The sequence below is a fragment of the Cognataquiflexum rubidum genome (assembly GCF_022538115.1).
Classification (GTDB): domain Bacteria; phylum Bacteroidota; class Bacteroidia; order Cytophagales; family Cyclobacteriaceae; genus Cognataquiflexum; species Cognataquiflexum rubidum.
Map to the genome: position 1 here is coordinate 1 of NZ_JAKZAL010000021.1, position 57,671 is coordinate 57,671.

The 57,671-nt window shown below is 40.9% G+C and carries 56 protein-coding genes and 1 pseudogene; 35 read left to right on the forward strand and 22 right to left on the reverse strand.

Features of this window, described 5'->3' with window-relative positions; all coding sequences use genetic code 11:
* Positions 1-77 precede the first annotated feature (77 nt).
* Positions 78-281: pseudogene (locus tag MMU05_RS18505) on the forward strand (nucleotidyltransferase); the annotation flags it as partial.
* 68 nt (positions 282-349) lie between these two features.
* Here the strand turns inward: MMU05_RS18505 and MMU05_RS18510 are convergent.
* Positions 350-1,489 (reverse strand): TlpA family protein disulfide reductase, encoded by a 1,140-nt coding sequence (locus MMU05_RS18510; RefSeq protein ID WP_241143158.1) that lies wholly within the window; start codon positions 1,487-1,489, stop codon positions 350-352.
* 117 nt (positions 1,490-1,606) lie between these two features.
* On the opposite strand from MMU05_RS18510, the gene MMU05_RS18515 reads away from it, so the two are divergent.
* The gene (locus MMU05_RS18515; RefSeq protein WP_241143159.1) at positions 1,607-2,011 is read left to right on the forward strand and encodes a DoxX family protein; all 405 of its coding nucleotides are present in this window, start codon (positions 1,607-1,609) and stop codon (positions 2,009-2,011) included.
* 1 nt (position 2,012) lies between these two features.
* Here the strand turns inward: MMU05_RS18515 and recF are convergent, their stop codons facing one another.
* The gene (recF, locus tag MMU05_RS18520; protein WP_241143160.1) at positions 2,013-3,122 is read right to left on the reverse strand and encodes a DNA replication/repair protein RecF; all 1,110 of its coding nucleotides are present in this window, start codon (positions 3,120-3,122) and stop codon (positions 2,013-2,015) included.
* A 104-nt stretch (positions 3,123-3,226) separates the two neighbouring features.
* On the opposite strand from recF, the gene pdhA reads away from it, so the two are divergent.
* From pdhA to MMU05_RS18550, 6 genes are all read left to right on the forward strand, one after another.
* Positions 3,227-4,246, forward strand: a complete 1,020-nt coding sequence (gene pdhA / locus MMU05_RS18525; protein ID WP_113923307.1) for a pyruvate dehydrogenase (acetyl-transferring) E1 component subunit alpha — start codon at positions 3,227-3,229, stop codon at positions 4,244-4,246.
* A 119-nt stretch (positions 4,247-4,365) separates the two neighbouring features.
* Complete coding sequence (locus MMU05_RS18530; protein ID WP_241143161.1) at positions 4,366-5,079, forward strand: tetratricopeptide repeat protein; 714 nt, start codon at positions 4,366-4,368, stop codon at positions 5,077-5,079.
* An 83-nt stretch (positions 5,080-5,162) separates the two neighbouring features.
* On the forward strand, positions 5,163-5,639 hold the full coding sequence (ribH, locus tag MMU05_RS18535) for a 6,7-dimethyl-8-ribityllumazine synthase (RefSeq protein ID WP_241143162.1): 477 nt from the start codon (positions 5,163-5,165) through the stop codon (positions 5,637-5,639).
* A gap of 40 nt (positions 5,640-5,679) precedes the next feature.
* Complete coding sequence (locus MMU05_RS18540) at positions 5,680-6,999, forward strand: aspartate kinase (RefSeq protein ID WP_241143163.1); 1,320 nt, start codon at positions 5,680-5,682, stop codon at positions 6,997-6,999.
* Positions 7,000-7,335: 336 nt separating this feature from the next.
* Positions 7,336-9,069, forward strand: a complete 1,734-nt coding sequence (locus tag MMU05_RS18545; protein ID WP_241143164.1) for a M14 family metallopeptidase — start codon at positions 7,336-7,338, stop codon at positions 9,067-9,069.
* 76 nt (positions 9,070-9,145) lie between these two features.
* On the forward strand, positions 9,146-9,463 hold the full coding sequence (locus tag MMU05_RS18550; RefSeq protein WP_241143165.1) for a DUF6787 family protein: 318 nt from the start codon (positions 9,146-9,148) through the stop codon (positions 9,461-9,463).
* Between the two features lie 207 nt (positions 9,464-9,670).
* On the opposite strand, the gene MMU05_RS18555 is transcribed toward MMU05_RS18550, so the two are convergent.
* From MMU05_RS18555 to MMU05_RS18565, 3 genes are all read right to left on the reverse strand, one after another.
* On the reverse strand, positions 9,671-10,528 hold the full coding sequence (locus MMU05_RS18555) for a sugar phosphate isomerase/epimerase family protein (protein WP_241143166.1): 858 nt from the start codon (positions 10,526-10,528) through the stop codon (positions 9,671-9,673).
* A gap of 159 nt (positions 10,529-10,687) precedes the next feature.
* The gene (locus tag MMU05_RS18560; RefSeq protein WP_241143167.1) at positions 10,688-11,500 is read right to left on the reverse strand and encodes a sugar phosphate isomerase/epimerase family protein; all 813 of its coding nucleotides are present in this window, start codon (positions 11,498-11,500) and stop codon (positions 10,688-10,690) included.
* A gap of 16 nt (positions 11,501-11,516) precedes the next feature.
* A complete protein-coding gene (locus MMU05_RS18565) occupies positions 11,517-12,374 on the reverse strand; it encodes a phytanoyl-CoA dioxygenase family protein (RefSeq protein ID WP_241143168.1) in 858 nt (285 codons plus the stop codon).
* 176 nt (positions 12,375-12,550) lie between these two features.
* Here MMU05_RS18565 and MMU05_RS18570 point away from each other — a divergent pair, with 176 nt between their 5' ends.
* Both MMU05_RS18570 and MMU05_RS18575 read left to right on the forward strand, forming a co-directional pair.
* A complete protein-coding gene (locus tag MMU05_RS18570; protein ID WP_241143169.1) occupies positions 12,551-14,341 on the forward strand; it encodes an ABC transporter ATP-binding protein in 1,791 nt (596 codons plus the stop codon).
* A gap of 360 nt (positions 14,342-14,701) precedes the next feature.
* Positions 14,702-15,583, forward strand: a complete 882-nt coding sequence (locus tag MMU05_RS18575; protein WP_241143170.1) for a bestrophin family protein — start codon at positions 14,702-14,704, stop codon at positions 15,581-15,583.
* A gap of 48 nt (positions 15,584-15,631) precedes the next feature.
* On the opposite strand, the gene MMU05_RS18580 is transcribed toward MMU05_RS18575, so the two are convergent.
* Positions 15,632-16,033, reverse strand: coding sequence for a PIN domain-containing protein (locus MMU05_RS18580; protein WP_241143171.1), 402 nt, complete (start codon positions 16,031-16,033; stop codon positions 15,632-15,634).
* Entirely contained in the window at positions 16,026-16,220 is a 195-nt protein-coding gene (locus MMU05_RS18585; RefSeq protein WP_241143172.1) for a hypothetical protein, read from the reverse strand. The genes MMU05_RS18580 and MMU05_RS18585 overlap by 8 nt, the downstream gene beginning before the upstream one ends.
* Positions 16,221-16,695: 475 nt before the next feature.
* Between MMU05_RS18585 and MMU05_RS18590 the strand changes: the two genes are divergently transcribed.
* Complete coding sequence (locus MMU05_RS18590) at positions 16,696-17,436, forward strand: hypothetical protein (RefSeq protein WP_241143173.1); 741 nt, start codon at positions 16,696-16,698, stop codon at positions 17,434-17,436.
* Between the two features lie 278 nt (positions 17,437-17,714).
* Entirely contained in the window at positions 17,715-18,617 is a 903-nt protein-coding gene (locus tag MMU05_RS18595) for an NAD-dependent epimerase/dehydratase family protein (RefSeq protein ID WP_241143174.1), read from the forward strand.
* A 289-nt stretch (positions 18,618-18,906) separates the two neighbouring features.
* On the opposite strand, the gene MMU05_RS18600 is transcribed toward MMU05_RS18595, so the two are convergent.
* The 5 genes from MMU05_RS18600 to ubiE all read right to left on the reverse strand — a co-directional run bounded on the left by MMU05_RS18600 (position 18,907) and on the right by ubiE (position 22,937).
* The gene (locus MMU05_RS18600) at positions 18,907-19,662 is read right to left on the reverse strand and encodes a ThuA domain-containing protein (RefSeq protein ID WP_241143175.1); all 756 of its coding nucleotides are present in this window, start codon (positions 19,660-19,662) and stop codon (positions 18,907-18,909) included.
* 135 nt (positions 19,663-19,797) lie between these two features.
* A complete protein-coding gene (locus MMU05_RS18605) occupies positions 19,798-20,550 on the reverse strand; it encodes a M15 family metallopeptidase (protein WP_241143176.1) in 753 nt (250 codons plus the stop codon).
* Positions 20,551-20,561: 11 nt separating this feature from the next.
* A complete protein-coding gene (locus MMU05_RS18610; protein ID WP_113923449.1) occupies positions 20,562-21,320 on the reverse strand; it encodes an SDR family NAD(P)-dependent oxidoreductase in 759 nt (252 codons plus the stop codon).
* Between the two features lie 160 nt (positions 21,321-21,480).
* Positions 21,481-22,266, reverse strand: coding sequence for a type IX secretion/gliding motility protein PorT/SprT (gene porT / locus MMU05_RS18615; RefSeq protein ID WP_241143177.1), 786 nt, complete (start codon positions 22,264-22,266; stop codon positions 21,481-21,483).
* Positions 22,215-22,937, reverse strand: a complete 723-nt coding sequence (gene ubiE / locus MMU05_RS18620; protein ID WP_113923447.1) for a bifunctional demethylmenaquinone methyltransferase/2-methoxy-6-polyprenyl-1,4-benzoquinol methylase UbiE — start codon at positions 22,935-22,937, stop codon at positions 22,215-22,217. Before ubiE ends, porT begins: the two co-directional genes overlap by 52 nt.
* 511 nt (positions 22,938-23,448) lie before the next feature.
* Here ubiE and yihA point away from each other — a divergent pair.
* The 4 genes from yihA to MMU05_RS18640 all read left to right on the forward strand — a co-directional run bounded on the left by yihA (position 23,449) and on the right by MMU05_RS18640 (position 26,224).
* Positions 23,449-24,057 (forward strand): ribosome biogenesis GTP-binding protein YihA/YsxC, encoded by a 609-nt coding sequence (gene yihA, locus MMU05_RS18625; protein ID WP_241143178.1) that lies wholly within the window; start codon positions 23,449-23,451, stop codon positions 24,055-24,057.
* Positions 24,058-24,377: 320 nt separating this feature from the next.
* On the forward strand, positions 24,378-24,821 hold the full coding sequence (locus MMU05_RS18630) for a DUF5606 family protein (protein WP_241143179.1): 444 nt from the start codon (positions 24,378-24,380) through the stop codon (positions 24,819-24,821).
* Between the two features lie 89 nt (positions 24,822-24,910).
* Positions 24,911-25,216, forward strand: a complete 306-nt coding sequence (locus MMU05_RS18635; RefSeq protein WP_241143180.1) for a hypothetical protein — start codon at positions 24,911-24,913, stop codon at positions 25,214-25,216.
* A 249-nt stretch (positions 25,217-25,465) separates the two neighbouring features.
* Entirely contained in the window at positions 25,466-26,224 is a 759-nt protein-coding gene (locus MMU05_RS18640) for a hypothetical protein (protein WP_241143181.1), read from the forward strand.
* 27 nt (positions 26,225-26,251) lie between these two features.
* Here MMU05_RS18640 and fbp read toward each other — a convergent pair whose 3' ends face one another.
* Positions 26,252-27,289, reverse strand: a complete 1,038-nt coding sequence (gene fbp, locus MMU05_RS18645; protein WP_241143182.1) for a class 1 fructose-bisphosphatase — start codon at positions 27,287-27,289, stop codon at positions 26,252-26,254.
* 57 nt (positions 27,290-27,346) lie between these two features.
* On the opposite strand from fbp, the gene MMU05_RS18650 reads away from it, so the two are divergent.
* Positions 27,347-28,621, forward strand: coding sequence for an aspartate kinase (locus MMU05_RS18650; protein ID WP_241143183.1), 1,275 nt, complete (start codon positions 27,347-27,349; stop codon positions 28,619-28,621).
* Here MMU05_RS18650 and MMU05_RS18655 read toward each other — a convergent pair.
* Together MMU05_RS18655 and MMU05_RS18660 are read right to left on the reverse strand one after the other, a co-directional pair.
* Positions 28,610-29,485 (reverse strand): fructosamine kinase family protein, encoded by an 876-nt coding sequence (locus MMU05_RS18655; protein ID WP_241143184.1) that lies wholly within the window; start codon positions 29,483-29,485, stop codon positions 28,610-28,612. The two genes, MMU05_RS18650 and MMU05_RS18655, sit on opposite strands and share 12 nt — an antisense overlap.
* Positions 29,478-29,963 carry a low molecular weight protein-tyrosine-phosphatase gene (locus MMU05_RS18660; protein WP_241143185.1) on the reverse strand — a complete coding sequence of 162 codons (486 nt, stop codon included), beginning with the start codon at positions 29,961-29,963 and terminating at the stop codon, positions 29,478-29,480. The genes MMU05_RS18655 and MMU05_RS18660 overlap by 8 nt, the downstream gene beginning before the upstream one ends.
* A 520-nt stretch (positions 29,964-30,483) precedes the next feature.
* On the opposite strand from MMU05_RS18660, the gene MMU05_RS18665 reads away from it, so the two are divergent.
* The 8 genes from MMU05_RS18665 (at position 30,484) to MMU05_RS18700 (ending at position 38,635) form a co-directional block, all read left to right on the forward strand.
* Positions 30,484-31,101, forward strand: coding sequence for a hypothetical protein (locus MMU05_RS18665; RefSeq protein WP_241143186.1), 618 nt, complete (start codon positions 30,484-30,486; stop codon positions 31,099-31,101).
* Complete coding sequence (locus MMU05_RS18670) at positions 31,098-31,388, forward strand: winged helix-turn-helix domain-containing protein (protein WP_241125593.1); 291 nt, start codon at positions 31,098-31,100, stop codon at positions 31,386-31,388. Before MMU05_RS18665 ends, MMU05_RS18670 begins: the two co-directional genes overlap by 4 nt.
* A gap of 49 nt (positions 31,389-31,437) precedes the next feature.
* Positions 31,438-32,778: a cell envelope integrity protein CreD gene (gene creD / locus MMU05_RS18675; protein ID WP_241143187.1), complete on the forward strand. Its 1,341-nt coding sequence runs from the start codon at positions 31,438-31,440 to the stop codon at positions 32,776-32,778.
* 241 nt (positions 32,779-33,019) lie between these two features.
* On the forward strand, positions 33,020-34,267 hold the full coding sequence (locus MMU05_RS18680; protein ID WP_241143188.1) for a 3-deoxy-D-manno-octulosonic acid transferase: 1,248 nt from the start codon (positions 33,020-33,022) through the stop codon (positions 34,265-34,267).
* Positions 34,264-35,187 carry a ribosome small subunit-dependent GTPase A gene (rsgA, locus tag MMU05_RS18685; RefSeq protein ID WP_241143189.1) on the forward strand — a complete coding sequence of 308 codons (924 nt, stop codon included), beginning with the start codon at positions 34,264-34,266 and terminating at the stop codon, positions 35,185-35,187. Before MMU05_RS18680 ends, rsgA begins: the two co-directional genes overlap by 4 nt.
* Positions 35,188-35,266: 79 nt before the next feature.
* Positions 35,267-35,770, forward strand: coding sequence for a phosphoribosyltransferase family protein (locus tag MMU05_RS18690; RefSeq protein ID WP_241143190.1), 504 nt, complete (start codon positions 35,267-35,269; stop codon positions 35,768-35,770).
* Positions 35,771-35,776: 6 nt separating this feature from the next.
* Positions 35,777-36,598, forward strand: coding sequence for a 3-methyl-2-oxobutanoate hydroxymethyltransferase (gene panB / locus MMU05_RS18695; protein WP_113923433.1), 822 nt, complete (start codon positions 35,777-35,779; stop codon positions 36,596-36,598).
* A gap of 135 nt (positions 36,599-36,733) precedes the next feature.
* Positions 36,734-38,635, forward strand: coding sequence for a tetratricopeptide repeat-containing sensor histidine kinase (locus MMU05_RS18700; protein ID WP_241143191.1), 1,902 nt, complete (start codon positions 36,734-36,736; stop codon positions 38,633-38,635).
* Between the two features lie 2 nt (positions 38,636-38,637).
* Here MMU05_RS18700 and MMU05_RS18705 read toward each other — a convergent pair whose 3' ends face one another.
* Positions 38,638-40,749 carry a T9SS type A sorting domain-containing protein gene (locus MMU05_RS18705; RefSeq protein ID WP_241143192.1) on the reverse strand — a complete coding sequence of 704 codons (2,112 nt, stop codon included), beginning with the start codon at positions 40,747-40,749 and terminating at the stop codon, positions 38,638-38,640.
* A 483-nt stretch (positions 40,750-41,232) separates the two neighbouring features.
* Here MMU05_RS18705 and MMU05_RS18710 point away from each other — a divergent pair, with 483 nt between their 5' ends.
* From MMU05_RS18710 to MMU05_RS18745, 8 genes are all read left to right on the forward strand, one after another.
* Positions 41,233-42,531, forward strand: a complete 1,299-nt coding sequence (locus tag MMU05_RS18710) for a UDP-N-acetylmuramoyl-tripeptide--D-alanyl-D-alanine ligase (RefSeq protein WP_241143193.1) — start codon at positions 41,233-41,235, stop codon at positions 42,529-42,531.
* Between the two features lie 136 nt (positions 42,532-42,667).
* Positions 42,668-43,708: a hypothetical protein gene (locus tag MMU05_RS18715; protein WP_241143194.1), complete on the forward strand. Its 1,041-nt coding sequence runs from the start codon at positions 42,668-42,670 to the stop codon at positions 43,706-43,708.
* A gap of 132 nt (positions 43,709-43,840) precedes the next feature.
* On the forward strand, positions 43,841-44,332 hold the full coding sequence (locus MMU05_RS18720; protein ID WP_241143195.1) for a GNAT family N-acetyltransferase: 492 nt from the start codon (positions 43,841-43,843) through the stop codon (positions 44,330-44,332).
* A gap of 369 nt (positions 44,333-44,701) precedes the next feature.
* On the forward strand, positions 44,702-44,944 hold the full coding sequence (locus MMU05_RS18725) for a type II toxin-antitoxin system RelE/ParE family toxin (RefSeq protein WP_336246990.1): 243 nt from the start codon (positions 44,702-44,704) through the stop codon (positions 44,942-44,944).
* Positions 44,944-45,249, forward strand: coding sequence for a helix-turn-helix domain-containing protein (locus MMU05_RS18730; protein ID WP_241143196.1), 306 nt, complete (start codon positions 44,944-44,946; stop codon positions 45,247-45,249). The genes MMU05_RS18725 and MMU05_RS18730 overlap by 1 nt, the downstream gene beginning before the upstream one ends.
* 292 nt (positions 45,250-45,541) lie before the next feature.
* Complete coding sequence (gene bla, locus MMU05_RS18735) at positions 45,542-46,333, forward strand: subclass B1 metallo-beta-lactamase (protein ID WP_241143197.1); 792 nt, start codon at positions 45,542-45,544, stop codon at positions 46,331-46,333.
* Positions 46,334-46,467: 134 nt separating this feature from the next.
* Complete coding sequence (locus MMU05_RS18740; RefSeq protein WP_241143198.1) at positions 46,468-46,701, forward strand: hypothetical protein; 234 nt, start codon at positions 46,468-46,470, stop codon at positions 46,699-46,701.
* On the forward strand, positions 46,701-47,018 hold the full coding sequence (locus tag MMU05_RS18745; protein ID WP_241143199.1) for a type II toxin-antitoxin system RelE/ParE family toxin: 318 nt from the start codon (positions 46,701-46,703) through the stop codon (positions 47,016-47,018). The genes MMU05_RS18740 and MMU05_RS18745 overlap by 1 nt, the downstream gene beginning before the upstream one ends.
* A 280-nt stretch (positions 47,019-47,298) precedes the next feature.
* On the opposite strand, the gene MMU05_RS18750 is transcribed toward MMU05_RS18745, so the two are convergent.
* From MMU05_RS18750 to MMU05_RS18770, 5 genes are all read right to left on the reverse strand, one after another.
* Positions 47,299-47,688, reverse strand: a complete 390-nt coding sequence (locus MMU05_RS18750) for a nuclear transport factor 2 family protein (protein ID WP_241143200.1) — start codon at positions 47,686-47,688, stop codon at positions 47,299-47,301.
* Between the two features lie 120 nt (positions 47,689-47,808).
* Positions 47,809-48,555 (reverse strand): phosphate ABC transporter ATP-binding protein PstB, encoded by a 747-nt coding sequence (pstB, locus tag MMU05_RS18755; protein WP_241143232.1) that lies wholly within the window; start codon positions 48,553-48,555, stop codon positions 47,809-47,811.
* A gap of 11 nt (positions 48,556-48,566) precedes the next feature.
* A complete protein-coding gene (gene pstA / locus MMU05_RS18760; RefSeq protein WP_241143201.1) occupies positions 48,567-49,415 on the reverse strand; it encodes a phosphate ABC transporter permease PstA in 849 nt (282 codons plus the stop codon).
* Positions 49,415-50,293 (reverse strand): phosphate ABC transporter permease subunit PstC, encoded by an 879-nt coding sequence (gene pstC, locus MMU05_RS18765; protein WP_241143202.1) that lies wholly within the window; start codon positions 50,291-50,293, stop codon positions 49,415-49,417. Before pstC ends, pstA begins: the two co-directional genes overlap by 1 nt.
* The gene (locus MMU05_RS18770; protein ID WP_262917705.1) at positions 50,290-51,120 is read right to left on the reverse strand and encodes a PstS family phosphate ABC transporter substrate-binding protein; all 831 of its coding nucleotides are present in this window, start codon (positions 51,118-51,120) and stop codon (positions 50,290-50,292) included. Before MMU05_RS18770 ends, pstC begins: the two co-directional genes overlap by 4 nt.
* Positions 51,121-51,465: 345 nt before the next feature.
* On the opposite strand from MMU05_RS18770, the gene MMU05_RS18775 reads away from it, so the two are divergent.
* Positions 51,466-52,512, forward strand: coding sequence for an alkaline phosphatase D family protein (locus MMU05_RS18775; RefSeq protein WP_241143204.1), 1,047 nt, complete (start codon positions 51,466-51,468; stop codon positions 52,510-52,512).
* Between the two features lie 116 nt (positions 52,513-52,628).
* Positions 52,629-53,264 (forward strand): Crp/Fnr family transcriptional regulator, encoded by a 636-nt coding sequence (locus MMU05_RS18780; RefSeq protein WP_241143205.1) that lies wholly within the window; start codon positions 52,629-52,631, stop codon positions 53,262-53,264.
* 184 nt (positions 53,265-53,448) lie between these two features.
* Here MMU05_RS18780 and MMU05_RS18785 read toward each other — a convergent pair whose 3' ends face one another.
* Positions 53,449-56,619 (reverse strand): TonB-dependent receptor, encoded by a 3,171-nt coding sequence (locus MMU05_RS18785; protein WP_241143206.1) that lies wholly within the window; start codon positions 56,617-56,619, stop codon positions 53,449-53,451.
* Positions 56,620-57,671: the final 1,052 nt, after the last annotated feature.

Here is a 57,671-nt window from a genome sequence, read left to right on the forward strand (position 1 = left end):
ACCAACTCAGGAACAACAGGAACTAATATCAGCTATCATGAAAAATTAGCTTGGGTGTCCCATCGCACAAAACAGGAGCCAACAAAGAGAATCTCAAGTCTGAATTTTATATCCCGACTGTGGCCAATAACCTGATCCAATCAGGCGAAGCTGCTTTCGAAATCCTGGAAGGTGGCAAAACCTGGTTTGGCGTCACCTACACCGAAGACAAACCTGTCGTGATCGATTCATTGAAAAAAATGCATGAGTCAGGAGAATATCCTAGGAATCTTTGGAAATAAAAACTTCAAAAAATATGAAAAAGGCTGCTCAGAACGATCTGGGCAGCCTATTTTGTTTTGTAATCGAATCAACTTCCCGAAATTTCCTTCAAAACCTCAAAGGCCTCATCTCCCGGTCTCGGTGCATTCACATTGATGATCTTGTTGTCTTTGCCGATGATCAGGTAGCGGGGAATACCCCAAACTTTGAAGTACTTCATGATCTCTGCTTCGAATCCCTTTCCTGCAAAGAGGTGTACGCCGCCCATTTTGTTTTTGCTAAGGTAATTTTTCCACGGTTCGGGTTGCTCATCGATAGAGATATACATCAGGACGATGTCCGGATTTCCTTCCAGCTTCTTTTCGAAAAAAGGTGTCTTGGTCCGGAAAGTATTGATGCACGGTCCGCACCAAGATGCCCAAAGGTCTAGATAAATAATCTTGTCTTTGTAATCCATCAGACTCACTGACTTTCCTTCTAAATCGACAAAAGAAAAATTTTCGATTACGGCTCCTTCTTTGAGTTTTTCTATTGCAGAGAGACTTTTATTGACATCTGCCAAATAGATGGAATTGGGATAAGAATTCCTGAAAGCTGCCACTTGATTTTTGCTCGATTCATAGCCTCCTGTCAGCATCAGCATGTCATTCAAGATAAATGCTGCCTGAAATAGCTCTTTTTTTGGTTCAGCCATTCCATTGATATAAGCTTCGACTTCGGTGTTTGGCATTCCAAAAGGGATCCCCATAGCAGCATGTAATGTCATCATCATCGACCTAGACAGGTCTTCAGAAAGGTTTTGAATCTCTGAATCAAGCCCGACACCTTCAAAATAGGCATCCAAGAACTCCAGTTTTTGTCCGGGTTCCAGGTCCTGCACCCTATCCAGATAGAGTTCGCCTAGTTGAAGCATCATGGTATGGGAAAAAGTCTTTGCTCCGATTTTCTCCTGTTCCAAAAGCCCTTTCGAGTTTTGTTCATAGAATTTACCAATTTCCTCTTTTACCTCTTTAGAAAAAACAATAAACTCCTCAGCCGATGGTGCAGATTCTGCATCATACAAGATGGTTGAAACTTTTCCATAAAGGTCGTTTTGGACATAATTTTCCAAGCCTGACATATAGTCCAAATAAGCTTGGGTTGGGGTTTGGGCAGATGCCGTCAAGTGTGCCGAAAAGGTGAAAAATAGGGACAGAGCCCGTAAAATGAAGTTGCGAGATGGTTTCATATTTATTGTTTGGATGATTAATTCTAGGTATTAAGGGTACAATTTAGAAATCTGATTTCGATTTCTTGTTACCTTTGATTGATTAAACCGTATTTTGCAACTTTTGGATTCCAAAAAATGAAAAAACTTATCTTCTCGACCTCATCCTATTTTCAGGACATCTCATTGGCAATTTTACGGATCGGCGCAGCTTTGCTGATGTTGACGCATGGTTGGCCGAAAATTGCTAACTTCAGCACCTACCTTGTCAAATTCAGCGATCCGATAGGCTTGGGTCCGGCTATTTCTCTTCAGCTTGCCATTTTTGCAGAGTTTTTCTGCGCGATCTTATTGGCATTTGGTTTTCTAACCAGACTTTCACTGATCCCCTTGATGATTACGATGTCTGTTGCTGCCTTTATTGCCCATGCGGATGATCCCTTTGGTTCAAAAGAAAAGCCCTTGCTGTTTCTACTGATTTTCATATTCCTATTCTTTGCCGGACCGGGAAAATATTCTGTTGACAGTCAGATCAAAAAGTAATTTATTGATTCCAAGGGGAAATTTCCCCTTCCTCGATTAGGAAAAACCTGCTTTCGGCATCAATTTCACTTAGGATCGCTTTTGACCTCTCTGGCCTTGCATCGGTGATAAAAAGCTGACCAAAGCGGTGGTCAGCCACCAACTTCATCAGCTTTTCTATTCTGTTGTCGTCGAGCTTGTCAAAAATATCGTCCAGTAGCAAAACGGGTTTTGTTTTCTTGTGTGTTAAAAAAATCTGAAACTGCGCAAGCTTGATGGCGATTACAAATGATTTCTGCTGTCCCTGCGAACCGAATTTTTTGATAGGATAACCTCCGATTTCAAAGACAAAATCATCTTTATGGATTCCCATATTGGTCCGCTTTAAGATGAAATCCCTTTGGGCATTCTGGAGAAACTGATTTGAAAAATCTTCTGATAGGCAATTGGTTTCGTAAGTGATATTCACCGCCTCGTGGTTATCAGATATGATGGCATAATATTCTTGGAGCAGAGGAAGGTATTCTTCCAAAAAGGCATTCCTTGCCGCTGCCAAAAACTGTGAAAGCCCGATGATCTCCCTGTCGTATGGCTCAACATGGGACTTTTCCCACCTTCCTCTATCAGCAAATTGCTTGATCAGGGCATTTCTTTGTTTAAGAAAATGCTGGTACCTGACCAACTTTTCGAGGTACTGCTTGTCCATTTGGCAAAGCATATTGTCAAAAAATCTCCTTCTCTCTTCGCTTCCATCCTTGATCAGCATCGTATCATCCGGCGCAATCATGACCACCGGCAATAGCCCTACGTGGTCACTCATTTTTTCTATTGCCTTGCCGTTTTGGAGCAACTGCTTTTTCTTTCCACTTTCAAAAATACACCTGACCTCGATTTCTTTTCCCTCAAGGTCAAAGTCACCAAAAACTGTAAAAAATTCTTGGTCATGAAGCACATTAAGTTGGTCCACGCCGTTGATAGCCCCTTTGGTCAGACAGAGATAATGGATGGCATCCAACAGATTGGTTTTCCCGCTGCCATTGACCCCAACAAAGCAATTGATTTCGGGGGAAAACTGCACTTCCGCCTTTTGGTAATTCTTAAACTGCTTGAGGCGGATATTTTTGAGGTGCATGCTTAGAATCTGTGGGGTTTTTGACTAATTTCGCACTCGGCCTTAAAATTCAGCCTGTTTGATTATATTTGAGGCCTAATTTAGCATATTTTACGTTATACGATATGGCAAAGAAGAGTACAGCTCCCAAAGCAAAAGTGAAATATTCCGAAGAAACATATGCATTCTGGTACGAAAGCATGCTGTTGATGAGGAAGTTCGAGGAAAAAGCAGGTCAATTATACGGACAACAAAAAATCAGAGGATTTTGTCATTTATATATCGGGCAGGAAGCATGCGCTGCCGGTGCGATCACTGCATTGGACAAAGATGATAAGTGGATCACTGCATACCGTGACCATGCACATCCACTTGGATTGGGCACTGATCCCGGAGCTGTGATGGCTGAATTGTATGGAAAAGCTACCGGCACCACAAAAGGTAAGGGTGGATCCATGCACATATTTGATAAGGAAAGAGGATTTATGGGAGGCCACGGAATTGTTGGTGCACAGGTACCGATGGGCCTTGGAATCGGTTTTGCTGAGAAATACAGAGGGACAAAAAACCTTTGTATCTGTCATATGGGTGATGGTGCGGTAAGACAAGGTGCTGTTCACGAGGCATTAAACCTCGCGATGCTATACAAAACCCCGGTGATATTCGTCATCGAAAACAACGGTTACGCCATGGGAACTTCTGTAGAAAGAACTTCCAATGTCACTGAATTATATACTATCGGAGAGGCTTACGACATGCCTTCATTCCCTGTCGACGGGATGAATGTAGAAGCAATACATGAAGCTGTGGCTGAAGCAGCCGACAGGGCGAGAAGAGGGGACGGACCGACATTGTTGGAATTCAGAACTTACCGATACAAGGGTCACTCCATGTCAGATCCCCAAAAATACAGAACAAGGGAGGAAGTAGAAGAATACAAGCAGAGAGACCCTATCGAGCAGGTGAAGCAAACCATTCTTGACAATAAAATATTGACAGAGGAAAAATTAGCCGAAATCGACAAAAGAGTGAAGCAACAGGTAGATGATTCTGTCAAATTTGCGGAAGAATCTCCTTGGCCTGATGGTGAAAAGGCATTTGAGGATGTATATATGCAGGAGGATTATCCTTTTGTAATGGAATAAAATACGACAAGAACCAAAACCGGTCATGGGTGTAAGTGAACATATTCATGACTGGTTTTTTTTATTGTTATTTGTGAATTAAGTAAAAGCCTTATATTTGCGGCGGAAAATTTTAAAGAATGGCTACGAAACAAACAAAGAAATCCCAATCTGCGCATCAGCATGAGCTTCTGGAAAATCCGGAAGAAATCAAAGGAAGATTGGAAAGAGGGGAAGCCTTTATCAGAAAGAATTCAAAAATATTTGGAGGTATACTCGTAGGAGTAATCTTATTGATTGCAGCTATTTTGTACTTCCAGATTGATACCCAAAATAAAAACACCAAGGCTCAGGCTGAAATGTTTCAGGCTGTGTATTACTTTGAGCAGGACAGCATAGAATTTGCGCTAAACGGTGACGGTTCCAACGCGGGTTTCCTAAAAATCATCGACGATTATGGAAGAACTGACGCAGCTAACCTTGCCCACTTCTATGTAGGTTCGATCTATTTGTCTCAAGGCGAATTCCAAAAAGCCGTCGATCACCTGAAGCAATTCTCTGCAGATGACTTTTTTGTTCAGGCAAGAGCATTTGCCCTATTGGGAGATGCTTACATGGAGTTGGACAATACCAAAGACGCGATCGCTGCTTATAAAAGAGCTATTGACCATAAGGAAAACAAATTTTTCGCACCTCGTTACCTGAGCAAATTAGCCGTGGCTTACGAAGAAGCAGGCGACCTTGACAATGCTATCAAAGCATATGGCGAAATCGAAGACAAGTACTTTGAGTCATTTGAATATACTAACGCACGAAAACACAAAGCGCGCTTGGAAGGCCTTGCCTCTAAGTAATGCTTTGATATTTCAAAAGCATTTTGGAAGAGTAAGGCCCTGTGGTCTTACTCTTTTTTATTTATACCAAAAACCAAACTCCCATGGCAACTTCATTGAAAAGTCTAAGTCAGTATTCTGACAAAAACATCCACGATATTTCTGGTAAAAAATTCGGCATTGTCGTATCTGAATGGAATGAACAAGTGACGGAATCTCTTTTCTCCGGTGCGGTAGAAACATTGTTGATGCACGGTGCCAAGAAAGAAAACATATTCAGAAAGAATGTGCCGGGTTCCTTTGAGCTGACCCTTGGAGCTCAATGGCTTGCAGAATTGGAAGAAATCGATGCCGTCATTTGCTTGGGATGTGTAATTCAGGGAGAAACCAGGCACTTTGATTTTATCTGTGATGCTGTCGCCCATGGTATCACCAACGTCGCTTTGAAATTTAACAAACCAGTAATTTTTGGTGTTTTGACACCCAATACCCTTCAGCAGGCTTTGGATAGGTCCGGTGGGAAACACGGTAACAAAGGGGATGAAGCTGCCATAACCGCTATCAAAATGTTGGGCTTTTGACCCACTCCAAAAAGAACAAACCTTTTAAACCATATCCATTATGAAAATAATGAAGTTCGGGGGAACCTCAGTGGGCAAACCCGAGAGAATGCACCAAGTCAAAGACCTGATCACTAGAGACACTGACAAAAAAATTGTTGTCCTCTCAGCACTTTCAGGGACGACAAATGCCCTAGTGTCTATTGGCGAAGCCTTGGCTGATGCCAACAAAGACTTGGCTAAAGAAAGAATCGATGCACTTCATCAGCATTACCTTACCTTCTACAAGCAACTACTCAAATCCGATGCTGCACAAAAAAAGGCGGAAAAAGTCATCAAAGAACACTTTGAGTTTTTGAATATCATTTTGAAAATCTCTTTCAACGAAGCTATCAACAGGGATATTTTGGCACAGGGGGAGCTCCTGTCCACCAAGCTGTTTTTTACACTGTTGCAGGAATTGGGGATCGGCGCCGTATTCTTGCCGGCTTTGGATTTCATGAGTATCGACGAAAACCATGAACCGGAACTAAAGAAAATCTCTGAAAAACTCAAAGCTATTCTCGCAAACTATCCCCAAGACAGGATTTTTGTGACACAGGGTTATATCTGCAAAAACCACAGAAATGAAGTCGACAACCTCAAAAGAGGAGGTTCTGATTATTCGGCATCCCTGATCGGGGCAGCCATCAATTCTGAGGTAATTGAAATCTGGACCGACATTGACGGCATGCACAACAATGACCCGAGGATCGTGGACCAAACCCGTCCTATTGCCCAACTTTCATTTGACGAAGCTGCGGAATTGGCCTATTTCGGAGCCAAAATCCTCCACCCGGCTTCCATTTGGCCCGCTCAACAATATAACATCCCCGTCAAATTGCTCAATACCATGGAACCGGATGCCCCCGGAACAACCATCACTGCCAAAGAACAGGGCTCAGGTGTGAAAGCCCTTGCAGCCAAAGATGGCATCACCGCCATCAAAATCAAATCCAGCAGGATGCTTTTGGCTTATGGCTTTTTGAGAAAAGTGTTTGAGGTATTTGAGAAATACAAAACTTCAATCGACATGATTACCACCTCGGAAATTGCTGTGTCATTGACCATTGATGACCTTTCACATTTGGCAGAAATCATCAAAGAACTTGAAGTATACGGAACCGTCGAGGTGGACAGCAATCAGACGATCGTTTCGATCGTGGGAAATATGATAGCCGAATCCAAAGGAACCATGGCCAAAATCATGAATTGCCTGAAGGATTATCCGATCAGGATGGTTTCTTATGGAGGAAGCCGCCACAACGTGTCTCTCCTTTTGGAAGCAAAGTATAAAAATGAGGCCTTGAAAAGCCTGAATGAAGGCTTGTTTGAATGGTAAACCAAAAGCCCGATTTTTAGAAGAACCCACCAATGATCAGGTGGGTTTTTTTATTTTCCAATTTTGAAAAAGTATAAGTTGCATTCTTACTTTCTGTCCGCAAACTGACCTATTCCTTCCAAAATCTGTTTTGTAGAGAGTGCCATTACGTAAAGTACGTTACGCAAGGTGCGTAACTCAATATACGTAATGATAAAATCCTTCAATACTTCTACAAATACCTATTCTCTGTGGACTATGGACTATTATCCGCTTCCAGAAAGTATAAAGTTACCATCCATAAATTATTGCGGATAATGGTTTAGCATTATTTAGCCAATTTCCCCAAATTCGGGCATGAAAAAATCTTTCTTCTTATTGTTGGCATTTTGCCTTGGCTTTTCAGCTATTGCCCAAAAGAAATACCAGACCCAATTTGAATCCAGTGGCGGAAAGGAAACTCCAACTTACCATGATGTGATCGGATATTTTCAGATTCTGGCTGATGATTTTAAGGAAGTAAGAATTGTGGAGATGGGCATGACAGATGCCGGACTTCCACTGCATGTGGTCCTATTTGACCGAAAAGGCGCATTTGATCCCAAAGAATGGCATGATACCAACGGGCTCGTACTCTTCATCAACAATGCCATCCACCCTGGGGAACCCGATGGCATCGACGCCTCGATGATGTTTTTGAGGGATGTTTTGCTCAAAAAAATCGAGGTTCCGGAAAACCTCGCTATGGCCATCATCCCGGTATATAATATCGGTGGTCAACTGAACAGAGGCTCATTTAGCCGGGTCAACCAAAACGGTCCAGAGGAATTCGGTTTCCGTGGAAATGCAAGAAACTTTGACCTCAACAGGGATTTTATAAAAGCAGATACAAAAAACGCCAAGTCATTCCAGCAGATTTTCAATTGGCTGAGGCCGCAGGTATTTATCGATACGCACGTCAGCAACGGTGCCGATTACCAGCATGTGATGACTTTGATCTCCACCCAACACAACAGACTTGGTGGCAAATTGGGCAGCTATCTGGATCAGGAAATGAATCCAATGCTGTATGAAAAGATGAAAGCAAGGGAATTCCCGATGGTGCCTTATGTCAATGCTTATGGTTCAAAACCCGAAGACGGTTGGAACCAATTCAAGGACAGCGGCAGGTATAGCAGCGGCTATGCGGCGCTTTTCAGTACGCTGAGTTTCATGCCGGAGACCCACATGCTGAAGCCCTATGACCAAAGGGTGAAATCCACCTATGCGCTGTTTGAAACCTTTATTGAAGTCTTCCAAAAAGACGGTGATAAAATCGTTGAAATGGCAAAGGCAGACCGGATGGCAAGAAAAACCCAAAAAGAATTTGCCTTAAACCACGTGTTGGACAAAAATCAACATTCACTGATTGAGTTTAACGGCTATGAATCAAGTCAAAAACCTTCCGAAATCTCAGGGCTACCCAGGCTATATTATGACCGGACGAAACCCTTTTCCAAGGAAGTAAAATTCTTTGATACCTATTCTGATGGCTTGGTCATCGAAAAACCAAAAGCCTATATCATTCCTCAAGCTTGGTATCCGGTGATTGAAAACCTCCAAAGAAACGGAATCAGAACCGAACAACTGAAAGCCGATACGACTATTCAGGTTACGGTTTATCATATCAAGGATTTCCAAACCGGGCAGCGTCCTTTTGAAGGACATTACCTGCATACCGGGATACAGGTTGAAAAATCCCAGTCTGCATTGACTTTCAGAAAAGGGGATTACATGATTGAAATGAATCAGGAAACCAACCGCTATGTCATGGAAGTGTTGGAACCGCAAGGGGAGGACAGCTTTTTTGCATGGAATTTCTTTGACACCATTCTCCAAGCCAAAGAGGGTTTTTCAGCCTATGTCTTTGAGGATTTGGCAGCAGAATACCTGAAGCAAAACCCCGAACTCAGAAAACAGCTGGAAGAGGCAAAAGCAAAAGATGAGGAATTGGCCAAGAGTGCCGGTGCACAGTTGAGATGGGTTCATGAACGCTCTCCTTGGAAAGAGAAAGAACATAACCGCTATCCAGTCTTTAGGGTCGAAAATTGAATCTACTCTCCCTTAAAATTTACTCAAAGTCATTTCTGAAAATCCCTTAGATTCCCTTTACCTTAAAAAATCAAAAATGTCTCAAGAACCCAAACCGAACTTCCTGACCAGGCTTCAGACCAAATGGAAACTGAATAGCTTGCTGCAGGTTGTCTTGATTCTCATCGTTTTTGCTCTGACAGGCTTCACGATTTTGTTAATCAAAAAACCGATTTTTGACTTTTTGGGAGTCAGTATGGAAAGGGGCGGGTTTTGGAAAACAGTCCTATACCTGCTCTTGGTATTGCCGCTTTATCAGGTTATTCTCTTGATGTGGGGATTTGTATTTGGTCAGTTTTCCTTCTTTTGGGAAAAGGAGAAGCAGTTTATTAGGAGGATAATTGGAAGGAAATAGGTCATTAAATGAATGAACCTAATTTTTCTAAATGGACATTAATAGATATTTGAAATTCATGGATATTATCCTAACCTCACAGTTTTTTTACATAGCTACCCATTCTTGCCATTAACCATTCTAACACTCGGAATGAAGTCCAATTGCCGTGGCTATGGACTATGGTCTGTCGACTGTGGACTATTGACCATTGGTCAATTCAAACAGTCATTTTTTTAGATTTTTCAGGTACTCCATACTTTGGGGAACTTGAATATAGTACACGGGACTTTCATCCTCAATGTAGTAATGCTTCACTTTGGCTTTTTTGGCAGCAACCAAAATGGCCGGAAGATCCAATTGCCCGGTACCAAGAGCAACATCATTTTCAACAGGTGTTCCACCCGACATGTTTCCTTCCACTCCTTTTCGCAGGTCTTTCAAATGCATCAAAGCAAACCTTTCTCCATATTTTTCGAGATAAGCCACAGGATCTGCTCCGGGAAAAAATGTCCATAAAATATCCATTTCATAACTCACATACTTGGGATCAGTCTTCTGAATCATTAGGTCAAAAAGGGTTGCGTCTCCATGGGGTTGAAACTCAAAGCCATGGTTATGGTAGCAAAAAGTCAGGTTATATTTCTCTTTCAATACTTTCCCAACGACATTAAAATCAGCGATTGCTTTTTCTGCCTCTGCCAAGTCAAAAGGTGCAGTATATGGTATCGAAGCAATTCTGACATATTTTGCTCCAAGCGTTTTGGCATTTTCTGCCACCTGATCGGTTTTTTCCATCATATCGGAATAACTCACCCCAAAGGACGAACAAAACATGTCGCGCTCATCCAACATTGCCCGTAAGTCCGCTGCCGTCTTTCCAAAGAGATTGGAAAACTCCATGTCCTTGATGCCCATGGCCTGCAAAGTGTCCAAAGTGGCTGCTACATCCTTTTTGAAACTGTCGCGGTAAGTATAAGAAACCATCCCGGGTGTGTCAGGAAACAGTGCTTTGTTGGATTGGGCTTCAATATTTCCTACCAAAAGCAGGCTTAACATCAAAGTTGTGAGGAGAAACTTGTTCATATTGTCTGACTTTATAGCTTCGCGTTTTTCTATTTTCTAAAGATTTGCTCCCGCAGATTTCGCAGACTGCCGCAGATTATTTTTATGTCTATAATTTATTCGAACTTTTCAAAGAATCGATCTGCTTCATCCGCACCATCTGCGGGAATTAAATTTTGATTAAAGATACCTTTTTTTGAAAGTTTCCATCATCCATGCATTTACTTCCCATTGATTGACGAGTGGTTTACCAGTCTGAGGATGCAGGACCATATAGGGAGGAGCCCCAAATTCCGGTGTCACCGTGAAGGTTGTTTTGCCTTCTTTTGCAGCTTTTTCAATTACCTGATCCCACCACATAAAGTGTTTTTCCAAAGCGGAATTCCATTCAGGAACTCTTGGATCCGGCACCTGCGGCCCTTCGGTATATCCAACTCTCGCATGAAGGTGCGCTGTCGACCTTATGGCCGTCTGAACAGCCTCCTCTTGGTCTTCCAAAAAGGATTCTGCAGTCACACACCAATGGGAAATGTCCAAGGCGATTTTCAGTTCAGGAAGGCGGTCAAGGTAACCTTTGGTAATATGGGCAGCAAAACTCCATTTGCCACGATGGGTTTCATGAAGGACAGGGATTGATGTTTCAATTGAAATTTGGGATGCCAAGTCAAATAAGGCTTTGTTTTGATCAAAGGAATAGTAGTCCTTGCCGGTTTGGGAATTGATAAAAAGGGGATTGGTCGCAGCCAAATTTCTGAGTCTTCTTTCAAAATTTTTGGTATGCACCAAAAAATCAGCATCGACAGTTTCCCAATGTTGGGCTATCAACTTTAAACCATAAGAATTAATCAGATTTGCCCTTTGATCTCTTTCCTTTTCATCCAAAGGAAAACTCATTTCCACACCGTCATATCCTGCCTCCAAAACACGGTTTAAGAAATCTTCAAAAGGGATGGCTTCGGAGCCCCAAAGCGGGCAAAAGTATGCTATTTTCATATTGATGAAATTGGAATCAAGAGGACTTTACATCTTTTTCCCAACCTGTTTCTTTGAGCGCGGGATCATTTTCCTTTTTGAGAAAATCGGCAGAGGAAAGTGAGTCTGCCTCCCATTCCAAAATGGCTTCATCCGGAACCATGTCTACAGGAGTTTTCCAAGAAGTGGATGTTTCATTGTAGGATAGGTTGGATTGGGAATTGTAACAGGCAATGATGGACCAACGGGGTTTGTCAGAAAGATTGGCTTCTGACCTGTGCAGCAAATTGCTATGAAAAAACAAGGCATCTCCCGGATCGATTTCACAATACACCAATTCCATTGTTTTGAGGGCATTTTCGACCATGACCATGTCCGCACCGACCTGTTCCCCGGAAAACCCGTGATTAACCCTGCCCAATTTGTGGGAACCTTTTATTACCTGAAGGCAGCCATTTTCCTTGTTGGCTTCCGTCAATGCCACCATGACGCTAAGGAGTTGGTCCGGAAACATAAACTGGTTCTTATACCAATACCCATAGTCTTGATGCCATTCCCAAGCTCCGCCGACACGTGGTTCTTTTTGCATGAGTTTAGAATGAAAGTGACAGACAGGTGCATCACTGTCCAACAATTTAGCCACTGACTTCACCATTTTTTCACTCCTTGTCAGGTATCCAAAAACATCATTCCCGGGCTTAAACCAAAGTGAAAGTCTTGTTTTCTTCCCTGAAAGGTCATTGAGGTCCAATGCGTTTTTTCTCATGGCATCGTCTTCGATGGCTGTCCTGTACATTTTTTCTGTCTCTTCTTTAGAACAGAATCCTTTGACCAGGACGTAACCGTCCCGGTGGAAATCAGCTACTTGGGCGGGAGTCAAGGTAGAGAGGCTCATGGGTTTGGAATTTGGTTTTTTATAAAAATACACAACTTGTAATTGGACTGCCAGCCTATTTTCAAAATAAATATTCCAACAGTCAGGTTCTCTCCCTGAAAATCTGATCTTTTATCTTCGGTCTACGGGCATATTGTTTAGATTTGCAGGTTAGGAATTCAGAATTAAAAGTATCCATGGCAAAAAAGAGAGGCAATGCCCTTGAAGAGCACGAAAAGCGCAAGCTGACCAAACAGAATCTGAGTAAGCTTGGGGGGATTTTTAGGTTTATCTTACCTTACAAATTAAATTTTTTCCTGGGGATGCTTTTCCTCATATTTTCAAGTCTTACACTTTTGACTTTTCCCTATGTGGCGGGAAAACTCATCGATACAGCTTCAGGGAAAACATGGTTGGTGGATGACATCAACGGAATCGCATTTATCCTCCTGGGAATATTATTGGTTCAGAGTATTTTTTCTTTTTTCAGGGTGTGGCTTTTTGCCAAAGTATCCGAGCGCAGTATGCGGGACATCAGGATTTCATTGTACAGCCAATTGGTGCAGTTGCCGATGACCTTTTTTGACAAAAGAAGAACCGGAGAACTGATCAGCAGGATTACAGCCGATGTCAGCATGTTGCAGGATACTTTCTCGACGACCTTAGCGGAACTCCTAAGACAGATCATCACCTTGGTCGCAGGTGTGATTTTCCTGATGATGACCACGCCCAAATTGACGCTTTTTATGTTGGCGACATTCCCTGTTTTGGTAATCATTGCGATGGTCTTTGGGAAGTTTATCCGCAAACTCTCCAAAGAAACCCAAGATGAACTTGCAGCTGCCAATGTGATTGTGGAAGAAACATTACAGTCCATCATGACTGTCAAATCCTTTGCTGGTGAGGAATACGAATCCAACAGGTATAGAAAAGGATTGAATAAAGTCGTGGCAGTGGCACTGAAAGCCGCGGGATTCCGAGGCGCTTTTATCTCCTTTATCATCTTTGCTTTGTTTGGCGGCATCGTAGCGGTGATGTGGTACGGCGCGACATTAGTGGCTTCCGGAGACATGAGCGTGGGAGATTTGGTTTCATTTGTACTCTATACCACATTTATCGGTGGGTCGATTGCAGGCTTGGGAGACATTTATGGCCAACTCCAAAAAGCCATTGGTTCTTCTGAGAGGGTTTTGGAGATTTTGGGCGAAGCTCCAGAAGTCTCCACGGCAGATTTCCAAAAAGTCCCGATGGAAGGAAAAGTAAGCTTCCGGGGTGTACGGTTTTCTTATCCTACCCGTCCCGAAATGGAAGTGCTCAAAAGCATAGACTTTGAAATTCCTGCCGGAGAAAAAGTCGCTTTGGCAGGTCAAAGCGGAGCCGGTAAGTCTACCATTATCCAGCTTTTGCTGAAGTTTTACCCGATTGACAAAGGTCAGATATTGATTGATGGCAAATCAATCGACACCTGGAATCTGAAGCAACTCCGATCCAATATCGGAATCGTCCCACAGGAAGTTCTTTTATTTGGCGGAAGCATCAAAGAAAATATAGCTTACGCCAAGCCCGATGCTTCAGAGGAAGAAATCATCGAAGCTGCCAAAAAAGCAAATGCCTGGCAGTTTATCAGCAAATTTCCCGAAGGAATGGAAACCAAAGTAGGTGAGCGGGGGATCAAACTTTCCGGTGGACAGCGTCAGCGTGTGGCCATCGCCCGGGCCATCCTGAAGGATCCTGCGATTTTGATTTTAGACGAAGCGACCTCCTCTTTGGACGCTGAATCTGAGGCATTGGTACAGGAGGCATTGGATGAACTGATGAAAAACAGGACGACCATTATCATCGCCCACCGCTTATCCACGATCCGCAAGGTGGACAGGATTTATGTGCTCAAGGAAGGGGAGATTGTCGAGGAAGGAACCCACGAACAATTGGCATTGCAGGAAGATGGGTTTTATGCCAATCTGGTAAGGTTGCAATTTGCGGAGTAAAAAGGTTTAAAAATCTTTTCCAAAGTTATCCTGCTTCTCCCGAAGCAGGAACAATCATTTTCCCGCAAAGCGGCAAAGGGGAAATACTTTTAATCTCACGCAGGGCCGCAAAGCCCCAGTTTCTGGAAAGTCAGCTACTTGATCTCCAAATGACCTCCGAATTCAAACTTCCAACTTCCCCACCTCCCACCATTCACCTTTTACCTCAACCTTCATCCCCACCTCTCACTTCTCACCTTTTACCTCAACCTTTATCCCCACCTCTCACCTTTCACTTTTTACCTCATCCTTCATCCCTCCTATCTCATCCTTTCTGTACCTTTTCCTCTATATTCGCAGGATTTATTCTTTCTCCGTAAAATGTTTTACTACAATTCCAAAGACTGGCTGCTTGCCATTTTCAAAATCACCAAGGCTGATACCATCAGACCGCTGATCCCAACATTGATTTTTATTGCGCTGTACTCTTGGGGGATTGTGTACCTGGAGGTCAATTACCTCAAGTTGTCCGAAAACAGCGATGCTCGAAACATCACCATCATGCATACGCTTTTGGGTTTTGCTATATCGATGCTACTCGTCTTCAGGACTAATACCGCTTACGACCGCTGGTGGGAAGGAAGGAAACATTGGGGAAACCTTGTCAACAACAGCCGTAATCTCGCTATCAAGCTTCAGGTTTTTTTGCCGGTAGAAGACCACGGGTCCAGGACTTTTTTCAAGCAAGTGATTCCATTGTATGCTTTGGCACTTCGAAGGCACCTCCAAAAAGACAGTACCATGCTCCAGCTTGACGAAAAACCACATCCCGAACTGCCTGACTTTGGCCACAAAGTACATGTACCCAACAAAGTGGCTGAAAGCATGATTTTCAAAGTCCACAACTTATACAAAAACAAAGTCATCAGCGGTGACCAACTCATCGTCCTCAATGGAGAGATCAGTTCCTTCACCGACATCTGTGGTGCCTGCGAAAGGATCAAGAATACCCCGATTCCATTTAGCTATAGTGCTTTTATCAAAAAATTTATCTTTATCTATGTGGCGACACTGCCCTTTGGCTTGGCGCTGTCGATGGGATATTTTACCATTCCGGTGACGACTTTTATATTCTATGTTTTGGCGAGTTTGGAACTGATTGCGGAGGAAATCGAAGATCCCTTTGGTACCGACAGCAACGACCTGCCGATGGCCAAGATCGCCGAGAATATCAAAGGAAATGTGGGGGAGATTTTGGGGTAGGTTTTCGGCCTGTCATTCTAAACCGCAACTTATTTGGAATTTAATTTTCTAAACAAACGGATTGATTATAGTAAGTCTTTTATCAATTACCAATCCATTCTGTAAATCCTCCGTGTATAAAAATTCACAACCCGATTCCAAGGCCGTTGCAACAATAAAAGCATCGAAAATCTGAAAATCATACTTTTCAACTAATTCAAATCCTATTCCTATTGTTTGATCAGAAATAGGAACATATTGACATTCTTTCATCAACCTACTGATAATTTCAATAACCGAATCTTTAGGAAATTTCCACCTTCTATTCAAAACATTTATTAGCTCACTCAGTGATTGGGAGTTGAAAACGGGATGAAGTAAAATTAATTCAGCTGCTTTTGTTCTTCTTTGATCTATAGAAGTATCTAAAAAATAGAGTAACACATTTGTGTCGACAGCAATTTTACTCATAATCAGTTGCCTCTTCTCGGCTGAAAAAATACGTTCCTTTACTGTCAAATGTCAGTCCATCAAACTTTGCAAATAGACTGCCTATAGCCGTAACTTCCTTAGCCAAAGATGGGTCTGTTTCCGGTTCTTTAATTTCAAAAGCTATTAATTCAATTTTTTTTCCAATAAAAGACTCAGGAATTTCCAAAGTATATGTTTTCTTTTTCGGAATTATAATTCGCCTGATCATATTTTATAAAGGTTTGATATAGATAAATTTAAACAAAATTGAGGAATATAAAACTCTTAATTATAATCCTGAACCAGAAGGTGAAAGTTTCTATTCCATTTTCTATACCCAATTCACTGCTACGGATTATCAAAAAGTTAGCTAAAAGATAATTTTAAGGCGGAGTATCTTTAGCTAAGACACTGAGTATCCATACCTCAGACACGGAGTATCCTTAAGGAGAGGTGGGCGGATGGTATATTTTGGGATAAAGGAAAGTCTGTTTAGTCACTATAAAAGCTGAAATCCGAAATTGGATATTTAGAATATTAGTTTTATGTTTAGATAATTCAAAAATATCCGCAACTGTTGCGTAATGTATTCCATTTGGCATACATAGCGCAATGATTGCGTGAAGCAAAACGTTAGTGGCAATTAAAGCAGACCCTCGAAAATGGCAGACAGAATATTGAAAGACATACGATTTTACGAGAGTGAAAAACAGAATATTGAAGGACAAAGTATGCCTCACGAATTGGGTAAACTTTTCATTCCGACAAATGACACAAACTATATTGGACAACGAATTGCAAGGAAACTGAACGAACTAAAATATTCTTATGGCGAGTTTGACCATATTTATATCAACTTGACAACTTTCATTAAAGAGAATGAAATAATAGTATCTAACCGAAATATTGACAAACGAATTAAATACATAGATTTTGGAATTGACTCTGAAAAGTTAAACTCACTCCACGACAGTGAAAAGGACAACTTTATAAAATCTACAACTTTCAAAGTTTTGACACACATAAGCCAAAACGAAGGTTTGGAATTAGTTAAGAAGACAGAAAATTTATTGACAGAGTTTGACACAGAAATCAAAATCCATTTCAAAACAAAGGAAACAAATTCATATAAGGTTGACATTTATTATCAAATTAAAGCACTTAATGGTGGGACAAAGGCAATAATTGAATATAAAGACAGGAAAAACAATATTTGCAGAGTTGGTAATTATAAATTACAATTTTATGAAGACATTTATACTTTAGTTGACACAATAAATCTGACAGACGACAAAATTATATTAAAGCCGAAAAAATCATTTACCGCAGACATAGCAAATGAAAGATATAAAACACCAATAGAATTGAAAATAGAAGAACTAACAAAAATTAACTGCCACTAACAGCAGCTTGGCAAAATGGCGGGTTTAGTGCTAAATTGAACATTTGGTTTTCAAATGAAGTTTAGTGCTAAATTGAAAGTAAGTGCTTCTAAATCCGCCACTTCGCCAAGCTGCAAAACGTTGTGCTTCTATCAAAGTTTGTGCTTGGTTGACAGTGAAGTGCTTCGAAATCGCCACCTTCGGGTAGCTGCAAAACGTTACCTATCCCTTCAAGAAACCCACTAAATTTCTAAAAGCACTCCAGTAAAACAATAATTGACCATCAACCCTAAAACCCCATGACCAAAAAACGAATATTCTTTACCGGTGGATCAGGAAAGGCTGGAAAGCATGTGATACCTTACTTACTCGACCAAGGTCATCGGGTCATGAATGTGGACCTGACGCCTTTGAAATATCCGGGGGTGGATAACCTGACAGCGGATATCACTGACTCCGGGCAGATGTTCAATGCCATGAGTTCCTATGCCGCCTTGGATGAGTTGGAACCGGGAAATGGCATCCCAAAGTTTGATGCCGTCGTGCATTTTGCTGCAGTTCCCAGGATTTTGATCAAGCCTGACAATGAGACTTTCCAGGTCAATACCATCGGCACCTACAATGTGATCGAAGCGGCTGTCAAGTTGGGTATCAAGAAAATCATCATTGCTTCCTCGGAGACGACCTATGGAATCTGTTTTTCGGATGGGCCGACCGATCCCAAATCACTGCCCTTAGAGGAAGACTACGACGTCGATCCCATGGACAGCTATGGCTTGTCAAAGGTGGTGAATGAACACACTGCCCGCAGTTTTCAGCGCAGGTCGGGGTTTGACATTTATGCCCTTCGCATCGGAAATGTGATTGAACCCCATGAATATGCAGAACTTTTTCCCCACTATTTCAAAAACCCCGAAGTCCGCCGAAGGAATGCCTTCTGCTATATTGATGCACGTGACTTGGGACAGATTGTGGACCTGTGTCTGCAAAAAGATGACTTGGGTTTTCAGGTTTTCAATGCCGGCAATGACCATAACGGAGCGATTATCCCAAGCAAAGAATTGGCGGATCAGTTTTTTCCAGGGGTTCCTATTACCCGTGAATTGGGCGAACATGAGGCCTTATTTTCAAACCGAAAAATCCGCGAACTTCTGGGTTTCAAAGAGGAACACAACTGGCGGAAATATGTTAAAGGGGAATAATTTGCTTCATGAGGCAAATCCATATTTGCTGTCTAATTCCTTCGAAAAAGGCTGATACCAACGCATGAAAAAATAAGGTAATTTCTTGATTCGGTAATTTAAAATGGATCAGGTTTCCTATCAAAAACCCCGCGCAAATTATTTTTAACCATAACTTGGTTTTAGTTTTTAAAGTTTATGATCGCCATTCAAGCTAGCCGAAAAACAGTTTTTTTTGTTTTAGGGAAGAATAAAAAAACAAAGCAGGTTGGTTAGACCTGCTTCGTTTGAAAGGAGATAATTCAGGGTTTTAATCTATCGGAAATCCTTTGGCAGCCCACCAGATTCCCCCATAGATATGCTTGAGGAAGGCATCATCCAAAAATGCCCAGTCGGTATGGCCCATCGCGGTGTAGAATATCCTCCCGCCGTCATATTCATTGGTCCAGGACATAGGGTGAAATTCTCCCATACCGTTTTTGGGATCGTAGGTTCTTTCATCCGCCGTGATCAGGACTTTTACATCAGGATTGAAATTTTTGAAGGCATAAATCTCGTCGGACCAAACCCACTTTTCAGGAAGGTGATAGGTTGCGGGATGCTCACGGTTGACGACGTTCAGCTTCAAGGTCTGCTGATGCGGGTGGTTGAGAAACTGCGCTCCAATAAGCTTGGTATACCACGGCCATTCGTATTCTGTATCGGTAGCGCTATGGATGCCGACGATGCCATTTCCAGCTTGGACAAAACGTTGGATCACGGCTTTTTGCTCGTCATTGAAAATCGTCCCGGTGGTACTCATCATGACCATGACATCATAGCGCTCCAGGTTTTTGTCAGTGATATAGCTTTCGTCCTCGGTAGTGTAAATATCAAATATCTGGTCCCGGGCGAGTTTTTTTAGTGCTACAACCCCGTCAGGAATAGACTGGTGTCTGAATCCTTTGGTCCGGCTGAAAACCAACACACGGAATTGGGGATTGCTTTGCGCAAATGTTTCCAAGCTCAAGCCCAGCATCATGATGCAGACGAGCAGTAGGGAGGATAGGTAGGTTTTTAGGTTCATGTTAATTTTTAGTATCAAGTATCAAGATTTTAGCATCAAGTATTTTGAAGCGGGAGATTAGAGCCGAGAGCCGAGAAACAAGATTTTGGAGGCATGGCAACTTTCCAACCTTTCAATTTTTTAACTTTCTAACTTCTACTTCACCATCTCAAATTTTTCCCCTGCTTCTTTTCTGGAGAATGCATTGAAATGCCACCATTCGGAGCCGATGCCGGTGAATCCACCATGTGCCATGACCTTCCTGAGGATTTCCCGGTTGAGGATATGTTCCTTGGTGATATTTCCTTCCAACAGCATCTGGGCTTCACGCTCGGGATAGGCCGGATAGCCAAAGAAATCAAAAGGCGTCCCCATGTCTAAGGCCTCCCCGGTAACTTGCTTGGCCAAAGTAAGGTCCACGGCCACACCAAAATTATGCAAACCTCCTACTTTTGGATCGGCTACATACAGGGGTTTGACGCTATCGGGTTTGTCCAACTCATCCCAAAGGATCTGCTGCACGCTTTGGGGACGTACTCCATCATATACCAAAAAGGTCAAGTCAGGATATTCTTCTTTCAGTTTTTCGTGGGCTTTTTTGAGCATCTCGGCGACTTCAGGCTGCACATAGCACCTTGTCAGATCACCATACACATCTTTGCCAAAGAAATTATCAGTGGTAGAATATTTTAAATCCACAAAAATCCCCGGAATCACTACTTCCACATCCACCAACCCCGCATCGATGATTTTCTGTTCCAATTCACTGACCTCATACTTGATCTTAAACTGCTCGTCTCCGATTGCTACAAGATCATCGATTTCCACCCCGTTGGAAGTTTGTTCATTGATCTTGGACTCGCAGGCGAGAAAGATTAGAAGGAAGATTATGTAGGATAGATTTTTCAAGGGAGAATTAGTTAAAGTTTTTTGGTGATGACAGTTGCTGAAGCCTGGGCTGTAGGTAGCATCACAATATCCGCCAAAACCACATGTCCCGGTCTGCTGACAGCAAAAGCGATGGTCTCTGCGATATCTTCCGGAGTCAGAGGCTGAAATCCCTGGTATACTTTTTTGGAGCGCTCGGCATCTCCTTTGAATCTGACCATGGAAAATTCTGTTTCCACCAAACCCGGATGAACTCCGATCACCCTGATCCCAAATGGATTCAGGTCCATCCGCATGCCTTGTGTAATCGCATCCACAGCATGCTTGGAAGCGCAGTAGACATTGCCGTTGGGATAAACTTCCTTTCCGGCGATGGATCCGATATTGACGATTGTTCCTGATTTTCTTGCAATCATTACCGGCATGATTTCTTTCGAAACGTACAACAATCCTTTCACATTGATGTCCATCATGGCATCCCAATCGTCAGTGTTTCCGTTTTGGATTGGGTCAAGTCCATGGGCATTTCCGGCATTGTTTACCAAAATATCAACATCCTGCCATTCTTTGGGAAGGTTGCCCAAAGCTTTTTGGACTGCTTCTTTTTCTCTGACATCAAAGCAAAGTGTCAATAAATCAGTTCCTGCCGGAAGTTCTTTTGCAAGATGTTCCAAACGTTCCTTGCGCCTACCTGTCGCGATGATGGCATAGCCAAGTCCTGCCAAGGCAATGGCTGTGGCTTTTCCTATTCCTGAAGTAGCTCCGGTAATGCACGCAATTTTCCTTTCCATAGCCTGAATCTAAAAATTATTGACATGGAATGAAACAGGGAATCTATGAAAGGAAAAAAAAGGATTGGGTAGGGTTTAGTGGTCAGTTTTTCAGTGGTCAGAATCCAGCGTAGCGGCTAAGGACTATGGACTATCGACCATGCACTATCGACTTAAAAAATTATTGGAAATTCAGATAGAGAGTAATGGATTTTCTTCTGATTTCGGAAATGGCATCCCTAAATGCGGGATTGGACTCTTCGGGTTTGTAGACATCCAACAAACCATGGGAAAAACGGACCTCAGGGGAAAATTTGAAAAATTTGAAATACAGGTCAAAGCCCATACCCACATCAACCGTAAAGTCCTTTCCTTTGGTGACAAAATCTTCAATGTTTGCTTCTTCCTGATCTTTGGTACGGAACATGGCAGAACCGCCACCGGTAAAGAACATCCTTGTATTGTTAAACCTTTGCGCTTTGTACTTGAAGATCACAGGAAATTCCACCATCGTGGCCTCGTTGATATAGGTATCTCTTTTATAGACAAATTCGTTTCCTGAATTTCCATTTCCTGGCACGGCTGTGAAATAATTGACATCTGTCCTGAACTCGTAAAATCCGACTTTGGGGGTGACCAACAAATTGAGCTGGTCATTCAGCCTGAAAGTCACCAAAAATCCCAAAGAAAAACCACCGGAAAATACCGGCACAATGCTTTGGATATTTTTCAGGTCAGTATTGGAAGGGTCGAGAAAGGCCTCGGAATATTTCATTCTCCAGGTGTTGGAATGCCCTGCTAGAAAGAATCCGTAAGAAATGAAGTTTTCATCCTGACCTGCTTTGCTGATTTCGTTAAACCGGGATTGACCACTGGCTTCTGCTATCAGAAAGAGTGCGCCAAAAATGGAGAGCGTTATTTTTCTCCGATATAAATTGAGCTGATTCCGAAAGTGAGCGGTTTGCATTGGGTTTGTTTAAATCCGACTTTTTTCAATACTGAAAGGAAATTCTCTCCGTCAGGAAAGGCTTGGACTGACTCCGGCAAATAGGTGTAAGCAGCATTGTCTTTGGACACCAATTTACCGATCTGAGGCAAAATATATTTGAAATAAAAGTTATATCCTTGCTTCATGGGAAATTTTTTGGGTTTCGAAAATTCTACGATCACTGTTTTCCCTCCCGGCTTCAAAACCCTGTACATATCTGAAAGCCCTTTTTCAAGGTTTTCAAAGTTCCTGACTCCAAATGAAACGATGACAGCATCAAACTTATTATCCTCGAAAAGCAACTTCTCCGAATCCCCCATCTGAAGGTCGATGATATGGTCGAGCTTTCTTTTCTTCATTTTCTTCTTGCCTTCCTCCAGCATCCCGGCAGAAATGTCCACACCGATCACTTTATCAGGATTAAGGGCCAAAGCCTCAATGGCAAAGTCTCCCGTGCCTGTGGCAATGTCCAAAATCAGTTTTGGTTGGTCCTTCTGTAATAATTTAATGGCTTTTTTTCTCCAGGTGATATCTATACCCAAGCTCAGCAGGTGATTCAAAAAATCATATTTTTTGCTGATGTTGTTGAACATTTCGGCAACCTGTTCTTTTTTGCCTTCCTGCTTGTCTTTATATGGAACTACTGACATGTACGTGTTTCAAAATGTGCTGCAATATTACTAAGGAAACCCGAGCAATCGAAAATTGTTGGAAATTAATGCCTTTTCAATTTCTTCAAGGGATTTTAATCCTAGATTAAAATTTAAATATGTATCCGAATTATTGCACGTCCTTGACGGATTTCGAAATTTTCTAACTAAAAACCGAATCAAATAATTTCGGAGCGGGGAGGACCGACGGCGAACCGGGCCGGCGCTGGCCTTGTGCGTGGATAGGATTTTGCCGTCTTGACCTTTTTGGCTACTTTTTTTGTCAAGAGAAAAAGTAGCTGTAAAAATAAATGATCGATTTCATGAAGCCCTGAGAATTTCTTTAAAGTTCATTTTGGAAGATCCATTAATCTGGGTACACAAGTAAAATTAATTGAACTAGCCTACGGGAAATTCCCAATAACCCGAAAACAGTTCGAATCTTGGCTCTTGTGGGTGTCTTGACTATTTTTAACCCAAATGGCTTACCTTTGTGGCAAACAATTTCGCCATGATCAAAAAAGCGGTCTTTCTTACCAGCAACTCTGACTACACCAAGTGCCCTCCGCCGGATAAACCCGAGTTTGCCTTTATCGGTCGCTCTAATGTAGGCAAGAGCTCTTTGATCAACATGCTCACCAACCACAAAGGCTTGGCGAAAACCTCTCAAAAACCCGGAAAAACCCAGTTGATCAACCACTTCCATATTGACGACAAATGGTATATTGTTGATTTGCCGGGATACGGATTTGCTGTAGCGAGCAAAGCCATGAAAGCAACTTGGGAGAAAATGATCCGGAATTACCTGACCAAAAGGGAAAACCTTGCGGCGATCTTTGTGCTCATAGACAGCAGACTTGAACCTCAGAAAATAGATCTGGAATTCATCACTTGGTGTGGCGAAAACGGGATTCCTTTTGTACTTGTTTTTACCAAAGCAGATAAAAAAGGAATCGAAAAGTCCACTGCCAACGCCCGTGTTTTTCTGGACAAAGCCATCGAAATCTTTGGCGAAGAACCTCAATATTTTATCACTTCTGCCGAAAAGAAGGAAGGCCGCGAGGTTTTGGTCTCTTTTATCGAAGGTGAAGTGATGGAGTATTATCAAGGTAAAAAATGATTATTCAGAAAACGGATATTTATTGATATTTGATATTGGGTCCGAAGCAATCGTTTACAGAAAATTTAAGATTAAAATCACTGATGGTTTTTCGTCATATGAAATAAATACCATAGGAGTCAAAGAATATCAAGTTGCGCTTCAAATTCCAAAGCCCACTTCTGAATAGGATATAATATCAATCAATATCCAATATCCATAATTATCAACTTGCTGAAGTCCGACATAGAAAGAACAAACTCAATCCTTATAAATTATTGCCTAATTATTGCTGATAACCATATCTTCCTATATTTGCAGCCTTTAAATCAAAGCAGAAAATGAAATTCAACGAAATCGCTACCATCTCCGGCAAACCGGGTCTCTATAAAATCCTAAAGCCTTCACGTGGAGGTGTCATCCTCGAATCCATGGACGAGAAAAAAGGCAAACTTATCGCAGGTGCCAACCACAGGGTGTCTGTCCTTGCCGAAATCTCCATGTACACCATGACTGAAGAAGGTGCGACGCCTTTGGAAAATATCCTCAAGAGCATCGAAAAGGAATTTAAAGGCGATGTGGGGTTGGATGCGGATGCAGATGCCGACGAACTGAAAGCTTTCTTGAAGCACGTGCTTCCTGATTTTGACGAGGAAAAAGTATATCCATCAGACATCAAGAAACTCGTCGCTTGGTACAAAATCATCCGCGAACATGCTCCCGAAGTTTTGGAAGATCAAGTGGAGAACACCGAAGAAACCAAAGAAACAGAACCGGAAGCTTGATTTCAATCAAAATATTGATGTTCAAATCTTAGAATAAAAGTGGGGGTCTTTCCCCACTTTCTTTGTTTATAAACCAAATATGATTTAGCATGAATCTTCCTTTGATCACAGAAGCAGCCCATTCCCTCCAAAAGGATTTTGCACTCCCGGCAATAGCGGAAGCATTTTCCGAGGAGGATTTGGTTTCCCTGCTGACTCCTTTGATCAAAACCATGCTCGACCGGGATTTCGAAAAACTCCTTCAGATCTGCTACAGGGTGGATTTGGGAGAAGAAAAACTGAAAACCATCCTCCACAAATCAGATCCAGAAACTTTGGCTTCCGACCTTGCCCGTGCCTTGGTCGCAAGACAAATCCTGAAAGCCGAAATCAGAAGGAAGTATTCGGAAGGTTGAAACATTCTTTTTGATCAAAATTTCAATCTTTTTTTACAAGTTCTATCCACAAGGCCAAATCCAGACCTACCATTATCACTAAATTTTTATTAATCTGATTATCAATTCTTTGCAATTATTTCATAAAATTATTTTTTCCTTGAGAAATGTTTTGGTTCATTCACATAAAATTAGTTCATCTCAAAACTTAAATGTGAAAAAAGCAGGAAAAACCCATTCTTGCTATCTAAAAGGATTATAAAATAAATCATGGTAATACCTAAAAATCAACCTTCAAACATGAAATCAAAAAAAACAAGCTTGATTCTAGTCTTGGCATGCTTGCTGTTACCGCTCAGTATAAAGGCCCAGGAAACCAAATCTCCCGGAAGATGGGAGATAGGTGTGGATGCCTTATCATTAATTGACAAAAATGAATACCCCCCCATTTCTGTTTTTGTTCTGAAAGAAATAGGACAAAATGGAATAGCCCTAAGAAGTAGATTGGGGTACAGTAGGTCTTCTTTCCAGAATTTGACGGCCATACCTGGTCAATTTCCTACTCCCGATGATAAAATCACACGTGAGCTATTTGGCCTTTTGGGGGTACAAAAAGAAATAGTAAAGAATCTTGGAATTGGAAAAAGCAGCGGCCTTTATGTCGGTTTGGATATTGCCGTGCATTTGAAAGAAGAGTTTCACAAAAAATTTTATGGAGAGTTTTTGTCTTTCTATTATGATGAAAGTAAATATTCTAATAAAAAATATACAATTAGTCCATTTATAGGAGTTTCAAAACAAATAGGAAATCATTTTTCTGTTCGGGTAGAAATGGCTTTTCTTTTTCAAAGAAATAATTTCAATTATAGCTCTGACAGTTTCATTCTTGATGACTATGATTTTTCAAAACCATTTGAACCTTCACTTTTTAAAATAAATGATCCCTCTAGTAAAGGGTATGGTAAAAATCAAACTAATTCAATTATAACATCACCCCTCAACCAATTCATTCTATCATATAGGTTTTGATAGAAAGAAACCTAGGGATAAATAGCCCTAGAACTTTTCAACAGGTTTCCCAACTTTCAAAAACTCCACTACTTCCTCCACCATTTTTTTGGAACCGATATACAAAGGCGTCCGCTGATGCAATGAGGTAGGTTGGATATCCAATATACGGCCATGTCCATCTGTCGCCATACCTCCCGCCTGTTCGGCGATAAAGGACAAAGCATTGGCTTCATAGAGCAGTCTGAGTTTTCCTTTTGGGGATTTTGCGGTGGCAGGATAGATGTAGATGCCGCCTTTGAGCAGGTTGCGGTGAAAGTCCGCCACCAAGCTTCCGATATACCTGGCACTGTATTCTTGGGATTTACATTTTTCGATATAGGCTTTTAATCCCGGCTCAAAAAGGTTGTAACTTCCTTCATTCACACTGTATATTTTGCCGTCTTCCGGAGCACACATATTGGGGTGGGAAAGGAAAAATTCCCCCAGCGAAGGTTCATAGGTAAAGCCATTGACGCCATGTCCGGTAGTGTAAACCAACATTGTCGAGGAACCATAGAGCACATATCCTGCCGCTACCTGTTGGTTGCCGGGCTGCATGATATCCTCAGGTTGGATGGGACTTCCGATCGGCGTTACTCTCCTGTAGATGGAAAAAATCGTCCCGATCGAAATATTCACATCGATATTGGATGAACCATCCAAAGGGTCAATTGCGACAACATATTTGCCGGAGCCGTTTTGCAAGTCGATGACTTCATCGTCCTCCTCGGACACGACGGCGCAGACTTCTCCGCCTTTTGTCAAGGCCCGGGTGAAACGGATATTGGCGATGACATCGAGTTTTTGCTGTTCTTCGCCCTGCACATTGGTTTGTCCAAATGCACCACCGATATTTGCCAGACCGGCACGGTTGGTTTCGCGGTTTACAATCTTGGCAGCAAGGGCGATATCTCTCAGCAGTTGGGACAATTCCCCGGAGGCAAAGGGAAATTCCTCTTGTTTCATTTTGATAAAACGGTCCAAAGTGGTGCCGACAGAATACGCCAAAGAGGAATCAGAGGGGCTGTAATGTTTGATTTTCATAGTATAGGAAAAATACAATTATTGGGTTTATATACTTAAAATTACAAATTAATTTTTATGTCAAAAACATTTGTATTCAAATTTGGCGGGGCTTCTGTGAAAGATGCCAAATCTATCAAAAACTTACGTGAAATTTTATTCAATCGATTGCGGAATCATACCGTAATCGTTGTTTCCGCCATGGGAAAAACCACAAACGCCCTTGAAGAATTATTGAATATCAAACTGGAAGACAAGCCTCTTTATGAGAAAAGTGCAAAATTAAAAAACTACCATCTTGAAATTTGCAGGGAACTTTTCCTACCAGAAAACCTGATCTTTCCTGCCATCGAAAACTTTTTCTCCCAACTGGACAGGGTCTTGGAAAAACCCCTGAGCAAAGAAAACTATGATGAATATTACGATCAGGTAGTATCTTATGGTGAACTCATTTCCTCCCGAATTGTGCAGGAATACCTTTGTGCAGAAGGGATTTTTTGCCTTTGGCAAGATGCGCGGGAGATTATCTCTACGGACAGTGATTATCGGTTTGCCAAAGTCAAATGGGAAAAAACCGCCGCCCAATGCCAAAAACACCTGATGGCAAAGTTGGAGCGATTCCCTGTCATCACACAGGGATTTATCGGTTCGGATGATAAAGGGAAAACCACCACGCTTGGAAGGGAAGGTTCGGATTTTACCGCAGCTATTTTGGCACATAGCCTTCGTTCACAGTCAGTCACCATTTGGAAAGATGTGGAAGGTGTACTCAATGCCGACCCGAAGCGATTTCCCGATACAGTGAAATTTGAAGAGTTGGATTATAGAGAAGCCGCCGAGTTGACTTATTATGGGGCGTCGGTTATCCATCCCAAGACCATCAAGCCCTTGGCCAATCTTTCCATTCCGCTTTTTGTCAAGTCATTTTTGAATCCAGACGGAACCGGAACCCAAATCCACCATGTGGACAAGCCGAATATCGTTCCTTGCATCGTAGTGAAGGATGAACAGGTTTTGGTCAGTTTCCGGGTGACTGACTTCACTTTTATCAATGAATCCCACATCCATCAGGTCTATACCGAAATCGAAAAACTCAAACTGAGGGTCAATCTTTTGCAAACTTCCGCCATCAGTATTTCTATTGTGATTGACAAGCAGCTTTTCAAAATGGAGAAACTGATCGCTGCTTTGGCAAAGGATTTTGATATCAGATACAATGAATCCCTGCAGCTTATCACAGTCAAAAACCACAACCGGAAAATTATGGAGGAATTGATGTCGGACAAAGAGGTGCTTTTGGAACAGGTCACGCGGACGACCTTTCAGATTGTAGTCAAACCACTAGCTGAGTAACTTGCTGATGGTTTTTTCTATGCCGGGCAAATAACTTTTGCCAAAAAGAAGGAGGTGTACCAAAAGCGGGTACAGGTTGTACACAGGGACACGGTCTTTGAATCCTGGTTCCAAAGGAAAGAAAGTGTCGTAGGCTTCATAAAACTCCTCCTCAAAAGGTCCAAACATCCTTGAAAAAGCGAGGTCCATTTCCCGGTGACCGAAGTAAACTGCCGGATCTATCAAGACCGGAATCCCGCTTTTTCCGCGCATGATATTCCCCGACCAAAGGTCACCGTGTAGCAGAGAAGGTTTTTCTTTTGGGAAGAAATCTTCCAACAAAGGATAAATCTTTTGGAATTTTTTCAAAAAATCCAGGTCAACCAAGCCTTCATAATATGCCCTTCCGATAAGCGGGTCCAATCTGGATCGGACAAAAAAATCAGACCAAGAATGGTTGGGTTGGTTCTGTTGCGGGATGGAAGCAATATAATTGGAGGATTTGTATCCGAAATCATTTTGGGTGGCCATATGCATCTGTGCCAAACCGAGACCTAGTTCCTGCCAATAAGTGGAGGTTGCCTTTTCAGCATCAATCCATTCCATCAAAATGAAATTGTAAGATTCTTCCCGACCAAAATGATAAACCTCTGGGATTTTTAATGGACAATGGGCCCGCATCGTATTCAGGCCATCAGCTTCTTTTTCGAAGATATCTTCAGATTCCTCAAAATTGGTTTTCAAAAAAAACTGGCCATCGGAGGTCTCTAAAAATACGCCTTGGTTGATATTGCCGGCCGAGACAAGTCTTGCCTGTTTCAATTTCACCGAAGGTCCAAAGCTTAGAAAAAGAAGCCTTTCAAAGACCTCTTTGGACTCAAACATATAAGTTATGGTCAACCTTAAGGCGTTCCAAAAAATGGTCGAGCGATTCGTCAATTATTTGGTAAACCTGCTCAAAACCCTCCTCACCGCCATAATATGGATCCGGTACTTCAATATGGTCTGGGCTGGGATGGAATTCCCGCAACAAAAATAACTGGTCATGTTTGATATTGTGTCTCGTCATCACATTTTGGACATTCCTTTTATTGGACATATCCATAGCTACGAGGTAATCAAACTCGCGGATATCTACACGGTTAAGCTGTCTGGCGCGGTGTGAAATCGGAATTTCGTGATTTTGGGCGCAAGCAAGGGTTCTTTCGTCAGGCAATTCACCGATATGGTAGTCCGAAGTTCCGCAGCTGTCGCTTGTGAATTTACCTTCAAGTCCAAGCTGTTTGACTTTATGGTTAAAAATACCTTCCGCTAGGGGAGATCTACAGATATTTCCTAAACAAATGAACAAGACTTTGACCATACTAAAGGGCTTATACAATTTCGAGGTGAAAGGGAATACAAGTTATAAAATTTTTGTGGATGTCCTTGTATCAAAAAAAAGACAATGGAAAAAGTAAAATGCATGATCAGAAGAATATTTTGATTTAGTTTATTTTCGGATCCATATCTTCTTAAAAAATTAAACATTTCCCTTATTAATATGAAGTTTTTTGGTTTAACTACAAAACCCACCAAACAAAGTTTCGATAAAAATTTAAATTTTTTTTGAACCAATTTTTCGAACGGAGAAAAACCATATGGTGTAGCGCATCTTGAATCAAATCAATTTTTTCAAATAAATGGAGTAATGTCGAAGAGAAAATGGCTTTAAGATCAAGGATGGGTTTAAGATTTAGCCGAAAAATCTTCCGTCTTCGGTCTTCCGTCCTGTTTGGAACAAAGTTTTTGGTAATGGCATGAAAGCTTTTTTCCATAAATATTTCATGACCCTTGGTTTTTATTTTATAATTATTGTACTTTGAATTACAAAGTACTTTTAAATGGAAAAAGAAAAATACATCCAAGACCTCCGACAGATCAAAGAGATCATGGACAGGTCTTCCAAGTTTATTTCGCTCAGTGGTTTGTCAGGAGTCGCTGCCGGGATCATTGCACTTGCAGGAGCTTGGTATGCTTACCGGAATATTTACACAGAAAGTGATTTTTATGGTTACCAGGTAGTGACAATCAGCTCTGAATCTATTGCTTCAATAATTGGACTTGGTGCCCTGATTCTGATTCTGGCGATTGGCGCAGGTATATTTTTCACTGCCCAGAAAGCAAAAAAGGCCAACCAAAAAGTCTGGAATTCCCAAGCCAAAAGGTTGCTGATCAACTTAGCCATCCCTTTGGTCACCGGGGGCTTACTCAGCCTTATTTTCCTTTCACGTGGATTTATTGGGATCATTGCCCCGCTGACACTAATTTTCTACGGTCTTGCATTGGTCAATGCTTCCAAATATACCCACGAAGAAATTAGGAGTCTCGGCATTATTGAAATTGCACTCGGCTTGCTGTCGGCCTATTTTATCGGATTTGGACTTTTGTTTTGGGCAATCGGTTTTGGCCTGTTGCATATTGTGTACGGCATCATCATGCACTACCGCTACGGATCGTGAAAGACATACTCAAGGACTTGGACAAAGCTTTTGAAAACAAGCTCAGGCTGGGAATCATGTCAGCTTTGCTGGTCAATGATTTTCTGGATTTCAATGCCCTGAAAGAAATCCTCGATGCCACTGACGGCAACCTTGCGAGCCATCTCAAAACTTTGGAAAAAGAAGGTTATATCACCTACACAAAAGAATTTGTGGACCGAAAACCAAATACCAAATACATGGTCACAGAGTCCGGAAAAGAAGCATTTATCAAACACCTCAAAGCAATAGAAAACCTACTAAAGTAAAAAAAATTTATCCACTCACTTTGCATTTCAAAGTACTTTCAAAACAACCATGGAAAACTCAGCACTCAAACCCCTGCTTTCTCTCAAGTATTCTGTCACTCTCAAGTTGGTCGTAATCGCATTTCTCGGTTTGCTACTCCTGATCCCGACGGCATTGATCCAATCCGTCATCGAAGAACGAGCCTTTCTCAATGACGAGGCCATCAAAGAAATCGGTTCCAAATGGGCCGAATCCCAAGAAATCGTCGGCCCGATCCTTTCTATTCCCATAGTCTATGAAACAGAAAAAGACGGGAAGATTACCCGCATTATAGATGATTACCATATTCTTCCCCAAGACCTGCGCATTGAAGGAAAAGTACTTCCTGAAATCCTGAAACGAGGAATTTTCAAAGGGGTAGTTTACCGTTCGGACCTTGCCGTCACAGGAAGTTTCATGGTGTTGGATGATTTTGACAAGAAGGACTTTGTGGGATTCAACCATGCGGAAGCCAAGGTTTCTTTTGGTGTGACTGACCTCAGGGGAATAGAAGACGAAGTACAATTTACCGTCATTGGCGAAAAAAAGCAGGTTAATCCAGGCACTGGAATTTTTAAAGTAATTCCTTCAGGATTCAGTATTTCGATGCCAAACCATGAATTCAAGGCCGGCGAATCCATTCCCTTTACCATTCAACTCAAGCTCAAAGGGAGCAAAAACCTTTCATTTATCCCGACAGGAAAGACGACCGATGTCAAAATCCAATCTCCCTGGACCGCTCCAAAATTTGACGGAAAATTTTTGCCCAACAACAGAAGCCTGACTGAGGAAGGTTTTACAGCAGAATGGAAAGTATTGGAATTGAACAGGAATTATCCCCAATCATGGATCAACAATGCCTATGCGGAAAATTTGAAATCAGCGTCCTTTGGCGTGGATTTGCTTTCGCCTATGGAGGATTACCAAAAATCCACCCGATCGGCCAAATATGCCCTCATGACTATAGGATTGACTTTTCTTATGTTTTTCCTGGTAGAAGTATTGGGCAAAAAGAACATCCATCCTTTCCAATATGCAATGGTAGGCTTTGCGATTTGTCTTTTCTATATCCTCCTGGTGTCCATTTCGGAACAGGTTAGTTTCAATATTGCGTACCTGATTTCCACCATTGCTGTTGTGGGTACCATTTGTCTTTATTCTCTGTCTTTGTTCAGGGTAAAAAAATACACCCTCATTTTGGCGACTGTGCTTCTAGGTTCCTTTGGGTTCTTGTTTGTGACGCTACAGATGGAGGATTATGCGCTTTTGATGGGAAGCATCGGTTTGTTTATCATCCTTTCGGCCACGATGTACATCACCAGGAACATAGATTGGAACAAAATGAGTTTGGGAAAATCAGAAGAAAGCTAAGATTAGCAATTAATGTCGTTTTGATAATGAGGATTCGATGAGCTTTTCCAAAGTTCAGATTGAACGTTAAGAGATTATCTTGCCTTTGTTCTAACTTTGGAAAAGTTTTTACTAAACAACAACTCGTCTAAACCTCATTGGATTAATAATTGGAAATCAATCCTAATTAATCCCTAAATGCCCCTCTTAAGACGAAATTCCTTTTGAGGGGGATTTGAATCTTTATCCCTATTTTTGGGGCATGAAACCACTGTATGATTTTTCGATAAGGACATTTTCAAAACTGGCGGGAATCTCCAAAGGAAGCAATGCCAAGCTTGAAAAACTGGTGGATGGCAGAAAGGACCTTTTCGAAAGATTGACCGCATTCAAGTCGGGATTTTCAAAACCCATTGCCTGGTTTCATGTAGCCTCGCTCGGAGAGTACGAACAGGCAAAACCTGTCATTGCCGAATTGAAGCACCGAAAGCCTGATTATGGTATCGTCGTCAGTTTTTTTAGTCCTTCGGGCTATGAAATAGCCAATAGAAAAGCACAGGAAAATGTGGACTTCATCACTTACCTTCCTTTTGATACGGCCACGAATGCAAAGAATTTTTTGGGAATATTGGATCCAAAAATCGGCTTCTTCGTCAAATACGATCTTTGGGCAAACCATATCTTGGAAGCAAAAGAAAGACACATCCCGCTGTTTCTTTTCTCGGCATCGATGCGGGAAGACCAGATTTACTTCAAGGGCTATGGGACATTCTTCAAAAAAATCCTGACCTCATTTGATCATATTTTTACCCAAAATACACAAACCAAAACCTTGATCGAAGGATTGGACTTCTATCAGGTGAGTGTCGCGGGCGATACCAGATACGACAGGGTAAAGTCGATAGCGGAGGCACCCAAGTCTTTTCCGGAAATACTTCCCTTTGTCAATGGGAGGAAAACAATGGTGGTTGGTTCAGCTTGGGAGGAGGACATGAAAGTCCTGATTCCATTTATCAATGCCCATCCGGAGTATTTTTTCATTGTAGCACCCCATGATATCAACCTTGAAACTTTGGCAGAATGGAAATCCAAAATCAGCAGACCATCGCTGAAATATTCTGAAATTTCAGGTCAGGAAACTGCCGATGTATTGTTTATAGACAATATCGGGATGTTGTCTTCCCTGTACCAGTTTGCACATATCTCTTATGTCGGCGGAGCTTTCGGGAAAGGGCTGCACAATATCCTGGAAGCCATTGCTTACAGCATTCCGGTGATTTTTGGCGAACTCAAAAAGGAAGGGAAATTTCCCGAAGCGGGAATCAGTCAAGAGTATGGTTGTGGGTTTTCGGTTTCAAACACAAAACAGTTAGAGAAGACAATCCTGTATTTGTCAGACCAAAGCCATTACCTTCAAGCCTGCCAAACCGCTGAAAAACTTGTCAGCGACAATGTCGGCAGCGCAAAAAAAATCATGGATACCGTCATCACCAAAATCAACCAAGCATGAAAGGAAGGGTCCTCAAATCCACGGGAAGTTGGTATACGGTCAAAACTGAAAAAGGTCTTCTCAATGCGCGTCTCCGTGGAAAATTCAAGCAGGATGACCTCAAGTTGACCAATCCGATTTCAGTCGGTGATTATGTTCTCCTCGAACAGGAAGCCGACCAACCTTCCTCTGTCATCACGGACATCCTTCCCCGAGAAAATTACATTATCCGTAAATCCACCCGAAAAAACCATTTTTCACATATCATCGCTTCCAATATTGATCAGGCTTTTTTGATTATCACCTTAAAAAACCCAAGAACATCGCTTGGTTTTATAGACCGGTTTTTGGTCAGTACAGAGAGCTTCAGGATCCCCACATCCATTTTGGTCAATAAAATGGACATTGCTTATAAGGACAAAGACATGGAATACCTGCAGGACATCAAGGACATTTATGTGCCCTTGGGTTATCCGGTATATGAGATTTCTGCCTTGAACAGTACCGTATTGCAGGAACAATTCCTGCCGCTGCTCAAAGGAAAAACGACCTTGCTATCTGGCCACTCCGGTGTGGGTAAATCTACTTTGCTCAATAAAATTGTCCCTGAGGCAGTGCAGGCTACCAAAGAGATTTCAAAATTCAGTGCCAAAGGAGTACACACAACCACCTTTGCCGAAATGTTTGAAATCGAAGGAGGCGGCTACCTGATCGATACTCCTGGGATCAAGGAATTTGGGATTTTGGACATTGATGAATTTGAACTGTCCCACTATTTTCCGGAGTTTAGAAAATACCTCGGTCAGTGCCGGTACAATAACTGTCAGCACCTCAACGAACCGGGATGTGTGGTCCTTCAAAAACTTGAGGAAGGATTTATCCATCCTTACCGCTATGACAGCTATGTCAATATCCTGAATGAAGAGGATGACCACCGATAGATGGAGGTTAGAAGTTTGAAGTCAGAAGCTTTGAAACCACCGCCAATTGCTTTAATTTTCGTTTTTCAATGACAACCCCATGAACAAGACCAAGACTTTGGTACTGAACCACCGTCAGATCAGTCAGAAAATCACCCGCATGGCTTATGAGATCTATGAGCGCAATGCTTCCGAATCCAGTATTGTCTTTGCCGGGATTACAGGAATGGGCCATCAGTTGGCTGAATCCCTTGCCGGAGCACTGAAAGAAATATCTCCTTTGGAGGTGATTGTGCTTGAAATCATCCTGGACAAATCGGATGTAAACAGGGGTGATGTATTGCTATCTGAAAAAATAGTCCTGTCAAATAAATGTGTGGTGGTCGTGGATGATGTCCTCAACACCGGCAAAACATTGGTCTACGCCTTGTTGCCATTTCTCCAATCTTCGATCAAAAAAATAGAAGTCGCTGTCCTGGTTAACAGAAGCCATAAGCTGTTTCCCGTATCTCCGGATTACACGGGATTGGAATTGGCGACCACACTCAGCGAGCATATTACCGTTGATTTATCTTCCGAAAACCACACTGTCCACCTTCATTGATCCTCCATGTCTGTTCATAATTCCTCCAATATCAAAAGAATCACCACCCATATCCTTCAGGAAATGAAGGCCCGTGGAGAAAAAATATCCATGTTGACGGCCTATGATTTTTCGATGGCAGGTATCGTGGACGGCGCAGGGATAGACATCATATTGGTTGGTGACTCCGCATCCAATGTCATGGCCGGACATGAGACTACCCTTCCGATTACTTTGGATCAGATGATCTATCATGCGACTTCTGTGGTGCGGGCAGTTTCCCGTGCATTTGTCGTGGTGGATATTCCTTTCGGGTCTTATCAGGGCAATAGCTCGGAAGCATTGAGATCCGCCATCAGGATCATGAAGGAATCCGGGGCACACGCCATCAAAGTGGAGGGCGGGGCCGAAATCAAAGAATCTGTTGTCAGGATTCTCAGTGCCGGAGTTCCCGTCATGGGACATTTGGGATTGACTCCGCAGTCGATATACAAATTTGGGACATACACCGTCAGGGCCAAGGAAGAAGAGGAAGCAAATAAGTTGATTGAGGATGCCAAGTTGCTGGAAGCCTGTGGCTGCTTTGCGATTGTTTTAGAAAAAATCCCCGCGTCTTTGGCCAAAATAGTTGCCGAAACGGTAAGCATTCCTGTCATTGGAATCGGTGCAGGACCGGATGTGGATGGACAGGTTTTGGTAGTCCATGACATGCTTGGCATCAATCAGGAATTCAAACCAAGATTTCTGAGACAATACGCCAACTTGCAGTCTATCATGACCAAGGCTGTACAAGATTATATCAGTGACGTAAAATCAAGAGATTTTCCCACGAAGGAAGAGAGTTATTGATCAGATAGATAATTTTTTCAATTCAGGCAGAATAAGTCTAGGAGCTGTTTTTTTACATTTTTATGGATATAATCCATTCAAATAGAATATTTTATTCTATTTTCCATCTGTATATTGCTCTCAGTCAGATCATTCATGAAATATTTACTATTCATTTTTCTTCTCATTTCTTTGTCAGGAAATGCCCAAGAGCTTGAAGTGCTTTTGGATAGTGGGGTAAATTCAAAGGGTAACCACCAAAAGTATTTTTTGAAAGCCAAAGAGAAAGTCAAAAACAGAAAAGACAATGTGCTTTATCTTTTTGCACTTCATCAGCATTACAGTAACCTGAGAGCACGTGATTCCATGCTTTTGGTAGAGAAGGAATTAATTCCGCTTTTAGACTCTTCCTCTGATAAAGTTAGAAAAGCTGAAGTGCTCAAAAGAATTGGCTACTACTATGAAACTACCGGATTGTATGATCAGGCGATCCAATATTTGCTTCGGTCCCTTGAAGAAATTTTACCTACTAAGCGCCAAGATTTGATAAGCGACACCTATAGCGCACTGTCCCAAACCCACCGCATATTTCACGATTATGATAAGGCCATATTCTACGGAAAGAAAGCATTCGAGGCAGTGGAAAATGATAAAGATACCTTTCAAACTTTTAAAGCTAACGCCTTGAATATCATCGGGGCCGCCTTTAGTGAAATGAACCTCCCTGACAGCACCCTGCATTATTTCAGAAAAGTAATGGACTTTGTGCCTCCGTTGGATTCGATGGATGTATCAGGTACAATTGTCAATATCGGATATGGCTATTTATTAAAAGGTGATATTGAAAAATCCAGGATCTATAACCGGGCTGGGATGAATCTGTATAAAAATACAAACAATGATTATGCGAAAGCAGCGGTTTTTATCAATTCAGGGATGACGGAAAATGCCGCAAAAAATTATAATGAGGCATTAATTTTATTGGACTCAGGAATAGTCTACACCCAAAAATCCCAATATGCTGAAATGTACAAATGGATCTACGATGAGCAGGCCAAAATCCATAAAGCTACCGGAAATTATGCAGAGGCCATTACAAGCTTGGAAAATCTGATTACAATCAAAGACTCCTTGTTTGCAGCAGATCGGGCCAAAGTCGCCAAAGACCTTGAGACCAAATTCCAAACGGCGCTCAAAGACCAACAAATCAAAGAAAGTGAGCTTGAATTGAAAGAAAAAGAACAGCGGCTTCAGCGGGTTTTCATTTTTGTCATTTTGCTTTTGATCATCATTGGTTTATTGGTGGCGGTGCATTTTCTCAATAAAAACAGGTTTCAGAAAAGACAGGAAATCCTTGAGAAAGAAAAGGAAATCAGTGTCAAAGAAGCTTACCTCCATGCTGCCTTGGAATCTCAGGAAACGGAGAGAAAACGCTTTGCCCAAGACCTTCATGACGGATTTGGCCAATTGATCTCCGCACTTCAGCTCAGTATCCAGCAACTCAAGATGGAAAAAGAACCCAATGGAAAAGTAAATCCGGAGGAACGGACAGAAACAATATTGAAGGAAATGCATACCGAGATCCGGAATATTTCCTTTAACCTGATGCCTGCGACCCTGATCCAATCCGGATTGAAAGAAGCGGTAATGGAATTTTCGGGAAGGATCAATGCAAGCGGTTTTATCCAGATAGATGTCGACACGCATGGGATGGAACAAAGACTCACAGAAACCCAGGAAATTTCTCTGTATCGGGTAATCCAGGAATGGGTCAATAATGTGGTCAAATATGCTGAGGCGACCTCCATTATTATCCAAATGGTCAGACATGAAGATGAGGTAAGCATTGTCATCGAAGATGATGGAATGGGTTTCGACGCGTCCATCTTGGATAACGGAAAAGGAAACGGTTGGAGAAATATCCAATCCCGATTGCAGCGTATCAATGCATCATGGGAACTTGACACACTTCCGGACCGTCAGGGAAGCACTTTTATACTTTCTTTGCCATTACCGATTTTTCCTGAAATGATTTTGGAAGAAAAAGAACTTCCCTAGTATCATATCACCACAATTTTCCTGCTAATGCTCAGGCCTTCGGAATTGGTAAATTGGAAAATGTACAAACCTGGCGCGGCAGAATGCAATTGGATTTCAAGTTCAACATTTGCGGGGATTAAGATACCCTCTGCCATGATTTGTCCCAAACTGTTGACAATTCTTCCGGTACCGGATTGGGATACCAAAACCTTAAAAAATCCATTGTTGGGATTTGGGTAGATTTTGGCCAAAAATTCCCCGTCTCCCGGCAAGGTGCCTTCACCCTGAAATTCCAGATACTCCAATCCTCCGGCGGTATTGCCCAACAATAAATCCCTTTCTTCCGAAAAGGGTTTTGGTAATGAGGTGATCCAGGTGTTTCTTCCAAATTTGGTTTGTGAAGTCTGGTTTTCAGACAGCATTACCTGGACAGTTTCCCTTTCGCTTTGGTTCATAAAATCCGAGATGTAAAATAAAATTCCCCTTTGGTCTATGGCAAACAGAGAAGGTTTTATTCCTTCAATCACATGGACATTGAGATTTCTGGAACCGGGATTATCAGAAAAACCCAAAAAATTACCCTCAACAAGAGTAAGAACAGGAGATGCAGAGAAATCAACAGAATAAAGCAGCAATTCTCCTGTTTGCCGGGCCAAGAGCAGGTAATCCTTCCCCTCAAAGACAAACAATTCCAAATGGTCTAGAGAACGAAGTACAGTTCCGGGAATCAAAACCTCCAGCATCTGACTGAAATCCAGATTTCTTCCAAAAAAGATCCTACGTTGCAAAGCATTGTTGACCGTATCCACCCCGCTGATCCAAAAGGTTTGTTGGTTTGCTGCATTGAGATATTCAAAATATTGGGGGTCGGTAAAGTCCAATGCTGAAAGATCCAAGTAATCACTTTCCACCAATTCCCATTCCTCACCGTTGATGACATAGCGGTAAGCCATTCCCAAAACTTTGCCATCTGAAAGTGAGTTGGCTGTGACTACCAATTCCCCCGAGGTGGTCAGCCCTTTGAAAAAAGGCCTGGAGTTTTCTCCCAAATCCAACATATCTGACTGCAAAAAAGGTCTTTTGGTAGGCAATCCGGAGCTTCCTTTAGATATTTCAAATACATTCTCGGTAAAATCGGATTTGAATACTCCCGATGAAGCTGAGGAATTGCTACTCACAATCAGGCTATTTTGCCAAAGGTAAGCAGCATGGTAGATGGGAAAATCCGGCAAAGTCCCAAAACCAGGAACATCCTGCGAAAAAGCATCAAACAATGGCTGCCGGTCTGTTCCTTTGTTTGGCAAAAAATAAAGCGTATTGCATTCATCCCTTCCCAAAAGCAAATCCCTCACCCCATCATTATCAAAGTCTGAATACAACATAGAATGTCCGCCGGTATGCAGGATCCGGTTTTCGGGTCCGGCATCTGCCAACCTCCCCATCGGCAGTCCTTCGCAGGTAATTCCAAAGCTGAAAGTTCCGCATCCGCAAAATTCGAACCTTCCCCACCAAGGTTCGGGAAAAGCAAAACGATCGATGTCTGCAGTTCCCTTTCTTTCCACACTTGTATTGAGATAAAAGTCTATATAGTCTCCCAAATTAAATGAGGCAATATCCAGATCCCCGTCGCCGTCAATATCAAGGACCATGGGGATGTCGAGGTTATTGGCGGTGAGGTTGGAGCCGTTTTCCAGTCGGAGAAAATTTTGGGCGACTTCCCACTTAGGAAATAAATCTCCCGAATTACTAACATTTTTATAAGCCTTGATCCCAAAAGGGGAACTTGTAAATAAATCCTTTTTGCCATCCAGATTAAAATCTGCCAAAATCAAAAACCCGTTGATGTCATTGGGGAAAAAATAGCTCATTTCGGGAAGGTACTTGAACTCCCCGCCGATTTCTTCAAAAACCAAAACCCTTCTTGCATTGATATCCCATACGACCCATTCTTCCTCTCCGTCTGCGTTGACATCCATTCTCTGATATTGGGAAGCATTAATGCCGACAGCAAAAGGAAGCGGTATTTCATTTCCATCATGGATGATTTTTTTGCTTTGGTCAAAAGAAAAAGTCTGTTGCGCCACTACCGAGGTGCAGGTCGAAAAAAACAAAATCAGGATCAAATATCTCATCAAATCGGAAACGTATAAGCCCTAAAATTAAACGAATGAATTTGATATAAGATGTTTGGGATTCCTTTAATTTGATATTGCGAGATTAAACGTGATAGGAATGAATTGCCGATTGGTGTCTCGTCATCTTGAATCCGAGGTACGATCCCGACAGCTGTACGGGAGAAAGATCTATTATATTGAATTTTGAGATCCTTCACCTCTGCAAGCTACGGTTCAGGATGACGATTTTGTCGGAGCCGTCACTCTGAGTGAAGCGAAGAGTCTCACCGAGAATTAATGAGATCCTTCAGTCGTCCCTCCTTCAGGATGACGCATCATCAATCGTCATCTCCTTGCTATAAATGCCAATTTTAACGACTCAGGATGAAGAATACCCCAAAGATGCTGCTATGGTCTATGGACTATGGACTTTTTAACTTAAAACCACTTTACTGGCAACATTCCCGATAATCATATAATTTTAGCCATACAAAAATAGATATGAGCATCGAATCCCTTTATACCCATTTTCTACAATCCACAGGTGTAAGCACAGACACAAGAAAGATCGGCCAAGGCAATATCTTTTTTGCACTGAAAGGTCCAAACTTCAATGCCAACGACTTTGCTCCAAAGGCTTTGGAAGCCGGCGCAAGCTTGGTGGTAGTCGATGAGCAAAGGGTAATTCCGGATGGAGATCCAAGGTACTTTTTGGTGGAGGATGTATTGTTGGCTTTGCAAAAACTGGCCAACCACCACCGGCATCAACTTCCTATTCCGATCATCGGACTGACAGGAAGCAATGGAAAGACCACTTCCAAAGAACTCCTGCATGCCGTCCTGAAGCAAAAATTCAAAACTTCTGCCACTGTCGGCAATCTCAATAACCACATAGGCGTACCCCTGACTTTGCTTGCCATCACCCCCGATACCGAAATCGCGATCGTAGAAATGGGCGCCAACAAGCAGGGCGACATCAAGGAACTTTGCGATATCGCCGAACCGACCCATGGGTTTATCACCAACATCGGCAAAGCGCATCTCGAGGGAATGGGCGGTCCGGAAGGCGTGCTCAAAACCAAAACCGAACTTTTTCAACACCTGAGAGAAAACAAAGGAACCGTTTTCATCAACAGCCAAGACCCGATCCTTTCCAACATGGCCAAGCGGTTTGAGAATCCTGTTCTCTACCCTGCCAAAGGAGATTTTTGTGAAGTGACTTTCGAAGGCGCAGATCCTTTTGTGAAATTCCGGGTGGAAGGAGAAGAAAAAATCCACCTTTCGGCACTGATCGGAGCATATAATTTTGGAAATATCGCCACCGCACTGACAGTAGGAAAGTTCTTTGGCGTGCCGATGGACCAAGCCGTTGCGGGCATTGTCTCCTATCAGCCTTCCAACATGCGCTCCCAACTGATCGAAAAAAGAAGCAACCTCATTATCCTAGATGCCTACAATGCCAATCCCTCCAGCATGGAGGTAGCGATTAAGACTTTTGGCGAAATGAGCGGCAAAAAGCATAAAATGATCATCCTAGGCGATATGTATGAGTTGGGTGAACATACCGAACCGGAACACCAAAAACTCGGGGAATGGGTCAGCCAATACAAGTTTGACAAGATCTGCTTTACCGGCAAGCATGTGCAGGCGGCACTTTCCAAGGCTCCGATTTCTGCCCTGTATTTTCCCGATCCATTTTCCTTCAGAAACTGGCTGCAGGATTCCCAACTCGAAGATTACCTGATCCTGATCAAAGGAAGCAGGGGAATGAAGTTGGAAGGATTGGTGGATTTTATTTGAGAGAACCTAGTTAAGTCCCGATTGGAAGATCCTTAATTGAATAACCAAAGGTATTTTAACCCTTCGGTTTGGGCGGTGGATGTAAGCTTTTGGTAAATATGTAAGTAAGTTATGCAGCAACTTAAAAAACGACACATTGAATCATAAACTGATATACTACCTTTTTACTTTTTTGTCCACTTTTTTCATTTCTTGCGGGACAGAGAAAAACAAAGCTATAGAAACTGAAACTGATGACGGTTTACCCCCAAATACCATTCAACTTAGAGAAACCGTCAATGAAGAAGATTTGGCTGTAAATGAATACTTAACCGAACGACTCAAACCGATCAGGGAAAATTTTAAGCGAATTAATTCAATTACGAATTGGACGTCAATTGACACGCAAGAACTTTGGGATTCGACAGAAGGCGGAGAAGCTAAGTATTATTACCAAAGCGGACAATTGGAGAAGATTATAACACGACACTTTGGAGAGACCTTCCAACAGTTGACGGAATATTATTTAATGAACGGACAACTTTCATTCGTTTTTGAAAAGTCATATAGATACAACAGACCTATTTATTACGACACGATAGTAATGAAAGAAAATAATGACACAGAAGCATTCGGCTTTGACAAATCAGAAATAATTGAAGACAGAAGTTATTTTGAAAACAGCAAGCTTGTGCACAAAATAGAAGATGGAAATAATGGAGCACCTTATGCAGCTGACTATCTGATTGAAGAAGACAAAAGAATGATAGGCGATTTTAATAATTTAATCAAACATATTCTTTCCGACTTCTCAAGCGAATTTAGAGATTTGACTATTGTAAACTTATCCGACCCAATTTTTGCGGACTTTAATGGAGATGGCTATAAGGATAAGGCAACATTCAAAAAAGACAATAAAACATCGGGTATCATCATTGAACACGGAAAAACTAATGAAGTAATAAAAATTGGTTTTGGTGAAAAATTCGCTCACCTGACAGAATTTAATTGGGTTGACTTTTGGGGTCTTGTAAAGGACTTAGAAACTTATGAAATTGTAATTGAAGACAGTGAAATTATAGGAGGCAAAAAAGTAATGCTTGAAAATCCCTCAATTTTAATAAGAAAAGAAGAAGCAGGTGGCGGATTGATTACTTTCAAAAACGGTAAATATCAATGGATACATCAAGCGGACTAAAAAGCCGACCGCATAACATCACCTTGAATCAAGCGGGCGGAACCGTGGGACTCTGGGAAAGCCGAGTAATGAAGTGGGAAGGATTGGTGGATTGTATATGAGGATTGGAAAAAATAACTGAAAAAGAGCCAAATGATCATCATAGAGAGGTTTCAATCGAATGACCAAAATGAGGTTAAAGATTTTGTTCTGAACATTCAGAATAACGAGTTCCTTTTAGGTTTTTCAGAAATGGATCAACCGGACCTTATTGATATCGCACATTTCTATCGTGACGGTGGTTTTTGGACAGCTAAAAGCCAAAACGAAATTGTGGGAACGATAGGACTTCAAAAAATAGATGCCCAAAATGCAGTGTTGAGAAAAATGTTTGTTAAGAAAGAGTTGAGGGGGAGAGAATTAAGTATTGCCCAAAAACTTTTCGACACATTATATGAAGATGCAAAAATGAAGGGTTTTCAAACCATTTGGCTTGATACGCCTGCAGTGGCAACTGCCTCCCATCAATTTTACGAGCGAAACGGGTTTGTCCCATCAGACAAACAAAACTTACCCAATGGGTATGTTTTTCCTGATAAAAATTCTAAGATTTATAAATTAACAAAGGTTTCTGAACCAATGTGAAAAGAGGAATTAAACCTAAGGATTGACCAATCCGAATCTGATTTCAAGAATAAACGGTTTAAAAGCAGTTCCGAACTTTTATCTAAATTCCAATAATGGAGTTAAAGATTATTTGGTCAGAGTTTGCCGAATCAGTAAATGACGAAGCTTTATATCTTCTAAATGCCCTATAAGAAAGAAGATTACCAAAAAAATCACCCTATCAAAGAACAGTTAGTTTTTGAATAGTTTTTATTTTGATAACTTTTGAGTTAACTTTGAAGCATGGATTCTCAAAGGCAGATCATTTTTTTCGAGCATTATTTCATCGACTTCTATTTGGAACAGACTGAAAAAGTTTAGGAAAAAATTGAATATGTCTTTAAGATTTTGAGAACTGTCCGAACAGTACCGAAAAAATTCCTAGATCATATGACAGGAACAGATGGACTTTATGAGATACGAATTGAATTTGAAAGCAATATTTACAGAATTTTTTGCTGTTTTGACAAAGGGAACTTAGTAGTCTTATTTAACGGTTTTCAGAAGAAGTCCCAGAAAACACCAAAAAAGGAAATTGAAATGGCATTAAAACTAAAAGATGAATATTTTAATTCAAAAGCAAAAAAATAATGAAAACTGAAAATATTAGAAATGTCAGAAATTTTGACGAGTTGCTGGATGTCAAATACGGGAAAATTGGATCTGAAAAAAGAGATAATTTTGAAGAAAAAGCACAATATTTTGTGATCAGCGAAATGCTGAAAGATGCTAGAAAAGAGGCAAATATGACTCAGGAACAACTTGCCCAAAAAGTCGGTACAAAAAAAAGCTACATTTCCAGACTTGAAAACGGAAAATGTGACATCCAACTTTCTACACTTTATAGAATTTTTGAATTTGGACTTGGAAAGCGGGTAAATATTATGTTTGGTTAAAGCGAGATTCACCGGGTTTTTTTATTGCTTCATTTTTTAATGAAATCCTCCGTACCCAAACTTGTTGATGGTATTATCCCTTGGATATGTTTTCCCCGACAAAAATTCTAAAATTTATAGACTTACTTTGAATACTACTTTCTGACCAAAGTAGACATCAAGTTGGAGGGTTTGGCGGATTTTATTTGAAATGGAGAAAAGTACTATGGGATTTTCTCTATCGATATTTTTCGGGAAAGGAAAACAAGGATAAGCACACAAGATTAACCAAGAAAAAACCACTACTGAACCAATGAAAGCCATCATTAAGAGCCTTTTTGTAATTGTAATTTCTCTGACGGCGGTAAATTGTTTTGCGCAAGGGCAAGATGCCTTCAGTCCTAAAGAAGTATACAAATCCAATGATTTGATTATCATCCAAGTTGCCCCGAATTCTTTTGTGCATACCTCATTTTTGCAGACAAATGATTTTGGAAACGTTCCCTGCAACGGTCTGATTTTCAGAAATAGCAATGAAACGATCATTTTTGACACACCCACTAATAATAAAAGCTCCGAAGAATTGATCAGATGGGTCAATCAGGAGCTGAATTGTAAGATAAACGCCATCATTCCAACCCATTTCCATAATGATTGTCTTGCGGGGCTTCAGGCATTTAATGACCACAACATCCCGTCTTACGCACATGTGAAAACAATAGCACTTGCCAAGGAAAATGATTTTGTCATCCCCCAAAATGGTTTCAGGGATTCACTTGTCTTAAAGGTAGGGGATGAAATTATCATGGCCCGGTTTTTTGGAGAAGGACATACTAGAGACAATATCGTGGGATATTTTCCAAGTGAAAAAGTGCTTTTTGGAGGTTGCTTGATAAAAGAAATGAACGCAAACAAAGGATTCTTGGGAGATGCGAATGTGGAGATTTGGTCCGCTACTGTGGAGGATATTAAAAAAAGATTCCCTGATGTAGAAATTGTTGTTCCGGGACACGGAAATCACGGCGACAGCAGCTTGCTTGATTATACCATCAATTTGTTCAAGACGAGACATTTTGGTGATAAAAAAATTAGCGGACTCAATTGATTTGGTAAAAGCTATTTGTTCAATTCGGGGGTAGAGGTTTAGAAGCCTAATCCAAATCAAGATGGGAAAATCAATAGCTAAGAGAAAAAGACCGCTCTTGATAATTTTGTATATTTGATAAAAAGCAGGAAAACATGAATTTAGAAACCAGAAAACTTGAATTTGTTCAAGAGTTTTTGAAACTGCAAAGCGAAGAGGTCATTTCCAAACTCGAAAAGTTATTGAAAAGCGAAAGAAACTCTTCTATTGATTATAAGTCTGAACCAATGAGTAAAGAGGAACTAAACAGCCGGATTGATCAATCGGAATCTGACTTCGATAAGGGCCGATTTAAAAGTAGCTCCGAACTTTTATCCAAATACAAATAATGGAGTTGAAGATTATTTGGTCGGAATTCGCAGAATCCCAGCTTGATGAAATTTATCATTTTTACGAAAAGGAAGTAAGTCCCGAATTCGCCAACAAGTTTGTGAATGAAATAATCAACGAACCCAATAAGTTGGTAAATTCACCATTCATTGGCCAAGAAGAAGATATGCTTCGAGGTAGAAAAATTCAATATCGATATTTGGTCTACAAAAGTTATAAGTTGATATACTCCGTTGATTTAGAAAACAAGTATATCAAAATTGCAGATGTTTTTGACACGCGTCAGAATCCCCCTAAAATTAAACGATCAATGTAATACAAGTTCCCTGTCGGTTTCGGAAGTCGGCCTCGGTAGATTTCATTGTTTTTTTTAGATTTTCCCTTGGGTGTAGTCAAATTGTGGACATGATGAATTTGCAATACCACTCTTTTATCAATACAAATTTGCACTTTGAAATAATAGCCAATTCCAAACTGAAAAGAAACTCCGGGAATAATGAATTACAACGCCTTGCAACAATGCTTTTCCACACCCAGAAAGAGGTCGATTGATGGAGATTTTGCTCCCTTAACGAAAACATTTCCGACCCTTTAAACTAGGCAACCACGCAAGGGATAGGGGCTTCCTGAGTCAAGATACAAACCCAACGGGAATTTTCTATTCTGAATATATTGGTTACCCACACTTCAATATCGAATGGTACATTGAGATATTCACCAATATTTTTACCTTTTGAAATGACGATGACAATGTTTTCAAAATTTTTCACTTGTAAAACTTCTTTCCTCATTTTGGAATGTACCAGCTTTCCTTCTTTCATTAATTTTAAAAAGTCTGTTTTGCTTATAATCCCAAAACTTGGTTCTACAATACTCCAACCGTTGGAAAGAAGTTCTTCTAGTTTTTCACAATCATTATTCACATAAGCATCATTTAATTTGTCTTCAATTAATTGAAAATTAAATACTAACTGGGTGGGTTTCATAAACACTATATCTGAGAATAACTTGTTTGATTGGGATTTCAATTGAAGGTTTTATGGTAAGGAAAACAGAAATTTTAATATTGTTTTTATGATAATGGGACATAACTCCATATTTTATTTTTATCCAAAATACCCTCCGATATAACGTTGGGTCAATTCATTATTAGGATGCTTAAATATCGTGTCTGAGGTATCATATTCAATTAATTCACCGAGATACATAAATGCCACTTTGTTTGATATTCTTTGTGCCTGTTGCATATTGTGTGTCACAATTACAATCGTAAAATCTTCCTTCAGTTTTAAAATTAACTCCTCAATTTTCTTTGTGCTAATTGGGTCAAGTGCGGAACAAGGTTCATCCATGAGGATAACTTCCGGTCTTAAAACAACAGTTCGTGCGATGCAGAGTCGTTGCTGCTGTCCACCGGACAATTTTACAGCAGGTTTTTTCATTTCATCCTTCACTTCATCCCATAAAAAACTTTCCCTCAAGGCCGCTTCTATCAAATTTGGTATGTCCTGTTTAGGATAATTATGGATATTCAATGCATAGGAAAGATTTTCATAAATGCTTTTCGGTAATGGATTTGGCTTTTGAAAAACCATGCCTATCCTCTTTCTGATGTCAGTTACAGAATTTTTTCTCCCATATAAATCCAATTCATCCAAAAACAATTTCCCTTCAATCCTTGCATCAGGGGACAAATCGTGCATGCGGTTAAAACTACGGAGCAAAGTAGATTTTCCGCAACCGGAAGGACCGATGAGGGAGGTCACTTGGTTCTTTGGAAATTCAATGTTTATATTTTTCAGGATTTGCTTTTGCCCAAAATATAAATTTAGGTTTTCAGCCCTCAGTTTAATTCCGTCCATAATTAATCTTGTGTCCTGTTTTTAAATCTCACATAAAAAGCAATGATGTTCAATAAAAACACCAATAAAATCAGAACCGATGCTGTAGCATATGCCAAAGGCCTTACTTGTTCAATTTCATTGTGCTGCGTGGAAAGCATATATAAATGATACGGCAATGCCATAAATTCCTGGTTTGGAGAAGCACTGATTCCATTGATGAAAAAAGCTACCCCTGTAAATAATATCGGAGCAGTTTCTCCCGCAGCCCTGGAAAGCGTTAATATCACTCCTGTCAATATTCCGGGCAAGGCTTTTGGCAATACCACGTCCTTGATTGTTTCGAACTGTGTCACACCCAGGGCCAATGCAGCTTCCCTCAAACTATTAGGGATTCTTTTTAATGCTTCCTCCGTAGTGGTTATGATATAGGGCAATGAGAGCAATCCCAAAGTAAGTCCCGCAGATAATATGGAAGTACCAAAATTCAAAGCCTGTACAAACAACGCCAAGCCAAACAATCCATAGATGATGGAAGGAACGCCTGCCAAATTTCGGATCGAAGCCCGGATGACATTGGTGAGGGTGTTTGGTCTTGCATATTCGTTAAGGTAGATCGCACAGGCTACTCCAAAAGGTACTGAAAATAAAGTAGTGATAAAGGTGAGCAATACTGTTCCAATGATGGCAGGCAAAATTCCACCTTGGGTCATTCCATTTGTGGGGAATGAGGACACAAAATTCCAAGACAAACTTGGAAATCCTTTGGAAAAAATATCCCACAGAATAATTCCCAAAAACAATACCACAATCAAAGTGCTCCCACCAAGGACAAGCCCTGAGAATAAACCGATAATCCTTTTCTTTTCCATCACGAATGAAATTTTCTTAAACGGTTTGCAAAAAACTCACCAGTGAAATTGACCGCAAGGGTAATCAAAAACAAGATAGCGGCAATCGCAAACAACGAATAGTAATGGGTAGTTTGATAGGGCACTTCCCCCATTTCAATAGCAATCGTGGCTGTGATGGTTCTTACAGAATCTAAAAACCCTTTTGGTATTGCTGCAGAATTTCCCGTGGCCATGAGTACCGTCATGGTTTCACCCAAGGCCCTTCCTAATCCCAACATGACTGCAGCAATTAATCCCGGAAAAGCAGCCGGAATCGTAACCTTAAATAGTGTTTCCCATTTGTTTGCGCCCAAAGCCAAAGATGCTTCCCTATGGGATTTTGGTACCGCGTTTATGGCATCTTCGCTGATCGTCACGATAGTTGGTAAAGCCATCACCGCTAAGAGGATGGAGCCATTTAAAGCGTTCAGTCCATTTTGAATTCCAAAAATTTGTGCCAATCCAGGACCTACCAGGACAATCCCCAAAAAACCAATTGCCACTGAAGGGATTGCTGCAAGCATTTCAATAATTGGCTTTAGCACTATCTGCAATTTTTTGGGTGCCATTTCTGATAAATAGGCTGCGGAGAAAATCCCCAACGGAACAGCAATCAACATTGAACCTAAGGCAACCCAAAATGTGCTTACCAACAAAGGAAATATGCTGTAATGATTTTCGGGATCCCATTGGGAACCCGTAAAGAAATCTAGGGGTGGTACATTTAAAAAAAACAATATGCTATTTGCGAATAGCATAAAAAAAATGCCCCCTAACAAAGTTATCGTCAGGAGTCCTGCTCCCTTAAAAGCAAATTTCAAAAGGCTGTCAATCTGCTCTCTCTTTACAGTATTCATCTTAAATCTACCGGATAATAACCCGATTGTTGAATGATTTTTGCTCCTGTTTTTGATTGTTCAAATTCAAGAAATGGCTTAATCTTTTGATAATCAACTTTTCTATAATACTGAAATAACGGTCGCTGAAAAAAATATTCACCTGAGGCGATTGCTTCTACATCCAAAGGTGAGATGGCGGTTGATCCCCCATGATAAACAGGCAGGATTTTCAATCCTTTAGAATTTCCGTCCAGAACATACCCGGCACTGACATATCCAAAACCCGAAGCATCCACCTTCAGGGCTTCTATGATTTGTGCATTTCCATTCATTTGCATGGCATGAGGGGAAAAATTAATTTTTAAAATTTCTTTTACATAATCATAAGTTCCGGAATTACTCTGTCTGCCATAGATAGTAATCGGCATATTTAATCCTGTTAGAGAGGACCAATTTTGGAATTCACCGGTCAATATTTTAGAAATAGTTTCGGTGCTGATAGAATCTAAAGATGATTTTTCCGAAACCACGAAAGCGATGGCATCTTGGGCAAACACAAAAGAATCTATCTCAATCTTCCTGTTTTCAAACAATTCAAGTTCTGAATATTTTATGCTTCTTGAAGAGTTGGCTATATCAGCATTCCCATTGAGCAAAGAGGCTATCCCTAACCCTGAACCTCCACCGGAAACTGAGACCAATAATCCTGAATTTTCAAAATAGTATTGTTCAGCTAACAAGACAGCAAGATTAACCTCTGTATCTGACCCCTTTATCTTAATGGTGCCGTTATCAGAAGAACATCCAAAAAAAGAAATGAGTAGTAATAGAAGGAAAAATCTCATCTATAAATTTACTTACCTGATACTTTGTTATCCCATTTTTGATATTATCTTACGGTTAAGCCTGCGACTTTCTAAGCAACATAAACACAATACAGAGGATTGCCATTAAAATATAGAAAGTTTGGGAATTTTAACTCATACTACTTCCAAAAACACAAGACCCATAAAAGCACTTTACGAAGATCCTACGTCAAATGACAATACATGGATATTCCTTAGTTATGCATTCCGATATTATCTTATTTTTAAGTGAATATTAAGTTAAAATCTCATGTTAACATTTAACATTGAAACTGAAGACTAGGAATTAATTTTGAACCAAGTAATCAAACTGTATCAAACAAAATGAATAAATATCTTCCAATCAGAGATTTGGCGGTTCTCTTGAGCCTTTTCTTGGTTTTTTCTTGTTCCCCCTACCAAGTTAATCAGGGATCTTCAGACGAACAGGCAGTTTCAATTCAAACCATCGCATTCGGATCCTGCAACCGTCAGAATGTTGAACAGCCTCTTTGGAATCCTATCATAGCAAACAAACCCGACCTTTGGATTTGGCTGGGAGACAACATTTATGGAGATACTGATTCTATGGCTGTATTGAAAGCGAAGTATAATTTACAAAATGCCCACCCTGAGTACCAGAAACTCAAAACCAATACACCCATCATTGGGATCTGGGATGACCATGATTATGGAAGAAATGACGCAGGCAAAGGATATCCTTACCGGAAAGAAAGCCGTGATTTGATGTTTGACTTTTTAGACATCCCGCAAGAAAGCCCTTTGAGACAAAAAGAAGGTGCTTACGGGTCTTACGAATTTGGCACAGATGACAAAAAAATAAAAGTCATTTTGTTGGATGCGAGATATTTTCGTGACACTCTCGCAAAACAAGGCAAAGATTATATACAAAATGATACCGGTACTATACTGGGAGAGGAGCAGTGGAATTGGTTAGCCGAAGAACTTAAAAATAATAGTGCAAAAATAACTCTAATCGGTTCGGGCATACAGATATTATCAGCAGAACACCCCTATGAGAAATGGGCTAATTTTCCTAAAGAAAGAGAAAGGCTTTTGAAGCTTTTGGAAACATATAAAGTGACGGGTGCCATCCTATTAAGCGGCGACAGGCATATTGCCGAAATAAGCAAAACCGATATTCCCGGTATCTCTCATCCTGTATATGATGTGACTTCGAGTGGATTGACCCACACTTGGAAAGAATACAAATTTGAACCCAACACCTACCGAGTGGGTGATTTAATAGCCAAGCTGAATTTTGGATTGATTCATTTAGACTGGCAAAAGGACGGAGTAAAAGTAGATCTAGAAATCAGGGGAGAAGCTGACTCTCTATATTTGAAAGAATCATTTTTGAGAAAATTCTAAAAATCGAATCCTAACTAAAAAAATTAACCAACTCCCATTTTTATCTTTTTCTTTTTGTTCAGATCAATGAACGGCACACCTTTTGGGTATTTGCTTAAGGTGACAAAGTAATACCTATGAAAACCGGTCCTTATAATTATTTGGTTGAGCACGGAGTAGACGTGGGGAGCAAATTGATGGAAACCGTGCTCCGTGAAAAAGGTCATTTGATTTACCAACCTCCCCAAAGAATCACTCCGATATTTGAAATTATATCTGGAGCCGTGAAAATTGGTTCCTATTCTCCTCAAGGAATGGAAGTCTGCTACGATATACTTAAACCCGGGGATTTTTTCGGTAACCTTCAATACCTCAAAGGCCAATTTTCCGAATTTGCCAAAACGTTATCCCCCGTGGAATTAAGGGCATATGATCCGGTCTTTTTCAAAGAGCTTGTAACAAATCAGCCAAAGCTTTCCGAATGGTTTTCCAAAGAATTGGTCATCCGATGGTGTAGGGCAGAAGACCGATTGTATTCCATCAGGAGTTTGGATGCAACCGGCAAAGTCAGAAGAATTCTGCCATGCTTTCAATATGCTATTGAAGACGCATCAGGAAAAACTTTCAACCTATTGAACCTGATAACCTTTCAAGACATTGCTGACCTTACTGGGCTAAGCAGACAGACAGTATCTAAAGTAATGAAGGAGTTTTTGACCCCAACCAAAACGAAGAAAAAGGAATTGACAAAGACATTGGCTAATGATCAATAGGTAACATTCAGGACAAAAGCCATTGAAGAAATCAACACAAAAATGAAGGATTGATTCCCAGAAGCAATAAGATGCTCTTCAAGAAAAATTTGGTAGCGGAGTTCCTTAGAAATCGTATATAATGGTTTAAAAAAAATCCCACAACCAAAATTGGCTGCGGGATTTCTCATTTTAATATTAGCTCTTAGAAGAAAACCCTTCCTGAAATCTGTATTTGATATGGAGTTCCACCAGGATTAGCGACACCTACATTTGGATTTACCTCATAGACATACTGGCTGTTAACCGGATCAAAATTTCGGATAGTCATCAAGGTTTGATTGCCAAGATTTTTGGTCGTACCCCAATTTCTGTTCAACATGTTTGCCACATTGAATACATCAGCACCCAACTCAATACCGGATTTCTTTCCTTTTGTAAAGAAAATTCTTTTAGCGACCCTAATATCCCAGCTTCCAAAATATCCATTTTCACCACCATTTCGGGTTGCAATTTGACCCAAACTATTCTGAATGTAATTTCTTGCCAAATTATCAGGATTGGCCAAAACTTCCTCCATGGTTTGACTGATAGTCTCAGAGATTCCGGCAGTACCCGGGGCAAATACAAAAGCAAGGTCATTTGTATTTACAAAATCGCCATTCACATTTCCATTGACCACCATGGAATATCGGGTTCCTCCGAGGCCTGAGTATCTTACACCAACCACAAATCCCTTAAAGGTTGGGAGAGTACCGTATAAAACCACCTTTTTACGGAATTGACCATTTGAATAGCTCATACGAGAAAGATCCCGCGGATCATCCACTACCGCTTGAAAGAGTGTTGCACTATTCGCAACGTTTCCATTAAAGGAGGTATTGTCCTTGGAATCATTCCAAGTATAACTGGCTGTAATTTGTCCGTCTTTGTGGTACCTGTAAGTACCATCTATCACTAGGGTGTAAGTATTATTTCTACCCTCACTCACCAATTCGAGTACCCGTCCTAACTCTGTGGTTTTACGGCCTTTTGTCCAATCTGCATTTCCATTACTCGTGCTTATGGTTTCACTTGGTACAAATACCCCACGGTTGTCTTCATTTGCCAATCTGAAATATGGATCGTCTACCATATTTCTGTCTACATACATATAGTTGTTTCTTGCGATAGATGCGATAAAATTGGCACCAACACGCAGGCGGTTGTTAAAGATTCTATTGTACATCACATTACCCTTATAAACAGTCGGAACTTTAAGAGTCGAGCTATTCATATTGATAGTGACTACCGGAGATATATTGGGATTATTTAAAAGATCAACTCCGGGTGCGGTAGAAGGATCATTTCTATAAGATTCAAAATCAGGAGTAGGCACATTTGCCCCGGTGACATCCACCGCAACGATTTTGGTTCCGTCAAACTGTAAGTTGTTGACGTCCGTGTAGTTATTTAGTGCAGAACCAAAAATTCCCCCTCCTATTCTTATGACATCTCTCTGACGCTCATTAATATCCCAAGTAAACTGTACCCTGGGTTGAATCTGAAAAGCACCTGTCTTTACATCAGTCCTTAAAGCCAATTCATCAAACACAGTCTGATTGAAATTCGGGGCATATTGATAGGTGGTAAGGTCGCCCCTTATTCCTAATACCAGGTTTTTTCCCCCACCCAAATCGGTTTCAGATTGGGCATAAATACCACCTCCAAAGATGTTTTGCTTCACAGTGGGATCAGTCAAAGCTACCTCTCTCGCATAGCGATAGGGAGTCAGATTATCAAAATTATTTAACCCGGTGAAGAAAAACCTACCATTTAACTCACTTGTGGCCAGTGAAGTAAGGTTATTCATCAAAAGGTCCATACCGAAGGTGAAATTCGTCTTTCCTTTATGGTAATATAGGTTGTTGACCAGTTGGTAAACATGGGATTCAAATCTTTCAGGAAGGTAACGCTGCCCCCCAAGCTGGATGTTAGTATTGACATTTCGGTCGTTGACAAAAGACTCTACTCTCTGAACAATAGCTCTTGGAATATTTTCACTTGGAAGTTGGGCATTTGGACGACCATCATCAAGCGTGTAAAGGTATTGTAGCTTAAGTTCATTAGTCAGGTTGGGACCTAGAACTGTTCTAAGTGAAGCCATCAAACTGTTCGCCTTGGAGAGGTGGTCTCCATATACTTCATATAAGTTGATTGTAGTATTGTCGTCCACACCTTGACTATTCAGATCCCATGAAAAGTTATTTCTGATAGTGAGCAAATTGGAAGGATTGATCTGAAAGTCCAACCTAGCAAACGCAGTATGAGAAAACCTTACTTTATCAAAACTTCCGGTCTGAGGAGACTCTGCTACGCCATATTTGGATCGTGAAATCTGAAGAAATCGGTCCAAAGATTCCTGAGAAAGATTGAATCTAACCTCATCTTCGGGAGTCTGGAGATCAGCAATAAACAAAGGCCTTGCATCTTTTTGACCATCATAAGCAAAAAAGTAATGAAGTTTGTCCTTGATTATTGGCCCTCCGAGGGAGACACCATATTGCTGAATGGCAAAATCATTTTTTCTTACATTACCTCTTGTGTCATATTTACTGGCAAGCCAATCTGCCCTGTTGAAAAAGAATGCTGAACCTTCCACACGGTTGGTACCTGTTTTGGTGACGGCACTGATGATACCGCCTCCACTCCTGCCGTTAGTCACGTCATAATCATTAGTAACCACCTCAAATTCCCGAATTGCCTCCATGGAAATAGAAAATGGCCCTCTGTTGGTGGATCCACTTGAAAGGGGGCTTCGGTTTGTCATTCCATCAATAGTATAGTTGGTAGATGAAAACAATTGACCCAAAAGACTATTCCCATTGGCAACAGGAGAAAGATCAACGAGAGAGGTAAAATTCCTACCATTTACAGGAAGTGAATTCATATCCCTTGCAGTTACAGCGGTTGAGCTTCCAAAGCGATTGATGTTATTGGCTATGGAGTTAGCCATCACACTTACTTCGCCAAGTTCCTGAGATTGCTCATTCAGGACAATGTCGATTCTGATATTATCTCCTTGATTAAGGGATACTGCCGTAAACGTTTTCGTACCGAAACCCATATAGTTGGCGGTAATGGTGTAATTGGTTCCTAATGGAATCTGGGTAACGATATAATTACCGGTTACTCCAGTGACAGTAGAAGCCGTGAATCCCGTCAATTCATTTCTTACCAGAATTTGAGCTCCTACTAAGGTTTCACCCTCGGTGTCAGTCACCCTTCCTGATACTGTTGCATTTACCGCCTGTGCGTAAACGTTTTGCTCTAGGATGATACTGAAGTACAGTATCATCGCCAATGAAAGCATGTGCGTAAAAATTTTGAATCTCATAGATTTGAACATATTTGGTTTGATGGTCAAAGCTAGAGGGACACGGAACCTGAATCATGTTAAAAATTAACATCTACTATTTTCATAATGAAAGGGTAACAATGGAAACAATTTGGTAAAAACATAAAAAATAGGACAAGTTATTCAAGTCAAAACAGATCCCGAACGCGTGACTTTACAGCGAAAAATTCGACCCGGTTATAACTCAAAGATTGGAAAACTCACTGAATTCGAAAGATGTTTTTAAGTTTTTTTACGATGTAGATCTAAGTTTTCACTTGTCCATTGGTTGAAATTAATATCAGAAACTAAACTCTAAAACAGTCATAATAAAAAGATAATAAGATTATTCTGACAAATTTTTTAAAAATTCCATTAAATCAATATAATTTTGAAGGCTGCTTCTTAAATTTTAAATAAATGTCTGGCTCTGGTTTATTAAAAGAAATAGGGGCCATTGTTTCTACGATCATGGATCTCCACTTTTTAAAATTGACCTTTTGGAATGGAATCATTAGGGAATTTCCAATTGCCCCAAAAACTTTCAGTAGAGCTAAGATCTTGGTAACAGTGATCAAATTTTCACATTTAGATTCTGAAACAAAATGATGTTAAATATAAAATTGAGGCAAAAATTCAATCTTGATCAGGAAGAATATTTAACCAAAGAATTTCCTGAAAAACAAATAGAAAAAATTAAAACAGAATTTAATATAGTTCCTGTTAAGGTTGACAGAATTCTAGAAAAGGTCCGAGAACAGGAAAAATCAGCGATAAACAAGGACATTACGGTAGCAGAAAACCTGGCTGGAGAAAGGAAAAACAAAGTTAAGGAGAAGGTCAAAAACATCAAAGTAAATATATCGGCTAAAGAGTATGACAAAGCCAAAAGTGAAATTAAACAGCTTTTAAAAATTGAACCATTTAATGTCACACTTTGGAGGGCTTATTTCTTTTCATTAAACAGGGCGAATAATTGGTTTACAGGATCTTTGATTTTAGTCGTGTTTTATATCTTGTTCATTTTTATAAATGTGTTTGTAATTTTTTAT

Excerpts from the sequence above, each read along its gene's own strand:
- MMU05_RS18650 (WP_241143183.1), top strand. The coding sequence starts at position 27,347 with ATGTCAAAAACATTTGTATTCAAATTTGGCGGGGCTTCTGTGAAAGAT.
- MMU05_RS18710 (WP_241143193.1), top strand. The coding sequence starts at position 41,233 with ATGAGCATCGAATCCCTTTATACCCATTTTCTACAATCCACAGGTGTA.
- MMU05_RS18530 (WP_241143161.1), top strand. The coding sequence starts at position 4,366 with ATGGCTACGAAACAAACAAAGAAATCCCAATCTGCGCATCAGCATGAG.
- panB (WP_113923433.1), top strand. The coding sequence starts at position 35,777 with ATGTCTGTTCATAATTCCTCCAATATCAAAAGAATCACCACCCATATC.
- MMU05_RS18750 (WP_241143200.1), bottom strand. The coding sequence starts at position 47,688 with ATGAAACCCACCCAGTTAGTATTTAATTTTCAATTAATTGAAGACAAA.
- MMU05_RS18655 (WP_241143184.1), bottom strand. The coding sequence starts at position 29,485 with ATGTTTGAGTCCAAAGAGGTCTTTGAAAGGCTTCTTTTTCTAAGCTTT.
- MMU05_RS18555 (WP_241143166.1), bottom strand. The coding sequence starts at position 10,528 with ATGAACAAGTTTCTCCTCACAACTTTGATGTTAAGCCTGCTTTTGGTA.
- porT (WP_241143177.1), bottom strand. The coding sequence starts at position 22,266 with ATGCAAACCGCTCACTTTCGGAATCAGCTCAATTTATATCGGAGAAAA.
- MMU05_RS18770 (WP_262917705.1), bottom strand. The coding sequence starts at position 51,120 with ATGAGATTTTTCCTTCTATTACTACTCATTTCTTTTTTTGGATGTTCT.
- recF (WP_241143160.1), bottom strand. The coding sequence starts at position 3,122 with ATGCACCTCAAAAATATCCGCCTCAAGCAGTTTAAGAATTACCAAAAG.
- MMU05_RS18740 (WP_241143198.1), top strand. The coding sequence starts at position 46,468 with ATGAATTTAGAAACCAGAAAACTTGAATTTGTTCAAGAGTTTTTGAAA.
- MMU05_RS18660 (WP_241143185.1), bottom strand. The coding sequence starts at position 29,963 with ATGGTCAAAGTCTTGTTCATTTGTTTAGGAAATATCTGTAGATCTCCC.
- creD (WP_241143187.1), top strand. The coding sequence starts at position 31,438 with ATGGAAAACTCAGCACTCAAACCCCTGCTTTCTCTCAAGTATTCTGTC.
- pdhA (WP_113923307.1), top strand. The coding sequence starts at position 3,227 with ATGGCAAAGAAGAGTACAGCTCCCAAAGCAAAAGTGAAATATTCCGAA.
- ribH (WP_241143162.1), top strand. The coding sequence starts at position 5,163 with ATGGCAACTTCATTGAAAAGTCTAAGTCAGTATTCTGACAAAAACATC.
- MMU05_RS18745 (WP_241143199.1), top strand. The coding sequence starts at position 46,701 with ATGGAGTTGAAGATTATTTGGTCGGAATTCGCAGAATCCCAGCTTGAT.
- MMU05_RS18590 (WP_241143173.1), top strand. The coding sequence starts at position 16,696 with ATGGCAGACAGAATATTGAAAGACATACGATTTTACGAGAGTGAAAAA.
- yihA (WP_241143178.1), top strand. The coding sequence starts at position 23,449 with ATGATCAAAAAAGCGGTCTTTCTTACCAGCAACTCTGACTACACCAAG.
- MMU05_RS18785 (WP_241143206.1), bottom strand. The coding sequence starts at position 56,619 with ATGAGATTCAAAATTTTTACGCACATGCTTTCATTGGCGATGATACTG.
- MMU05_RS18705 (WP_241143192.1), bottom strand. The coding sequence starts at position 40,749 with ATGAGATATTTGATCCTGATTTTGTTTTTTTCGACCTGCACCTCGGTA.
- MMU05_RS18600 (WP_241143175.1), bottom strand. The coding sequence starts at position 19,662 with ATGAACCTAAAAACCTACCTATCCTCCCTACTGCTCGTCTGCATCATG.
- MMU05_RS18775 (WP_241143204.1), top strand. The coding sequence starts at position 51,466 with ATGAATAAATATCTTCCAATCAGAGATTTGGCGGTTCTCTTGAGCCTT.
- MMU05_RS18565 (WP_241143168.1), bottom strand. The coding sequence starts at position 12,374 with ATGAGCCTCTCTACCTTGACTCCCGCCCAAGTAGCTGATTTCCACCGG.
- MMU05_RS18510 (WP_241143158.1), bottom strand. The coding sequence starts at position 1,489 with ATGAAACCATCTCGCAACTTCATTTTACGGGCTCTGTCCCTATTTTTC.
- fbp (WP_241143182.1), bottom strand. The coding sequence starts at position 27,289 with ATGAAAATCAAACATTACAGCCCCTCTGATTCCTCTTTGGCGTATTCT.
- MMU05_RS18575 (WP_241143170.1), top strand. The coding sequence starts at position 14,702 with ATGTTTTACTACAATTCCAAAGACTGGCTGCTTGCCATTTTCAAAATC.
- pstC (WP_241143202.1), bottom strand. The coding sequence starts at position 50,293 with ATGAATACTGTAAAGAGAGAGCAGATTGACAGCCTTTTGAAATTTGCT.
- MMU05_RS18595 (WP_241143174.1), top strand. The coding sequence starts at position 17,715 with ATGACCAAAAAACGAATATTCTTTACCGGTGGATCAGGAAAGGCTGGA.
- MMU05_RS18680 (WP_241143188.1), top strand. The coding sequence starts at position 33,020 with ATGAAACCACTGTATGATTTTTCGATAAGGACATTTTCAAAACTGGCG.
- MMU05_RS18730 (WP_241143196.1), top strand. The coding sequence starts at position 44,944 with ATGAAAACTGAAAATATTAGAAATGTCAGAAATTTTGACGAGTTGCTG.
- MMU05_RS18545 (WP_241143164.1), top strand. The coding sequence starts at position 7,336 with ATGAAAAAATCTTTCTTCTTATTGTTGGCATTTTGCCTTGGCTTTTCA.
- ubiE (WP_113923447.1), bottom strand. The coding sequence starts at position 22,937 with ATGTCAGTAGTTCCATATAAAGACAAGCAGGAAGGCAAAAAAGAACAG.
- MMU05_RS18550 (WP_241143165.1), top strand. The coding sequence starts at position 9,146 with ATGTCTCAAGAACCCAAACCGAACTTCCTGACCAGGCTTCAGACCAAA.
- bla (WP_241143197.1), top strand. The coding sequence starts at position 45,542 with ATGAAAGCCATCATTAAGAGCCTTTTTGTAATTGTAATTTCTCTGACG.
- MMU05_RS18570 (WP_241143169.1), top strand. The coding sequence starts at position 12,551 with ATGGCAAAAAAGAGAGGCAATGCCCTTGAAGAGCACGAAAAGCGCAAG.
- MMU05_RS18780 (WP_241143205.1), top strand. The coding sequence starts at position 52,629 with ATGAAAACCGGTCCTTATAATTATTTGGTTGAGCACGGAGTAGACGTG.
- MMU05_RS18665 (WP_241143186.1), top strand. The coding sequence starts at position 30,484 with ATGGAAAAAGAAAAATACATCCAAGACCTCCGACAGATCAAAGAGATC.
- MMU05_RS18635 (WP_241143180.1), top strand. The coding sequence starts at position 24,911 with ATGAATCTTCCTTTGATCACAGAAGCAGCCCATTCCCTCCAAAAGGAT.
- MMU05_RS18610 (WP_113923449.1), bottom strand. The coding sequence starts at position 21,320 with ATGGAAAGGAAAATTGCGTGCATTACCGGAGCTACTTCAGGAATAGGA.
- MMU05_RS18690 (WP_241143190.1), top strand. The coding sequence starts at position 35,267 with ATGAACAAGACCAAGACTTTGGTACTGAACCACCGTCAGATCAGTCAG.
- pstA (WP_241143201.1), bottom strand. The coding sequence starts at position 49,415 with ATGGAAAAGAAAAGGATTATCGGTTTATTCTCAGGGCTTGTCCTTGGT.
- MMU05_RS18560 (WP_241143167.1), bottom strand. The coding sequence starts at position 11,500 with ATGAAAATAGCATACTTTTGCCCGCTTTGGGGCTCCGAAGCCATCCCT.
- MMU05_RS18580 (WP_241143171.1), bottom strand. The coding sequence starts at position 16,033 with ATGAGTAAAATTGCTGTCGACACAAATGTGTTACTCTATTTTTTAGAT.
- rsgA (WP_241143189.1), top strand. The coding sequence starts at position 34,264 with ATGAAAGGAAGGGTCCTCAAATCCACGGGAAGTTGGTATACGGTCAAA.
- MMU05_RS18515 (WP_241143159.1), top strand. The coding sequence starts at position 1,607 with ATGAAAAAACTTATCTTCTCGACCTCATCCTATTTTCAGGACATCTCA.
- MMU05_RS18700 (WP_241143191.1), top strand. The coding sequence starts at position 36,734 with ATGAAATATTTACTATTCATTTTTCTTCTCATTTCTTTGTCAGGAAAT.
- MMU05_RS18640 (WP_241143181.1), top strand. The coding sequence starts at position 25,466 with ATGGTAATACCTAAAAATCAACCTTCAAACATGAAATCAAAAAAAACA.
- MMU05_RS18720 (WP_241143195.1), top strand. The coding sequence starts at position 43,841 with ATGATCATCATAGAGAGGTTTCAATCGAATGACCAAAATGAGGTTAAA.
- MMU05_RS18540 (WP_241143163.1), top strand. The coding sequence starts at position 5,680 with ATGAAAATAATGAAGTTCGGGGGAACCTCAGTGGGCAAACCCGAGAGA.
- MMU05_RS18630 (WP_241143179.1), top strand. The coding sequence starts at position 24,378 with ATGAAATTCAACGAAATCGCTACCATCTCCGGCAAACCGGGTCTCTAT.